Below are 55945 nucleotides of genomic sequence, written 5' to 3' on the forward strand. Positions count from 1 at the left end.
GCCACCAGCCGCTGTTCCGCACCTTCCCCGAGGGCGTGCCCTCGCACGCGCACGCCTCCTACTCCGCGACGATCCGCGGCTACCTGCTCTGCCAGGCGAGCCAGCTCTGCGCCGTCTGCGAGCGCAGCAGCCTGGAGGCCGGGATCGGCGCGCTGGCGCCGTGCGCCCACCTGCTCTGCGGCGACTGCTACGCGGAGGTGCCGGAGGACGGCGGCGACCGCCACTGCCCGCTCTGCCGCACCCCGTTGGAGGGCAAGCGCTACCTGTCGCTCGACACCCGGGCCGCCCGCCACGCCGCCCGCGTCCTCCAGCCCGGCAGCACGCTGCGGCCGCTGCGCCTGGCCGGCTCCGACGACACGGCCGAGCTCGCCGGCGCCGCGCTGGCCACCCTGCTCGCCCGCCACACCCCGCTGAGCCCGCAGGACCGCGAGGAGCTCGCGCTGCTGCTCGACCACGCCCCCGCCGACCCGGCCGCCTGGCTGCCCGCCGAGATCCCCGTCCGGGAGAGCCGCGCCACCGTGCTGGCCACCCTGCTGCGCCGCGACCCCGAGCGCACCCGCCCGCTCCTCGACGCCCACCTCACCACCGCCACCGACGTGCTGCGGCTGATCTGGGCCTGGTCCGGCGCCGAGCCCGACCTGCTGCCGGAGACCGCCCGCAAGCTGCGGCTGCGCAACCTGCCCCGCCCGCTGCGCCGCGAACTCCTCGCCGTCCTGGACGCGCTCCCGGTCGGCACCCTCGCCGAGGACCTGCGCCGGCACCGCGCCGCCTGGCTGCGGGCCGGCGAACTGCTCCACCCGTACGAGCACCGCGCCCGCTTCCCGTACGCGGCCGCCGCCTTCGCCGTCGTCCGGCAGAGCGACCTCGACCTGCACGGCCTCGGCCCGGAACTGCGCGAGGCCCCGGCCCCGCTGCGAGTGCGCGAGACGCCCGGCGGCCACACCCGGCTGGTCGTGGAGACCTTCGCCGCCCGGGTCGAACACGCCCTCGCGCAGGGCGACCTGCCGGCCGCCGTCCGGCTGCTGGCCCGCCGCCCGGGCGAGCTGGTGCGCCGCCTCCACCACCTGCTGCGGGTGCACGCCGGCTGGTTCCCGGGCGAGCCGCTGCCCGTCGAACTCGCCGAGGCACTGCCCGGGGCCCTGCGCGCCGTCGCCCCCGGTCCGCTGCTCGGCGCGTACGGGCGGCTGCGCGCCCCGCGCGAACGCGGCGAGCAGCGGCTGTACTTCCCGCGCGGCCGGGTCGCCTCCGCGCACGCCCGCCACGACTGGGGCACGCCCGTCCCGGCCGCCCTGAGCGCCCCGGTCTGCGCCCTGATCGAGGCCGAACTGCTGTGCCGGGCCGAGCGGTCGGCGCGCGCGGCCGGGCGCTACGAGGTGGCCGTGCTGGACGCCGGACTGGCCGACCTGGTCGTCCCGTTCGCCGAGCGCGCCAGCGCCAAGACCCTGGTCGCGGTGCCGCGCGGCAGCGTGCAGCGGCTCCCGGACGGGCAGCACCTGCGGCTGTTCGTGCACTGGATGCAGCAGGTGAACCAGCGGGTCGACCTCGACCTGTCGGTCGCCTTCTACGACGAGGAGTGGCGGTTCGCCGGCCTGTGCGACTACACCCGGCTGGTCACCGGGCCGCGAGCCGCCGTCCACTCCGGCGACTTCACCACCGCCCCGCCGCCGCACGGCGCCACCGAGTTCGTCGACCTCGACCTGACCGCCCTGGGCAAGGCCGGCGCCCGGTACGCCGTGGTGGTGGTGTTCAGTTACAACGACGTCCCCTTCGAGGACCTCACCGAGGCCTTCGCGGGCTTCATGACCCTGACGCCCTCCGAGGCGGCCCGCAACCGTGGCGGCAGCTTCCACCCCCGGAGCGTGCGCCAGCGGCTGGACCTCGCCGGGGACGCCAGGATCTGCCTGCCGATGATCGTCGACCTCCAGGCCCGCAACTACACCTGGACCGACCTCAACGTCGGTGCCGGTGCCGGGTTCCACAACGTCGCCCGCCATCAGGCCGAGATCGGCTCGCTCGCCGACGCGGTGCTGACCCACTTCGCCTCCGGCACCCGGGCCACCCTGTGGGACCTCGGCTGCGCCCTCGCCGCGGCCGGCAGCGACGAGGTGTGGGTGCGCGACCGGACCGGCCGCGGGCTCGGCCGCTACCGCCGGGGAGCGGACGAACCGCTGGAGTCCTTCGCCGAGCGGGTGCGCGGGCGGTACGAGAGCGACCACCGGACCGAGCAGCCGCCGGACGACACCGCCCGGCTGATCGCCGAACGCCTGGCCGGCACCCGGGCGTTCACCGCCCTGGTGCACGCCGACCCGTCCGCCCCGGCCGGGGCGAGCGGCACGCTGTACCGGCTCTACCCGGGGCCGCTGGACGCCGCACCGGACGCCCTGGAGCGGATCACCGCGGGGGAGTTGGTGGCCCGCTTCGCCTCGAACGGGTGAATGGGCGGACAAGCGTCCGTTCGTTCCACCCGACAGGGGAGTTACCGGCCCCCGGTCCGCGGGGCAGCATGGCGGCATGAGCACCGTCACCGCATCCCAGGCCGCCGACCCGGTCGGCCCGCTCGGTCCCGCCGCCCTCGCGGCGGCCGTCGCGCTGCCCCCGCGGGCCGAGCGCGCCGAGCGGGCCCAGTGGGCCGTCGACCGACTGCGCACCGCCGCCGTCGAGGCGGTCGCCGTCACCTGGGTGGACAACGCCGGCATCACCCGGGTCAAGGCCGTACCGCTCGACGGCCTGGTGCACGCGTCCCAGTGGGGCGTCGGCACCGCGCCCTGCTTCGACGTCTTCCTCGCCGACGACGCCATCACCACCAGCCCGCTGATCGGTGGCCCCACCGGGGACCTCCGGCTCTACCCCGACCTCGACCGGATCGTCCCGCTGGCCGCCCAGCCCGGCTGGGCCTGGGCCCCGGGGGACCGCCACACCCAGGCCGGCGGCCCGCACCCGGGCTGCCAACGGCTGTTCGCCCGCCGGATGGAGGCCGCGGCCGCCGCCCGCGGGCTGAGCCTCAAGGCCGGCATCGAGGTCGAGTGGGTGGTCGCCGTGGCGGGGCCCCCGAACGAGCCGCCGCAGTACCCCACGCACGGCCCCGCGTACGGCATGCACCGGCTCACCGACCTCTCCGACTACCTGCGGGACGTCCTGCGCGCCCTCGGCGAGCAGGGGCTGAGCGTGCTGCAGATCCACCCCGAGTACTCCCCGGGCCAGTTCGAGGTCTCGGTCGCCCCCGAGGGCCCGGTCGGTGCCGCCGACACCTCCGTCCTGGTCCGGCACACCGTCCGCGCCGTCTCCGCCCGGCACGGCCTGCGGGTGTCCTTCGCCCCCGTGGTCGAGCCGGACGGGGTCGGCAACGGCGGGCACCTCCACCTCAGCCTCTGGCGGGACGGCCGCAACCTCGGGCACGGCGGCTCCGGCCCGCACGGGCTGACGGCCGAGGCCGAGGGCTTCCTCGCCGGGGTGCTCCAGGCCCTGCCCGAACTCCTGGTGCTGGGCTGCTCCAGCCCGGCCGGGTACCTGCGGCTGGTGCCCCAGCACTGGGCCGGGGCGTACCAGTGCTGGGGCCTGGAGAACCGGGAGGCCGCGCTGCGCCTGGTCACCGGCTCCACCGGGGAGCGCGCCTCCGCCGCCAACGCCGAGGTCAAGTGCTTCGACGCGAGCGCCAACCCGTACCTCGCGGTCGGCGCGGTGCTCGCCGCCGGCTTCGCCGGGCTGGCCGAACGCCGCGCCCTGCCGCCGGAGTTCACCGGCGATCCGGCCGCCGCCGAGCCGGGCACGGTGCCCCGGCTGCCGCAGGGCCCGACCGAGGCGCTCGCCGCGTACGAGCGCTCGGCGGTGCTGCGCGAGGCGCTCGGCGAGCCGCTGCACCAGGCGGTGGCGGCGGTGCGGCGGGCCGAGGCCGAGCAGTACGCGGCCGTCGGTCCCGAGGAGCTGATCGCGGCGACGCGCTGGCGGTACTGAGCAGTGGCCCGGCCGGAGGCCACAGCACCGGGCATCGGGGCGCCGGACATCGGGGCGCCGGCTGTCGGGGCGCTGGTCGACCACCACTGCCACAGCGTGGTGGCGGCCGAGCTCGACGACGACGCCCTGGCCGGGCTGCTCACCGAGTCCGACCGCCCGCCCGCGCCCGGCTGTTCACCCTTCGACAGCGCGATCGGCCTGGCCGTACGGCGCTGGTGCCCGCCGGTGCTCGGCCTGCCCGCGCACGCCCCGGCGGCCGACTACCTGGCCCGGCGGCGCGAGCTGGGCGCCGCCGAGTCCACCCGCCGGCTGCTGGCGGCCGCCGGGCTGGACACCTGCCTGGTGGACACCGGGCTGACGGCCGCCGCGGGCCGCGCGCTGTTGCCGCTGACCGAACTCGCCGGGGCCACCGGCGCGGTGGTGCGCGAGGTGGTCCGGCTGGAGTCGGTGGCCGAGACGGTGTCGGCCGGCGCCGAGGACTGGCCCCGGGCCGTCGGCGAGGCGTTGGCGGCCGCCGCCGCCGATGCCGTCGCGGTCAAGTCGGTGCTCGCCTACCGGCACGGCCTGGCCGCCCCGGCCGAACGGCCCACCCGCTCGGCCGTGGTGGCCGCCGCCGGGGCCTGGCTGCGCGGCGGCCGCGGCCGACTGGCCGATCCGGTGCTGCTGCACCACCTGCTCCGGACGGCCGTGGACGTCTGCGCCGAGCTGCGCCTGCCGCTACAACTCCACACCGGCTTCGGCGATCCCGACCTCACCCTGCACCGCGCCGACCCGTCGCTGCTGACGGACTTCGTCCGCGCCGCCGAGCCGAGCGGCGTCCCGCTGGTGCTGCTGCACGGCTATCCGTACCACCGGCAGGCCGGCTGGCTGGCCCAGGCCTTTCCGACGGTCTACACGGATCTCGGACTGACGGCCTCGTACACCGGGCCGCGGGTGGCGGCGGTGCTCGGCGAGATGCTGGAACTGGTGCCGTTCGGAAAACTGCTGTTCTCCACCGACGCCTACGGACTTCCCGAACTGTTCGTGGTGGGTGCCGCACAGTTCCGGTACGGACTGGGCATGCTCCTCGCCGACTGGCAAGCGGCGGGCGCCTGTTCGGCCCCGGACGCACGGCGGCTGGCGCAACTGGTGGCCGTCGACAACGCCCGTCGATTGTACCGGCTCGGCTGAGCGGACGGGCATGTTTTCGCGCACATGCCAAGGTCGGTCGCGTCGTCGGCGAACCATCACTTTTTAACAATCTTCAACTCTGTTGCCCTTGCTGGCCGATGGATGGCTAACCTTCGCTGTTGGTCAAGATGTGACGATTAGATGACTACCTCTTGCGCTTATCAGCGAATATTCATTAACGTCCCGGTCATCCCAGCGCACCTGCCACACCGCAGCTGCCGGATGACGACTCGGGAGGGCCAACCCCAATGAGAGTTCCTCGGATCAGCCGGACCCGCTACGCGGCAGTGGGCCTCGTGCTCGCCACCGCCGGAGCCCTCGCGCTCCCGGCCGGCACCGCCGTCGCGGCGCCCACCGGCGACTCGACGACCGGTCCGCTGCTCAGCTACGTCGTCAACACCAAGGCCAACCACGGCCAGGTGCAGAAGGTGGAGAAGGCCGTCACCGCCCTCGGCGGCACCGTGGTCCAGTCCTACGAGCAGGTCGGCGTCATCGTCGCCCGCTCCAACGACACCAAGTTCGCGGAGAAGCTGCGCCTGGCCAAGGGCGTCGACTCCGTCGGCGCCAGCCGCACCAAGGGCATCCTCGCCGCCGACCAGGGCAAGGCCGAGGTCGCCGAGGCGCCGACCGGTGCCGCCGCCGCTGCCGACGGCCAGGAGCCGTACGAGCCCAACCAGTGGGACATGCGCCAGATCGGCGTCGACAAGGCGCACAAGATCTCGCTCGGCAGCCGCAACGTCACCGTCGGCGTGCTGGACTCCGGCATCGACGCCACCCACGAGGACCTGGCCGCCAACGTGGACGCCTCGCAGTCGGTCTCCTGCATCGACGGCAAGACGAACACCGACTGGAAGGCCTGGCAGCCGACCACCAGCGACCACGGCACCCACGTCGCCGGCACCATCGCCGCCGCCAAGAACGGCAAGGGCATCGTCGGCATCGCCCCGAACGTGAAGCTGGCCGCGGTCAAGGTCGTCGACGACGGTGGCTTCATCTACCCGGAGAACGCGGTCTGCGGCTTCGTCTGGGCCGGCGAGCACGGCTTCAAGGTGACGAACAACAGCTACTACGTCGACCCGTGGATGTTCAACTGCCCGAACGACAAGGACCAGGCCGCGATCTCGGACGCGATCCGCAAGGCCGTCGCCTTCTCGCAGCGCAAGGGCGTCCTGAACGTCGCCGCCGCCGGTAACGAGAACATCGACCTGGCCCACAAGACCGTCGACGTCTCCAGCCCGGACGACACCACCAAGACCACCCGTCCGATCACCAACGACTGCCTGTCGCTGCCGACCGAGCTGCCCGGCGTGGTCGCGGTCTCCGCGGTCGGTGTCAACGGCGACAAGTCGTACTACTCCAGCTACGGCAAGGGCGTCGTCACCGTCGCCGCGCCGGGCGGTGACGCCCGCTACCAGATCCCGGACACCCCGGACAAGAACGGTCGCATCCTGTCGACCATCCCGGGCGGCAAGTACGGGTACATGCAGGGCACCTCGATGGCCGCCCCGCACGTCACCGGCGTGGTCGCGCTGCTCGCCAGCACCTTCCCGTGGGCCAGCCCGGACGAGCTGACCGAGCTGCTCACCAACCAGGCCGAGTCCCACGCCTGCCCGACCGGCGTCTACAACCCGGGCAACACCGGCAACTACAAGGCCACCTGCGAGGGCGGCGTGGACGACAACGGCTTCTACGGCGCGGGCATCATCAACGCCGAGAAGGCGGTCCAGTGGTGGCGCTGACGCGCTGACCAGCCGGCGCTGACCATCCGGCGCTGAGCACCGAACACTGAGCACCGAACACTGAGCTGGGGAGCGGGGCCACGGGCCCCGCTCCCCAGCGGCGTTCGAGTACCCGTACTCAGGCCGCCGGCCCGCTGGTGGGACAGGATGGCTCGACAACCACCGGGGTCCTCGCAGGAGTTGAACGGCATGGCTGCCACCGTCACCGGGCCGCAGGCCCCTGTCCGTCCCGCCGCCGAGCGGCGGCGCCGGCTCGTGCCGGCGCTCGGCGTCGTCCAACTGCTGCTCGCCGCGCCGATGCTGGTGCCCATCGCGACCCTCACCCTCACGGCCGCGAGGTACCTCCTCGCCCTCGGGGTGGTCGGGGTGGTGTTCGCCCCCGTGGTCGCCGCGGGCCCGCTGCTCGGGCTGGAGATCGGGGGGCTGGTCGCGCGACTGCGGGGGTTCCGCCGGGACACCGGCTTCGCGGTGCGGACCTTCGGCCTGCTGCTCGGCACCGTGATCGAGTACCTCACGCTGCGCTGGAACTAAGGCCTGTCCGGCGGACCCTGGCCCTCGGCCTCGAAGTGGTGCTCCCAGACCGTCTCCACCGACGGCTTGCCGTGCAGGTCGGGCACCTCCTGCAGCCAGGCCGGTCGACCGGCCCGGGTGCGGGCCGCGTTCCGCCGCTCCGCCTCGCGCAGTTGCTCGGGGGTGGCGAAGCCCTCCGGCAGCCACTCCTCGGAGAGCACCGCCCGGGCGGCCAGGTGGGTGACGTAGGCGTGCCGGACGGCGTCCACCGAGTCGAAGCCGGGCTCGTCGGCCAGCCACTCGTCCGGGACCAGCGCCACCACCTGCTCCAGCAGTTCGACGGTGACCAGCGGCCCGAGGTCCTCGTCGGCCAGCCGGACGTCCGGGGCGCAGCCGCCGAGTGCGTGCGCGCTGAGGTCGTAGCGCTTGCCGACGGACGCCTCCGCGGTGGCCCAGCGGTGGTGGAAGATCAGCGCGGCGCCGTTGTCGATCAGCCAGAGCCGCCGGTGCCAGACCATCAGGTTGGGGTTGTGGACGGTGCGGTCGACGTTGCCGGTGAGCGCGTCCAGCCAGACCACCCGCCCCGCCTCGGCGGAGTCCACCGGGATCGTCCCGGGCCGGTAGTCGGCGGCCCCGGGCAGCAGGTCCATCCCGAGGTTGAGGCCGGCGCTGGCCTTGAGCATGTCCTGGATCTCGGCGTCCGGTTCGTCGGCGGCCACCACCGGGTCGAAGTCCACCAGTCGCAGCTCCGGCACCCGCAGCCCGAGCCGCCGGGCCAGCTCGCCGACGATCACCTCGGCCACCAGTGCCTTGCGGCCCTGGGCGGCACCGGTGAACTTGACCACGTACGTCCCCAGGTCGTCGGTCTCCACGACGCCCGGCACCGAGCCACCGGCCCGCAGCGGGTCCACGTAGCGCAGCGCAGTCACCAGATCGAGCACACCCGCCACCCTATCCCGCCGTGCCGCGTGATTGGCTTGCCGGTGAGACCGGTACGCAGAGCGGTACCCACCACAGAGGAGAGCAAGGCATGGGACAGGTGCAGGCCACCACCGAGCGGGACTACGACGCCGCGCCCGAGCGGGTGTACGAGGCGCTGGCCGACTACCAGGTGACCCGCCCGAAGCTGCTGCCCGCGCAGTACAGCGAGTACGAGGTCCGGGTCGGCGGCACCGGCGCGGGCACCCAGGTGCACTGGAAGCTGCAGGCCACCGAGAAGCGGGTGCGCGACTGCCTGTTCACCGTCTCGGCGCCGAAGCCGGACCAGCTGGTGGAGAAGGACGCCAACTCCAGCATGGTGATCACCTGGACCGTCGCGGCCGCCGGCGAGGGTCGTACCAAGGTCACCGTCACGGCCACCTGGCAGGGCGCGACCGGCATCGGTGGCTTCTTCGAGCGCACCTTCGCCCCCAAGGGCCTGAACCGGATCCACGACCAGGTGCTGGCGAACCTGGCCGCCGAGGTCCGCTGACCCCGAGGTCCGCCGACCCCGAGGTCCGCTGATCCCGGTGTCCCACCTGATCCGGGGGAATCGCCCGGAGTTTCGAGCGGCTCGTCCGCCCGTACGAGCCGGAAGCCGTACGGGTGGACGGCCCGCCACCTGCGGGTGACGGGAGCCGCCCGGTGCGGGCGAGCCATCCTAGGCTCGCCGCCGTGCATATGACGATCCTTCACATTTCGCAGCCGGTGGACGGCGGAGTCGCCCGCGTCCTCGTCGATCTGGCCCGGGGGCAGCGCGAGGCCGGGCACCGGGTGCTGGTCGCCTGCCCGCGGGGCGGGCGGTTGGCCGAAGAGGCCGCCGCGGTGGGCGCGCTGGTCCAGGACTGGCCCGCCGACCGCTCGCCCGGCCCGGCCACCGCCGCCGAGGCCTGGCGGCTGCGCCGGATCGTCCGGGCCGCTGGGCCCGACGTGGTCCACCTGCACAGCGCCAAGGCCGGTCTGGCCGGCCGGCTGGCCGTGCGCGGCGCGGTGCCGACCGTCTTCCAGCCGCACGCCTGGTCCTTCGCCGCCGTGGACGGCCCGATGGCCGCCGCGACCCTGCGCTGGGAGCGCTTCGCGAGCCGGTGGGCGCACCGGCTGCTGTGCGTCAGCGTCCAGGAGCGGGCCGACGGCGTGGCCGCCGGGGTGCACGCCGACTGGGCGGTGGTGCCCAACGGTGTGGACGTCCGCCACTACGCGCCCGCCGACCGCCGGGCTGCCCGGATCGCGCTCGGGCTGGACCTGGACGCCCCGCTCGCGGTCTGCGTCGGCCGGCTGTGTCGGCAGAAGGGCCAGGACGTGCTGCTGGCCGCCTGGCCGGAGCTGCTGCGCCGGGTGCCGCAGGCCCGGCTGGCGCTGGTCGGCGGCGGGCCGGAGGAGCAGCGGCTGGCCGAGGCGGTCCGGGAGTCGGCCGAGCCGTCCCGGGTCCGGCTGGTGGGGGACGTGCCGGATCCGCGTCCGTGGCTGGCGGCGGCGGACCTGGTGGTGCTGCCCTCGCGCTGGGAGGGGATGGCGTTGGCGCCGCTGGAGGCGATGGCGGCGGCTCGGCCGGTGCTGCTGACGGACGTTCCGGGCGCCCGGGAGTGCCTGCCGCAGGCGGTGCGCGCGCAGTCGGTGGTGCCGCCCGAGGACGCGGGCGCGCTCGCCACCCGGATGGCCGAAGCCCTGTCCGATCCGATCGAGTGCGAGCGACGCGGTGCCCGGCTGCGCGAGCACGTGGTCGCCCGGCATGACGTTCGTACGGTGGTCGAACAGGTGGACGTCCTGTACCGCCATCTGCTGGGGGCCGGACCGGCGGCCGGGCGGCGCAGGACCCGTGTCCCAGAGCGGATCTGATCGTTTCACATGCCGTGAATCCCCGCCGTACCGGCGTCGGCGCATTCGCACCCTCAACCGGAAATGGGCGAGGCGTCAAGTCAGAAATTCCTATTAATGGGCGGCTGGAATGAAACGGCAAGTCAACTTCCGCCGGACATGCCCAGGTTCGGTATTGTCGGATTTTGCCTGCTTCGTTTCGATTCCACCCCGGAAAATCGCGTCCGGGCCCGTCGTGGCCGCGTCCATGCTGACCAGCCGTTCCGCGATCGGCCCCCTCGCCGGAGAACCGAAAGCCGTCAGCGATAGCAGGTGCTGTCAGGACCGCGCCCACCGGGCCGGGACGGCCGCCCCATGCCCATCGGTGCCGGGGCACCGCCACCCCGGGCACACAGCAGGGGAGTTCGTGCGCTGATGACCATTGACCACGACCGTGTGCCACGATCCGGCGGGCCCCTGTCCGGCCCGCGGCTGCCCGGCACCGGGCTGCTCGACCGGCCGGCCAGGGCGACCTACCCCCGAGCGGTGCCGTCGCCCCGCCGACACCGCCGGGCCGCCCGGTCCCGGCTCGCCCTGCCGCTCGCGCTGGTCCAGGTCGACGCGATCGCCCTCTGCACCGCCACCGGCATCGCCAACCGGGCGATCGACCCGACCGTCCCGCTCGCCCCGCTGCTCGGCGCCGCCGCCGTCCTGCCCCTGCTCCTGCTGCTCAACCTGGCCGGCGGCCTCTACCGCACCCGACTCACCCTCTCCGTCCTGGACGAACTGCCGGCCCTGGCCGTCCGCGCCGTGGTCGCCACCGCCTTCGCCGTCACCCTGGCCGGCTGCCTGGACGGCCGCTGGCCCGACTGCGGCCCGGCCACCCCGGCCCGCCTCACCGTCCTGCTCGGTGCCCAGTTGCTGATCGCCGCCCTCGGCCGCGCCGTCCTCTACCACCTGGTCCGGCGGATCCGCTGCGGCCGCCCCAACCCCGTCCTGGTGCTCGGCGCCGGCCGGCTCGGCCGCAAGGTCGCCGCCGCCCTCCGCGAGCACGGCGAGTACGGCATGCGCCCGGTCGGCTTCCTGGACGCAGACCCGCCGCTGCTGGCCGACGACACCGACCTGCCCGTCCTCGGCGGCCGCGAGGTGCTGGAGCGCGAGGTCCGCCGGCACCGGATCCACCACGTGATCGCCACCGCCGGCGCCGCCGACGAGGGCGAGACCGCCGCCGCCCTGCGCGACGCCGTCCGGCTCGGCTGCCAGGTCTGGCTGGTGCCCGCGCTGCGCGAGCACGGCTCGCTGCCCACCGCCCCGATCGCCGGCGGCGACCACCTGTGGGGCTTCCCGTGCCTGCGCCTCGGCAGCCCGGCCATGCGCCGCCCCGGCTGGGCCGCCAAGCGCGCCCTGGACGTCGCCGTCGCCGGGACCGGCCTGCTGCTGCTCGCCCCCGTCCTGGCGCTGTGCGCCCTCGCCGTCCGCTTCGACACCGGCCCCGGTGTGCTCTTCCGCCAGCAGCGCACCGGCCTGGACGGCCGGGTCTTCACCGTCCTGAAGTTCCGCACCCTGCGCCCGAGCAACGAGCACGAGTCGGCGACCCGCTGGAACATCTCCCAGGACCACCGGATGGGCGCCGTCGGCCGACTGCTCCGCAAGAGCTCGCTGGACGAGCTCCCGCAGCTGTGGAACATCCTGCGCGGCGACATGAGCCTGGTCGGCCCGCGTCCCGAACGCCCGTACTTCGTCATGCGGTTCAGCCAGGCCTACCCCGAGTACGGCGACCGCCACCGGGTCCCGGTCGGCCTCACCGGCCTCGCCCAGGTCAACGGCCTGCGCGGGGACACCTCGATCGAGGAGCGGGCCCGCTTCGACAACCGCTACATCGAGAGCTGGAGCCTCTGGCAGGACGTCAAGATCCTGTGCCGCACCGCGGCCCTGATGCTCCACCCGGACGGGAGCTGACCCGGCGTGGCCCTGACCGTCGAGCCGCCCGCCCCGAGCCGAAGGGGCGTTCCGGTGCCGAAAGCGACGAGCGACGAGCGAGCGCATCGAGTGCCGAAGCGAGGAAGGTCGGCAGTGGGTTCGAGCGCCCCGGAGGCGAGCGGGCGAGCAGCAGCTCTACGGCGGGCCCTGCCCGCCCTCGCCGACCGGTCCAGTCTGCTCGCGGCGGCCACCGTCCTGCTGGTCTGCGTGCCCGCCGGGGAGAAGGACGTCACCGCGGCCGTCCACGTCACCGCCGCCGACGTCGCCTCGCTCGCCCTGGTCGCCCTCACCGCGCTCAACCTGCTGCGCGGCCGACTGCCCGCGATCAGCCGCGCCGCCTGCGCGCTGTTCGGCGGCATCGTGGTCGCCGCCGCCGTCGCCACCCTCGGCTCGATCGACCCGACCACCAGCCTCACCGGCTTCGTCCGGCTCACCCAGGTGTTCGTCCTGGTACCGGCCGCCGTGCTCTGCTCGCTGCGCGACCGCACCGACCAGCGGCTGGTCCTCGGCTCCTTCGTGCTCGCCGCGCTGATCCAGGGCGTGGTCGGGGCGAATCAGTACCTCACCCGCACCGGCGCCTCCTACACCGGCCAGCCGATCCGGGCCGTCGGCACCTTCGGCGCGCTGGACATCATGGGGATGTCCACCGTGGTCAGCTACGGACTGCTCGCCGCCCTCGCCCTCGCCCTCGGCGAACGGGGCCCCGACGGAAACGCGCGGCTGCGCCGGGCGATGTTCGCCGCCGCCGCCTTCCTCGCGTTCCCGCTCGCCGTCTCGTTCAGCCGCGGCAGCTGGATCGCCACCGGCGTCGCCGTGACCGTGCTGCTGCTGCGCGCGGACGCCCGGCTGCTGGTCCGCAGCGCCGTCCTGGGCCTGGCCGCGGCGGTCGTCCTGGTCGGCGGCCTCGGCCTCGGCGCCTCCGGCGTCACCGAGCGGCTCAGCTCGATCGGCTCCGTCTCCGCCGCACCCGACCAGTCCGTCTCCGACCGCTACGACCTGTGGGCCACCGCCGGGCGGATCTGGCAGGACCACCCCGTCCACGGCGCCGGGCCGAAGGCCTTCCCGCGGCTGCGCGACAGCCACGCCCCGCTGCGGCTGTCCTCCGGCAGCGACGCCGCCGACTCCACCATCGGCTTCCAGCGCGAACCGCTGCTCTCCCCGCACAACATGTACTTCCTGGTGCTCAGCGAGCAGGGCCTGATCGGCATCACCGCCTACGCCGCGCTCTTCCTCGGCCTCCTCCTCGGCTGCCTGCGGCACCGCCGCGGCACCTCGCTCGCCGCCCTCGCGCTGCTCACCTGGGTGCTGGTGGACTTCCTGTACGCCGACATCGGCGGCACCACCACGGTGCTGACCTCCGTCGTCCTCGGCCTCGCGGCCCGCGCCGCCGCCCGGGAGCCGGCGGTGACCCCGTGACCACCGACCAGCCCGTCGCCCTCGCCTCCGCCCTCCCGGCCCCGCGCAGCGCCCCCGCCCCGCACCGGACCCCGGCCCCCGGGCCGGGCCGGGCACCCCGGGGCGGCTTCCTCGCCAAGGCGTTCGGCGTCACCGCCGTGCTCAGCGCGGCCGGCTCCGGCCTCGGCCTGCTGCGCGACCTCCTGCTGGCCCGCTACTTCGGCGCCAGCCAGGGCACCGACGCCTTCCTGGTCGCCTGGACCGTGCCCGAGACGGCCGCACCGCTGCTGATCGAGGACGCCATGTCCTTCCTCATGGTGCCCGCCTTCGCCCTCGCCCTGGTGCTGCGCGAGGAGGACCCGGACGCCCCCGACCCGGTCCGCCAGCTGGTCCGCGCCACCCTGCCCGGGCTGCTGCTCGCCCTCAGCGGGCTCGCTCTGGCCGCCGCCCTCGGCGCCCCCCAGCTGGTCGAACTGCTCGCCCCCGGCCTGCCCGACCCGGGCCTGGCCGTCTCCTGCACCCGGATCACCGCGATCACCGTGCTGCCGTTCGGCGTGGTCGGCTACCTGGCCGCCGCCCTGCGCGCCCACCACAGCTTCACCGCCCCGGCGGGCATCTACGTCGCCTACAACCTGGGCATCCTGGCCCTGCTGTTCGGCTTCCACGGCGTCCTCGGCGTCCGCTCCGCCGCCCTCGGCGTGGCGCTCGGCAGCCTGCTGATGGCCGTCCTGCTGGTCGGCCCGTTCCTGCGGCACCTGCGGGCCGGCCAGGCCGGGGCCGGCCGCACCCGGCGCGGCCGCAACGCGCTGGTGCTGATGCCGCTGGCCCTGCTGCCGGTGGCGGCCTTCACGCTGACCCGGCAGTCCCAGGTCTTCGTCGAGCGCTACCTCGGCTCGGCGCTGCCGCCCGGCACCATCTCGCACCTCAACTACGCGGCCAAGGTCTCCCAACTCGCCATGACGGCGGGCATCCTGATCTGCACCGTCACCTTCCCGCTGGTCGCCCGGGCGCTCGCGGCGGGGGACCTCACCGCGGCCCGGGACCGGGTCGAGAAGGACCTCGGCCAGGCCGCGGCGGTCGTCCTGCTCGGTACGGCCTTCCTGATGGCCTGCGCTCCCTCGGCGGTCTCGCTGCTGTTCGAGCGCGGCGCCTTCGGCCCCGGCGACACCACCGCCACCGCGGCGGTCATCCGGGTGTACAGCCTCGGGCTGCCCGCCCAGGCGCTGATGGGCGTGATGATCCGCCCGTACTTCTCGCTGCGCCCGGTGGTCCGCCGGGCCGACGACCCGCGCAGCGAGGACGGCGGGCGCCGGCTGCTGGACTGGTACCCGGTCGCCGCGATGCTGCTCGGCCTCGGGGTGACCGTCACCGTCGGCCTGCTCGCCACGCCCCGGTTCGGCGCCCTCGGCCTGGCCGCCGGCAACGCGGCCGGGATCACCGCCGCCGCCGCGCTGCTGCTGCGCGGCCTGGTGCTGCGCGGCATCCCGCTGCGGCTGCGCCGGGTGCTCGGCGGCCACGCCCGGCTGGTCGCCGCCGCCGCCGGGGCCACCGCCCTGGGCGCGGCCGCCGCCGGCCTGGCGGCCGATCCGCTGCTCTCGACCCTCTCCGGGGGCCTCACCGTGGTGCTGGTCTTCGCCGCCCTCGGCACCGGGCTCCGGGCCGGCGAGGTGCGCGGCCCGGTCCTCGCCGCCGCCCGGGTCCTGGGACTCGGGCCCGTCCGGCGGGCCCCCAACCCGCCAACCGTCGCCGACGAAGGGAAGTTTCCCCATGGACGATGAACGGGGAACCGTCCGTTCGGCCCGGGCGGGCGCCAGCGACGCCCCGTCCGACCGGGCGCGACTGCCCAGGAGCCGCCGTACGGTCGGCGAAGCCGCCCCGCCCGGCTCCTCCTCGCCGTGGATCCTGATGTACCACTCGGTGGCGGTCGAGGAGGAGGACCCGTACCAACTCACCGTCAGCCCCGAGCGGTTCGCCGAGCAGATCGGCTGGCTGCACCGGCGCGGGCGGCGCGGCGTCTCGGTCCGCGAGCTGATGCGGGCCCGCGCCCAGGGGCGGGACGACAAGCTGGTCGGCCTGACCTTCGACGACGGCTACGCGGACTTCGCCCGGTACGCCGTCCCGATCCTCCAGGCCTACGGCTTCACCGCCACCGCCTACGTCGTCGCCGACCTGCTCGGCCAGGACAACGGCTGGGACACCGAGGGCCCGCGCAAGAAGCTGCTCACCGTCCAGGAGGTCACCGAACTGGCCTCCGCCGGTTGGGAGATCGGCTCGCACGGCCTCGGCCACCAGGCACTGCCGGGGCTGCCCGCCGACGTCCTCGCGGTGCAGACCCGGGAGAGCCGGCGCCTGCTGGAGGAGGTCGTCGGCGGCCCGGTCACCGGCTTCTGCTACCCGTACGGGGCCGTCGACCGGCCCGCCGCCGCGGCCGTGCGCGACGCGGGCTACGACTACGCCTGCGCCATCGCCCACTCCCCGCTCACCGGCCGGTTCGCCCTGCCCCGCTGCTACGTCGGCGACCGCGACGGCGCCTGGCGGCTGCGCGCCAAGAAGGGCCGCCACCGGCTGCGCGACGCCGTCACCTCCTTGAAGCACAGTCGTCGGGAGCGTCGGCCGTGAAGGTGCTGCACATCGTCACCGGGCTCGCCTCCGGCGGTGCCGAGCGTCAACTCCACCTGCTGCTGAGGCACTTGCCGCCGCACCAGCGTTGCGAGGTGCTCGCGCTGACCAATCCCGGCACGGTCGCCGACGCGCTGCGTGCCGACGGCGTGACCGTGCACCACCTCGGCATGCGCGGCAACCGGGACCTCGGCGCGCTGCCCCGGCTGGTCCGGCTGGTCCGGGCCGGCCGCTACGACCTGGTGCACACCCACCTCTACCGCGCCCAGCTGTACGGCCGGCTGGCCGCGCGGCTCGCCGGGGTGCGGGCGGTGGTCTCCACCGAGCACTCGCTGCACGCCGGGGTGATCGAGGGCCGCCCGGTCACCCGGGGCGTCAAGGGCCTCTACCTGGCCGCCGAGCGGCTCGGCAGCACCACCGTCGCGGTCTCCCGGCAGGTCGCCCAGACCCTGCGCTCCTGGGGCGTCCCGCCGGCCCGGATCGAGCTGATCCCGAACGGCATCGACACCGCCGGCTACCGCCGCCCGCCGGCCGAGCGGGCCGCCGCCCGCCGCCGGATCCGGGCCGAACTCGGTCTGCCGGAGGGCAGTTGGGTGGTCGGCGGGGTGGGCCGGCTGGTCCCCGGCAAGCGCTTCGAGGTGCTGCTGGCGGCGCTCGCCGAACTCGACCCCGGGACCAGGCTGGTGCTGGTCGGCGAGGGCCCGGAGCGGGTCGAGCTGGACCGCTGGGCGGCCGAACTCGGCGTCCGGGAACGGCTGGTGCTCACCGGTGAGCGCTCCGACGTCCCCGACCTGCTGGCCGCGATGGACGTGCTGGCCGCCCCCTCCACCGCGGAGACCTTCGGCCTGGGCGTGCTGGAGGGCCTGGCGGCCGGGCTGCCGGTGCGGCACAGCGCCTGCCCGGCGCTGGACGAACTGCCGCCCAGCGCCGCCCCGCAGGCCCGCCGGATCCCCTCCGAGCCCGCCGCGTACGCCGCCGCGCTGCGCGACCTGCGGCAGCTGAGCGGCCACATCGCGGACCCGCTTCCGCACCCGCCGGCCGTCGGCCACTACGACATCGTCCGGGTCGCCGCCGACCTGGGCGCCCTCTACGACCGGCTGGCCCGCGGCTGACCCGCCCGCCGCCGGAACCGCAGTACCAGACCCAAGGAGCCACACCCACATGACCACACCGCTCCGAAGCGCCCGCCACCTGGTCCGCCGCTGGTGGCCGGTGGCCCTCGCGGTGCCGCTGGGCGCCGCGGCCGGCGCCGGGTACGCCGTCGTCTCGCACCCCTCGTACGCCGCCAGCGCCTACGTCCTCGTGGTGCCGCAGAACCCGGGGGAGGCGTCGACCGCGACCAACTTCGCCCAGGCGTACGGCCGGCTCGCGGGCCAGCCGCAGGTGCTCGCGGTGGCAGCCGCCGAGACCGGCCACACCCGGTCCGAGCTGGAGACCCTGGTGTCCGGGACGACCTCCCCGGACGCCCCGATGATCGAGATCACCGGCACCGGGGGGCGCCCCCAGGAGGCGGCCGAGACCGCCGACGCGGTGGCCCGCTCGCTGGTCGCCTTCGCCAACACCAGCAGCAGGGACACCAACGTCCGGCTGGTCACGCTGGCGCCGGCCGCCGAGCCGGACAAGCCGACCACCCCCTCCGCCAAGCTGGACGTCGCGGTCGGTGCCGCGGCCGGGCTGCTGCTCGGTTCGCTGGTGCTGATGACCCGGCGGCGCGGCGGAGCACCCGCCCCCGAGGCCGCAGAGGCCGCTGAGGCCGCTGAGCCGGCTCCGGCCCCCGCGACGCCCCGTCCGCGCGCCGAGGAGCCGGCCGGCAAGGCCCACGCCGAGTCCGAGCCGAAGTCCTACCCCGAGGGCGAGCCCGGGAACTCGGCGAAGACCGGGGCGAAGACCGGAACGAAGACTGAGGCGAAGACCGGGGCGAAGACCGGGGCGAAGACCGCGCCCGAGGCGGAGCCCGCCGCCGCGGTCGAGCCGCCGGCCAAGGAGAAGGCCGCAGCCCGGAGCGGACGATGAGCACCGAGACCCGGGCCGCCGGCCTCCCGGCCCAGTCGGCCGCGCCCGTCTGGACCACCGAGCTGCGCCGCGAGGACGACGCGCTGGACACCGTCGCCGAGGAGTGGGACGACCTGGTCGCCCGCTGCCGGACCGCCACCTTCTTCCAGGCCGGCGTCTGGCAGCGGTCCTGGTGGCGCCACTACGGCCGCCCCGGCGCCCTGCTGCTGGTACTGGTCCGCCGGGACGGCCGGCTGGTCGGCGCGGGCGCCTTCATGCGCCGCGGCGGCCCGTTCGGCGGCCTCACCGGCCTCGGCGCGGGGCTGGTCGACTACGGCGACGTGCTGCTCGACGACGACTGTGCCGACCGGGCCGCCGCCGAGTTCGCCGCCGCCCTCCCGCTCACCCGCCCCTGGCACTGGCTGGAGCTGCGCGAGGTCCACCCCGAGGCGGCGGTGCAGCGGGTGTACGAGCACTGGCACGGCGCCCGTCGCCGCCACCAGGACTCGCTCTGCCAGTACCTGCCGGCCATCCCGATGGAGCGGCTGCTCAAGCGGGTGCCCGGCAAGACCGCCCAGCGCAGCCGGGTGAAGCTGCGCAAGATCGCCGAGGCCGGGGTACAGGTCCGGTCCACGCCGGTGGAGGAGGTGCCGGCCGCGCTGGAGGGCCTGCTGCGGCTGCACTTCCTGCAGTGGAAGGAGCGCGGCGTCACCGCCGAGCACCGCACCGAGCGCTTCGCCCGGCACCTGACCGAGTCCACCACCGGCCTGGTCGCCACCGGCCGGGCGGCCGTCCACCAGTTCCACCTGGACGGCGAGCTGGTCGCGGTCAACCTGCTGCTGCTCTGCCCCTCCTTCGGCGGGCTCTACATGTACGGCGCCCACCCGGTGCTGCGCGAGCGGCTGGACATCGCCGGGCTGCTGTTCAGCGCGGCCCTGGACGAGACGGTCGGCGCGGGAGTCCCGGTGCTCGGCCTGCTGCGCGGCCAGGAACCGTACAAGCAGCGCTGGCGGCCGGACGGGACGCCCAACCAGCGCCTGCTGCTGGGCCCGGTCGGCGCGGCCCCGGCGGTCGCCGCCCGGGCCGGCGCGGTGCGGGCCCGGCAGGCGCTGGCGCACCAGCTGCGCACCCGCTTCCCCCGGCTCAAGGAGGCCCTCCTGGCCCGCCGCCGGGCCTGACGCTCAGCGCCGGGACGGTGTCCTGGTCGCGGAGGGGCTGGGCGATGCTCCGGCCGACGGGCTCGCCGTCGCGGCCGGCGGGGTGGGCCCGACGCTCGGGCTCGGCGCGGCCGGCGGGGTCGGCGGGGTCGGTACGACCGGCACGGTCGGGGCGGGGGGCGCCGTCGGCACGACCTGCGGCGCCCCCGGCGACCCCGCCATCAGCTGCTTGAACACCGCCGTCGAGCGCGGATTGCTCCGGCACTGGAAGAAGCCGTGCGGGCAGTAGTCGGTGACGGTCTGGTAGGTGGTGTCGTGGGTGCGCATCCAGTCGACCATCCGGCGGACGAACTCGGGGTTGTCGCCGTTGCGGAACAGCCCCCACTCCGGGTACGAGACCGACTTGCCGTGCTTGGCCGCGAACTCCACCTGGTCCTGGAGGCCGTACGGCTCGCGCACGTAGTCGTCGAAGGTGCTCCCGGCCGGCTGGTCGTAGCTGTCCATGCCGACGATGTCCACCACGTCGTCGCCGGGGTAGCACTTGGTCCACGGGATGGCGTCCAGACCCCGGTTGGGGGCGAAGTCGAAGCGGAACCGCTGCCCGGGCACCGAGCGCATCACCCCGACGATCCGGCGCCAGTACGCCTTCCAGGCGGACGGGTCGGGCTTGCAGCGGTGGGTGTACGTGATGCCGTTCATCTCCCAGCCGAGGGTGATCACGGTGTCCGCCCCGCCGAGCGCCACCAGCCGGCGGGCGAGCCGCAGGAAGTGGCTGTCGAAGTCCCCGCGCGCGCCCTGGCCGAGCAGTCTGGCGACCTCGCCGTCCGGCACGTGCGCCTCGTTGGGCACCAGCATCGGCACGCCGAGCACCAGCAGCCGGGACGGGTCGGCCAGCCGCCACTGCGACCAGAGGCCGAGCACCACCGGCTCGCCCTCGATGTCCGCCCAGCCGTTGCCCGCCAGGTAGGTGTGGCCGACCTGCATGTTCGCGTTGCCCAGCCACTGGGCGTACTTGCCGATCTGCGGGATGTAGTCGTCCCAGGAGCCGACGAAGGCGCCGAACGGCGGCTCGTGCCGGGGCCGCTGGACCGGTGGGCGGGGCGCCGCGCCGCGCGGCTCGAAGGCGTCCGAGGAGAGGCTGTGCCGTTCGGTCCCGCTGAGCGGCGTCCCGGCCGGGAAGCCGGCCGTGGCCATCAGCAGCAGAGCGGCGGCGGCCAGCGTCAGGCGGCCCATGCGCATGGTCTGTCCTCCGGTCGGGCGGGAGCTGGGCGGGTGACGACGTCGACGGGGCGTCGCGCCACGCTCGCCGACAGTAGGCCCGGTGGAGGGGAGAAAAGCCGAATGTCACCCTAAAGTGGGCGATATTCGAACGCCGTCTGCCGCAACACCCGTCCGGCCCGGCCCCGTGTATCAGCTCTGTAACGGTCCGGCGGGGCTCTCGGGGCCCGCCGCGGAGGGTTCCGCCGATCGGCCGGGGGGCCGACGGCGCAGGTGGGCGGGCGGGCGTACCGGACGGGCGCGCACGGTCCGCCGTGCGGTCGACCGGGCGCCGCGGCGGCGATTCCGGGCTGACTCGCGCACCCGCCGAAAGGTACGCTCCGGCCGTGTCCTGGAAGCCGCCGCGTGTCCTCACCCCCCGCTCGATCCTGCCTGCCCTGGCGGTGATGCTGGTCCTTGCGGCCGGTGCTGCGGCGCACGCGAACAAGCCGGTGCCGTTCGGCGACCGGGTGGCGGGCCCGGGTGACGCGGAGGCGACGCCGGTCAACTCGCAGTCGGTCAGCTCGGCCGACCTGGACCTGCGGGTGGTCGGCCCCGGCCTGGAGGCCTACCACAAGCAGACCGGCGAGCGGGCCTGGACGTACCGCCGGGAGGGCGCCGAGGCGCTCTACCTGGCGATGGCCGGGGACAACGCGATCGTGGTCTGGGACGACGGCCTGGTCACCTCGGTGCGCCCGGGCGACCACGAGGTGCGCTGGCACCGCGCCGTGCCCGGCCTGGCGGACTACCTGCGGGCCGACGGCGAGCCGGGTGCCGACAAGCGCACCGACGCCCAGCGCAAGGACACCGCCAAGCAGCGGGCCGCCGCCGCGCTGCACACCGTCCAGCGGGACGGCTCGCCCTGGCTGGCCCTGGTGACGCCCAGCCTGACCATGGGCCTGCGCGACGCCGACGGCGACCTGCGCTACAACGACCGGCCCTCCACCGGCTGCCTCTACGACCCGCTGCGCACCGTGCACACCGACTACGCCGTGCTCATCCCGCGCACCTGCACCAACAGCAGCGGGGTGGCCGTCTCCGGCGGCATCACCGGCTACCGGCTGGACAGCAACGGCTGGTCGATGACCACCGGCCCGGCCGCGACGGTGAAGGTGCTGGACGCCGGCCGGGTGGAGATCACCGACGGCCCGATCGTGCCGCCCAAGGTCTTCGACACCAAGGCGGCCGCCCCCGAGACGGGCTGCGCCAACCCGGACGCCCCGTTCGCCGCGGTCCGCCCCCAGGGCGGCTGCGTCGACCCCTCGGCGAGCCCGACGGCGACCGCCCCGGCGGCCCCCGTCACCCCGGCGGACCCGGCGGCCACGCCGCAGCAGTAGCCGGGGGAGGCCCGGCGGGTACCCCGGGGCGGTACGCCCCGGGGCGTTTGGCGCGGCCCGGTAGACTGGCCGTCATGGCTATCTTCTCCGGGCAATAGCGGGCGGCGGCGCCCCGTTCCACCGCGCCGACCGCCGATGAAGCCCTCCTTCCCGCAGCCCGGGTCCGCACCCGGCCGCCCGCCCACGTCCCAGGAGCAGACCCAGCCATGATTTCCGCCAACGCCCTAGAGCTGCGCGCCGGTGCCCGGATCCTGATCGAGTCCGCGAACTTCAAGGTCGCCGCCGGTGACCGGATCGGTCTGGTCGGGCGCAACGGCGCCGGCAAGACCACGCTCACCAAGGTGCTGGCCGGTGAGGGTCTGCCCGCCGCCGGTACGGTCACCCGCTCGGGCGAGGTCGGCTACCTCCCGCAGGACCCGCGCACCGGCGACCTGGACGTCCTCGCCAAGGACCGCATCCTCTCCGCCCGCGGCCTCGACACCGTGCTGAGGAAGATGCGCGAGAACGAGGACAGGATGGCCAACGGCAAGGGCGCCACCCGGGACAACGCGATGAAGAAGTACGCGCGCCTGGAGACCGAGTTCCTCACCAAGGGCGGCTACGCCGCCGAGGCCGAGGCCGCCACCATCGCCGCCGCGCTGGGCCTGCCGGACCGCATCCTCGGCCAGCCGCTGCACACCCTCTCCGGTGGTCAGCGCCGCCGCGTCGAGCTGGCCCGGATCCTCTTCTCGGACTCCGACGTGCTGCTGCTCGACGAGCCCACCAACCACCTGGACGCCGACTCGATCGTCTGGCTGCGGGACTTCCTGAAGACGTACAAGGGCGGCTTCATCGTCATCTCGCACGACGTCGACCTGGTCGAGACGGTCGTCAACAAGGTCTTCTACCTGGACGCCAACCGCTCCTGCATCGACGTCTACAACATGGGCTGGAAGCAGTACCAGCAGCAGCGCGAGGACGACGAGAAGCGCCGCAAGCGCGAGCGGGCCAACGCCGAGAAGAAGGCCGCGACCCTGAACGCCCAGGCCGACAAGATGCGCGCCAAGGCGACCAAGACGGTGGCCGCGCAGAACATGGCCCGCCGCGCCGACAAGCTGCTCTCCGGCCTGGAGCAGGTCCGGATGAACGACAAGGTCGCCAAGCTGCGCTTCCCGGAGCCGGCCCCCTGCGGCAAGACCCCGCTGACCGCCAGCGGCCTGTCCAAGTCCTACGGCTCGCTGGAGATCTTCACCGACGTCGACCTGGCGATCGACCGGGGTTCCCGGGTCGTCGTGCTGGGCTTCAACGGCGCCGGCAAGACCACCCTGCTGCGGATGCTGGCCGGGGTGGAGGCGCCGGACACCGGCGAGGTGATCCCGGGCCACGGCCTGAAGATCGGCTACTACGCCCAGGAGCACGAGACGCTCGACCCGGACCGCAGCGTCCTGGAGAACATGCGCTCGGCCGCGCCGGACACCGACCTGGTGCAGATCCGCAAGATCCTCGGGTCCTTCCTGTTCTCCGGCGACGACGTGGACAAGCCGGCCGGGGTGCTCTCCGGTGGGGAGAAGACCCGTCTGGCCCTGGCCACCCTCGTGGTCTCCTCGGCCAACGTGCTGCTGCTGGACGAGCCCACCAACAACCTCGACCCGGCCAGCCGCGAGGAGATCCTGGGCGCGCTGCGCGAGTTCTCCGGTGCGGTCGTGCTGGTCACCCACGACGAGGGCGCCGTCCAGGCGCTCGACCCGGAGCGGATCATCCTGCTGCCGGACGGGGTCGAGGACCTGTGGAACCCGTCGTACGCCGACCTGGTCTCGCTGGCCTGACCGGAAGTAGACGCCGGATCCGCTTTTCGGCCCAGAATATCTAGTCCTTTCGGCGTGTCCGGGAATGAAGAAGACCCGGATTCCGTTTAAGCACTTCCCGTCGGCCCGCCACTCGAACGTGGTCGGGCCGACGCTGCTGATCAGCTCTTTCTCGGCAACCGGCGGCAGCTGCCCGGGGGCGTGCACTCTGCGTGAGCGCCCTGGTGCGCTCGGATCACCACCGCAGGACCACGCATTTGCGACATCGACCTTGTCGAATGGGTGGCCAGGACGCGGTGGATGGGTGATCATGGGAATCTGACCGAGCAACGCTACGAGGAGGCACGGGTGGCCGAGACTCTGAAAAAGGGCAGCCGGGTGACCGGTGCCGCGCGTGAGAAGCTCGCGGCCGATCTCAAGAAGAAGTACGACTCCGGGGCGAGCATTCGCGCTCTCGCGGAGGAGACCGGTCGTTCGTACGGCTTCGTGCACCGGATGCTGAGCGAGTCCGGAGTGATCCTCCGGGGCCGCGGCGGTGCCACGCGTGGCAAGAACAAGGCGACTGCCGGAGCCGGTTCCTGACGGTCCGTCAGCCCTGAGCTGGATGGCGCGGCGGCAGGACGCCGACCGAGGAGACGACAGCACACCACAGCTGGGCGTCCGCCCTCGGATCGAGTGGACCGGCCGCCGATCGTCATGTCCGGACGCCGGACCCCGGGCGCCGTTCCGATCTTTCCGGGCCGGGGCCCTGCCCGTCCGCGTCCAGGTTTGTTACTCTCCGGTAGCCAAGTCCCCCGCCACCGGAGGTTCCCGCATGACCGCCCCCGCCACCGACCCGCAGGCCCCGAGCTGGGAGCGGGACGGCGTCCGACTGGAGATCGACGGCGAGCTCGCCGTCGTCACCCTCTGTCAGCCCAAGCGGCGCAACGCCCAGTCGCCCGCGCTCTGGCGCGCCCTCGCCCAGGCCGGCCGCGAACTGCCCGGCAGCGTGCGGGTGGTGCTGCTGCGCGCCGAGGGCGTCTCGTTCTCCGCCGGGCTGGACCGGGCCATGTTCACCCCCGAGGGCATCCCCGGTGAGCCCACCTTCCTGCAGCTGGCCGGCTCCGCCGACCACGAACTGGACCAGGCCATCGCCGCGTACCAGGAGGCCTTCACCTGGTGGCGCCGCGCCGACCTGGTCACCATCGCCGCCGTCCAGGGCCACGCCGTGGGGGCCGGATTCCAGCTCGCGCTCGGCTGTGACCTGCGGGTGGTCGCGGACGACGTGCAGTTCGCCATGAAGGAGACCTCGCTCGGACTCGTCCCCGACCTGGCCGGTACCAAGCCGCTGATCGAACTCGTCGGCTACGCCCGGGCACTGGAGATCTGCGCGACCGGCCGCTGGGTCGGCGCCGAGGAGGCCGCCGCGATCGGGCTGGCCAACCTGTCGGTGCCCGGCACGGAGCTCGACGGCGCCGCCCGGGACCTCGCCGCCGCCCTGCTGGCCGCGCCGCGCGGGGCCGTGATCGAGACCAAGGCGCTGCTCCAGGGCGCGTCCGGACGGTCGTACGACGAGCAGCGTTCGGCCGAACGGGCGGCCCAGGCCCGACGGCTGCGGGAGCTCGCCGGGATCGGCGACTGACCGGTCCGGCACTGCGGTGGGGCCCGGCCCCGGGGGAACACCCCGGGGCCGGGCCCCGGCGTTTCCGGGGTGCGCTCGGCGGGCGGGGCTCGTGGCGGAATGCCAGAGTTGGGGAGGTTTGCGATATAGCTGGAGCCGCTACGAGGGAGATGCGCCCCATGCCTGACACTCCGACGCCCGCGACCCTGCACAAGAACCCCGGCAGTGGGCCCACACCCGGCCCGCCCGCCGGTGCCCGGCCCGCGCCCGGTGCATCCGGCGCGGGCGGGGACGGCGGGCGGGCGGCCGGTGAGCGCGGCCGTACGGCGCTGGCGGTCGGCGTGGTGGAGAAGATCGCCGGGATGGCCGCCAGGGAGGTCTCCGGCATCCACGCGCTGGGCTCCGGGCTGGCCCGCACCTTCGGTGCGATGCGGGACCGGGTGCCCGGCGGGAAGTCGAGCATCGGGCGCGGGATCAAGGCCGAGGTCGGCGAGAAGCAGACCGCGATCGACATCGCCCTGGTGGTCGAGTACGGCGTGGTGATCCCCGAACTCGCCCGCCAGGTGCGGGAGAACATCATCGACGCGGTCGAGCGGATGACCGGCCTGGAGGTCGTCGAGGTCAACATCGCGGTCAATGACGTCCACCTCCCGGACGAACCGGAGTTCGAGGAGGAAGAGGAGCCGACGGCGTCATCGGGGCAGCGGCCCAAGCTCAAGTAGCGCCCGGCCGCGGGGTTCGCCCGGGGCGTCGGCGATCGGTGGAGGACGAGGGAGTAGCGGATGAACCTGGCCATCGTCGGCCTGGTGGTGGGCATGGCCCTCGGCTTCGCCGGGTACTTCGGCGGGTTCGCGGCGTTCCTGCTGGTGGCGGCGCTCGGGCTGGTCGGCTTCGTGGCTGGGCGGCTGCTGGAGGGCGACATCGAACTCGGCGACCTCGGGGACCTGCTCCGCGGCCGCGACCGGCGGCGCTGATGGGGGGCGCCGTTCCCGCGCCCGTCTCCGGTGCGGCCTCCGGTGCGGTCTCCGGTGCGGTCTCCGGTGCCGCCTCCGGTGCGGTCTCCGGTGCGGCGCGTCGGGGGCGGCTCCGGGTCGCGGACCGGGTGTACGAGCGGATCGCGGGGCACGCCGTGCGGGCGGTGCTCGCCGAGGTGTGGGCCGGGCGGTCGGTGAAGGGGGCGCCGCCGCGGGTGTCGGTGGTGCGGCCGGGCAGCACGGTGACCGTCCGGGTTGCGTTGGAGCTGCCGTTTCCCGCTGACCTCGCGGGCCTCGCTCGGGGGGTGCGGGACCGGGTGGCGGCGGAGGTGGTCGGGCTGACCGGGACCAGGGTTTCCGAAGTGGTCGTGGTGGTCGAGAAGTTGGTGGCGGGGGGAGCGTGGTGAAGGGGGATGCGGGGTCGGGTTCGGGGTCGGACGTGGGGTCGGGTTCGGGGTCGGACGTGGGGTCGGGTTCGGGGTCGGACGTGGGGTCGGACGTGGGGTCGGACGTGGGGTCGGACGTGGGGTTGGGGGCAGTGCGGAAGGTGCCTCGGCTGAGGTCGGGGCGGGCGGCTGTGGCGGCGCTGGTCGCCACGGGGGTGCTGGTGGTGGCGGGGGCGCTGCTGTACGACGCGGTCGCGGTGCGGGCCGGGCAGCCGGCCCGGCGGTGGCGGGCGCAGATCGCCGACGAGCTGGCCACGCGGCACTTGGACGATCTGTGGGTGTTGGTCGGCGCCGGGGTCTCGGCGCTGGTCGGCGGGTGGCTGCTGTGGCTGGCGTTCACGCCCGGACTGCGGCGCTGGCTGGTGCTGCGGCCGTACGGCGGGACGGCGGCGGCGATCGACCGGGCCGGGGTCGGGCACCTGTTGGCGGACCGGGCCGCCGGGCTGGCGGGCATCGAGCACCTGCGGATCAAGGTCGGGCGGCGCCGACTGCGGGTGTCGGTGAGTGGGCCAGTGGACCCGGCCGGTGTGCAGCGGCAGCTGCGGGAGGAGCTGGCGCGGGTGGGGCTGGCGCAGCCGCCGCGGTTGGACGTGCGGTCCTGGCGGGGGCCGGCGGGTGAGGTGGCGAGCGGTGTTGTGGCGGGCGGTGCGGTGGTGGGTGGCGTGGTGGTGGGCGGTGCTGTGACGGATGGTGCTGTGACGGGTGGTGCGCAGGATCGGTCGGGGGAGGGGGAGGGATGACCAGGACGGTCGTCAATCGGGTGCTGCTGGCGGTGGTGGGGGCGGTGCTCGTGGGGGTCGGGGTGCTGGTGCTGGCGGGCGGGTTGGATCTGTACCGGCGGGTCGGGGTCGATCCGCCGAGCTGGTGGCCGTTGACCTCGCCGGACCAGCCGGTGGTCAGTGCGCGCTCCCGGGTGCGGTGGGTCGGCTCCTCGTGGTGGTGGCCGACGGTGATCGGGGGTCTCTCGGTGTTGGTGCTGGGCATGGCTTGGTGGCTGGTCGCGCAGCTGCGGCGGACCGGGCTGCCCGGGATCAAGGTGCCGACACCGGGGGCGGGCGGGCTCCGGCTGCGGGTGAGCGCACGGGCGCTGGAGGAGGCGATGGAGCACGGTACGGCCGTCCTGCCCGAGGTCGATCGGGCAGGGGTGCGATTGGTGCGGGCGCCCGGGCACCCGCGGCTGCGCGGTGCCGTACGGCTGACGCCGGGCGGGGATCCGGTCGGGCTGGTGGAGCACTTCGAGGACGGGCCGCGGGCGGACGCCGTACGGAGCCTGGGGCTGGCGGACCTGCCGGCCGACCTGCGGATCCGGGTGCTGCAGGAGGCTCCCGCCGGGCGGCGTCGCCGGTTCGGGCGGCATCGGGGGCGGCGGGAGCGTCGTCAGCTGGAATAGCTCTTCTCGGGGCTCAGAGGGAGCGGAGGGCGCCGCCGTCGACCGGGACCATCAGGCCGGTCAGGTAGGAGGCGGCGGGGGAGAGCACGAAGGCGGCGACCTTGCCGAACTCCTCGGGGGTGCCGTAGCGGCGCAGCGGGATGGTGGCGCTGTGGTGGGCGCGGGCGGCCTCCGGGTCGGGGGCGAGGGCGTCGAGCTCGCGGACCCGGTCGGTGTCGATCCGGGCCGGGAGCAGGCCGAGCACCCGGATGCCGCGCGGGCCGAGCTCGTCGGCGAGGGACTTGGCGGCCATCGCGAGGCCGGGGCGCAGGCCGTTGGAGATGCCGAGCCCGGGGATCGGCTGGCGGACGGAGCTGGAGAGCACGAAGCCGATCACCCCGCCGGAGGGGAGGGCGGCGGCCGCGGTGCGGGCGAGGCGGAGGGCACCGAGGAAGACGGACTCGAAGGCGTCGCGCCAGGCGGACTCCGGGGTGGTCTCGACCGGGCCGGCCTGCGGGCCGCCGACGCTGATCAGGATGCCGTCGAAGCGGCCGAAGCGGGTGGTGGCCTCGGCGATCAGGCGGTCGGCGGTGTCGGGGGCGGCGTTGTCGGCGACCAGGCCGTGGGCGGTGCCGGAGCCGTGGGCGGTGCCGAGCTTTTCGAGTTCGGAGACGGCGGCGTCGACGGCTTGTTGGGTGCGGCCGCTGATGAGGACGTGGGCGCCGTCGGCGACGAGTTCACGGGCGGTGGCGAGGCCGAGGCCTCGGGTGGCGCCGGTGACGATGTAGGTCTTGTTCTTGAGTCCGAGATCCATGGGGGACATCTTGCCGGGCCGCTGCGCGGGGGCTGGGGTGTGGTGGGGGCTTTCGGGAGGGTGGGTGACGCCGGGGGCGGTTCCGGGGGTGGGCGCTCCGGGGGCTGGATGATTTTCGGACCGCCGACCCTCATCGAGGGGGCTGAGACCGTTGGCGGTCCGAAAATCACCCGTCACGCCCCTCTCCGCACCCACCCCCTCCACCGCCCCCTCCCGCAGCGCGTCCCTCTCGCCTGGGGCGGGTGAGGGGGAGGGGGGTGGTGGGGGTGGGTGGGTTGGTGCGGGGTGGGTTTTGGGGTGGGGTGTGGGTGTGCGGGGCCGAGTTGGGGCTGGCGTTGACGTCGGGGGGAAGGTTTAGCGTCGGTGGTGGCTGTTCGGGAGGAGTGGGTGGGCGTGCGGATCGGGGAGTTGGCGGAGCGGGCGGGGACGACCACGCGGGCATTGCGGTACTACGAGCAGTTGGGGTTGTTGCCGGCCCGGCGGGCGGGTAACGGGTACCGGGCGTACGGCGAGGAGGACTTGCGGCTGCTGCGGGAGATCCGGACGTTGCAGGACTTCGGGTTCGGGCTGGAGGAGACCCGGCCGTTCGTGGAGTGTCTGCGGGCGGGGCACCCGGAGGGGGATTCCTGTCCGGCCTCGTTGGAGGTCTACCGGCGGAAGTTGGCCGAGTTGGACGAGTGCATCGCGCGCTTGCGGGACGTCCGGGTGCAGGTGGCCGGGCAGTTCGAGCGGGCGGTGCGGGCGCGGGACGAGCTCGCGGCTTCCGAGCAGCCGCCGGAGTGTGAACTGGCCAGGGAGCAGAAGGAGTAGACGATGGTGGAGATCGCGGGTGTGCCGGCGGTGACGGACGAGACGTTCGCCGCGGAGGTGCTTGAGGCCGAGGGGCCGGTGCTGGTCGACTTCACGGCGGACTGGTGCCCGCCGTGCCGGATGATGGCGCCGGTGCTGGCGGACGTCGCGCGGGAGGAGGCGCACCGGTTCCGGGTGGTGAGCGTCGATGTGGACCGCAACCCCCGGACCCAGGCGGCGTACGGGGTGCTGTCGATGCCGACGTTGATGCTGTTCCGGGGCGGGCAGCCGGTGCGGTCGGTGGTGGGGGCGCGGGCGAAGGCGCGGCTGCTGCGGGAGTTGGAGGAGGTGCTCTAGGCCGGGAGGGCGTCGAGGGCGGCCTCGGGTTCGGCGGCCTGTTTGCGGCGGTCCTTGGCCTCGCGGCGGATGAGCACCCAGACGCCGACCGGGATCATCGTGGTGAACAGCCACCACTGGATGGCGTAGGCCATGTGCGGGCCGATGTCGGAGTGGTTGGGCTCGGGGATCAGCTGCGGCTGGTCGGCCGGGGCCGGGGTGCCGGCGGTGAGTTCCAGGTAGCCGCTGAGGAGGGTGGTGCCGGTCTCCTTGGACTGCTGTTCGGTGTTGATCAGGTTGAACTGGCGGTCGGGGAGGCCGGCCCGGTCCTTGACCCAGCCGCCGCTGCTGCCGGTGGTCTCGTCGGCGCGCAGCCGGCCGGTGAGGGTGACCTCGCCGGTGGGGGCGGCCGGGACGGGCGGGTACTGGGTGGCGCCGTCGCCGGAGGGGACCCAGCCGCGGTTGATCAGGACGGTGCCCTTGCCGTCGGAGAGCTTCAGCGGGGTGATGACGAAGTAGCCGAGGGTGCCGTTGGCGTCGGTCCGCTTGCGGACCACGAACTCGTGTGCCGGGTCGTACTGTCCGGTGGCCGTCACGGCGCGCCAGGTGAGGGCGGACGGCACGGCGGTGCCGGGGGCCGCGGACAGGCTGTCGAAGGGCACCGGCGAGGCCGTGAGGGCCTTGCCGATCAGCTCGTTCCGGGCCACCCGCGCCTCGTGGCGGTGCAGCTGCCAGAAGCCCAGCTTGATCGTCGCGGGGATCAGCAGCAGCGCGATCAGCATGGTGATCAGCCACTGGCGGGTCAGCAGAAAACGGTACACATGGGAACGGTACGCCGACCTCACAACGGGCTCACGCACCGGGGTGCGGGGCGACCTCGCGCAACAGCTGGAGGAAGGCGTCCTCGGTGACGATCGGGGTTCCGACGTCGCGGGCCTTGCGGGCCTTGCCGCTCCAGCTGGTCGGCTCGTTGGTGACCAGGAGGCTGGTGAGTCGGCTGACGGAGGTGGCGATGTGCAGGCCGGCCTCGACGGCGCGGTCCTCCAGCACCTCGCGGTCGGTGGCGGTGTCGCCGGTGAAGGCCACCCGCATGCCCTGGACCAGCGGCTTGCCGTCCTCCCAGCGCCCCGGGTTGGGGTACGGGCAGGGCTGGCGCTTCTTGGCCTGGCGGTACTGGGCGCCGGTCCAGTTGCCGCGGCCGGGGGCGGCGGGCTCGTCCTCGCCGAGGTCGGTGACCGCGACGCAGGTCTGGAAGGGGAGTGGGATGCCGTGGGTGCGGGCCAGCCGGAGGCTGGGGCGGAAGGCCTCGGCGAGCACCCGGGCGTCGTCCAGGGCGTTGTGGGCCTGGCGCTGCTGGACGCCGAAGTGGGCGGCGAGCGAGGAGAGCTTGCCGTTGGGCAGCGGGAGGCGCAGGTCGCGGGAGAGCACCATGGTGCACAGCCGCTGCTCGACCGGGGCGCTGCGGCCGGCCCGGGAGAACTCGCGGGAGATCATGTTCCAGTCGAACAGCGCGTTGTGCGCGACCAGCACGCGGTTCGCCAGGCGGGCCGCGAACTCATCGGCGATCTCGGGGAAGGTCGGCGCGCCGGAGAGCAGTTCGGCGGTGAGGCCGTGGATCCAGACCGGGCCGGGGTCCCGCTCGGGGTTGACCAGGGTGTACCAGTGGTCGGTCACCTCGCCGTCGCCGTCCAGCTGGTAGACGCCCGCCGAGATGACGCGGTCGGAGCGGCCGAGACCGGTGGTCTCGACGTCGACCACCGCGAAGCCCTCGGCGGGGGCGGCGGAGCGCTGGGCGGGGACCGGGGCGGTCCGCGGCGCGCCGTACGTCTCGGGCTGGATCGGTTGCATGGTCCAACAGGATAAGGGGCGAGTCGGCCGGGGCCGGTCGAAATGTTCCGACCGGGCAGCCGGAATAGAGTGGTCCGCATGGGTGTCGTACACCTGGTCGAGATCGTTTCCGGCCGGTGGGCCGGCTTTGTGTGAGGAAGAACGCATGCGCGCCACGGTGATCCACGGACCGAACGACATCCGTATCGAAGAGGTGCCGGACCCGGTGATCAAGCACCCGACGGACGTCGTGCTCCGGGTGGTCAACGCCTGTATCTGCGGCAGTGACCTGTGGGCGTACCGGGGTGTCGCCCAGCGGGTGCCCGGGCAGCGGATCGGTCACGAGTTCCTGGGTGTGGTGGAGGAGGTCGGCGCCGAGGTCCGGGGCTTCGCGAAGGGCGATTTGGTGGTCGCGCCCTTCGTGTGGTCGGACGGGGTCTGTGAGTTCTGTCTCGAGGGTCTGCAGACGTCGTGTCCGCACGGCGGGTTCTGGGGGTCGGTGGGTTCGGACGGCGGTCAGGGCGAGGCGGTGCGGGTGCCCTTCGCGGACGGGACGCTGGTGAAGCTGCCGAAGGAGGCCGCGGGCGACGAGAAGCTGCTGCCGGGCCTGCTGGCGCTGTCCGACGTGATGGCCACCGGGCACCATGCGGCGGTCTCGGCGCGGGTGCGCCCGGGGGCGACGGTCGCGGTGGTCGGCGACGGCGCGGTGGGCCTGTGCGGCGTGCTGGCGGCACAGCGGCTGGGCGCGGGCCGGATCATCGCGCTGGGCCGGCACCCGGCCCGGACCGAGCTGGCCCGGCGCTTCGGCGCGACGGACGTGGTGGCCGAGCGCGGCGACGCCGCGGTCGAGGCTGTGAAGGAGCTGACCGGCGGCCTGGGCGCGCACGCGGTGCTGGAGGCGGTCGGCACCGAGGAGTCGATGCGGACGGCGATCTCGATCACCCGGGACGGCGGCGCGGTCGGCTATGTGGGTGTCCCGCACGGTGGCAGCGCGGGCGTCGACATCGGTCAGATGTTCGGCCGAAACGTTTCGCTCAACGGCGGTGTCGCCCCGGCCCGGGCGTACATCCCCGAGCTGCTGCCCGACGTGCTCTCGGGCGCGATCGAGCCGGGCCTGGTCTTCGACCGGACCGTCGACCTGGACGGCGTGCCGGACGGCTACCGGGCCATGGACGACCGTTCCGCGCTGAAGGTCCGGATCGCCTTCTGAGTCTGACGCTTCGTCAAGAGGGGCGGCACCGCTGGACGGTGTCGCCCCTTTCGGTTGTGGTGACCCTGGTCCGCAGGTGACGCGAGTGGTGGTTTTCGGCCAATTGGATAGTGCGAGGGGGTGAACGACTGGCTGATCGCGGTCAACCCCTTCCGGCGTGGGCACGACGCTCCTAGCATTGCGCGGCGCGCACGAGGAATGTGACGCCCCTCACGTTCGAATCGTCCCCCCGTGCGACCGCTACGCCGAAGGAGTGAGGAGACAGAGTGGATTCGCCGCCGATCACCACTACCGCTACGGAAGTCCAACTCATCGATGACAGCGAGGAGTTCCGTACCCTGCGGCGCTCGTTCCGGAGCTTCGCCTTCCCGGTCACCATCGGCTTCGTGCTCTGGTACCTGCTCTACGTACTGCTCTCCTGCTACGCCCCCGGACTGATGGGCACCAAGGTCGTCGGGAACATCAACGTGGCCCTGGTGCTCGGGCTGCTCCAGTTCGCCACCACCTTCGTCATCGCCGCCTGGTACGCCCGCTATGCGGACCGGCGGATCGACCCGCCCGCCGCCGCGATCCGCGAGGCCCACGGCGCCGTCGTCCACGCCCCCCGGGAGTCCGCCGAATGACACCGCTTGCCAGCTCCGCCACGGAGCACCGCGGTCTGATCATGTCCTTGTTCGGGCTCTTCGTGGTGGCCACCCTGGTCATCACCGTCTGGGCCGGGCGGCAGAACCGCAGCGCCGCCGACTTCTACGCCGGCGGCCGCGGCTTCACCGGCTTCCAGAACGGCCTGGCGATCTCCGGCGACTACATGTCGGCCGCGTCCTTCCTCGGCATCGCCGGGATCATCGCGCTCACCGGGTACGACGGCTTCCTGTACTCGATCGGCTTCCTGGTGGCCTGGCTGGTCGCGCTGCTGCTGATCGCCGAACCGCTGCGCAACTCCGGCCGGTTCACCATGGCGGACGTGCTCGCGTTCCGGATGCGCCAGCGCCCGGTGCGCACCGCGGCCGGGATCTCCACCATCGTGGTCTCGATCTTCTACCTGCTCGCCCAGATGGTCGGCGCCGGAGCCCTGGTGGCGCTGCTGCTGGGGGTCACCGGGGAGGGGGCCAAGCGCTGGACCATCCTCGCGGTCGGCGCACTGATGATCATCTACGTGGTGATAGGGGGCATGAAGGGCACCACCTGGGTGCAGATCGTCAAGGCCGTGCTGCTGATCGCCGGCGCCGCACTGATGACCGTCCTGGTGCTCGCCAAGTACCACTTCAACCCCTCGGAGCTGCTCGGCGCGGCCGCCTCCGCGAGCGGCAAGGGCGCGGCCTTCCTCGAACCGGGGCTGAAGTACGGGGCCACCGACACCTCCAAGCTCGACTTCATCAGCCTGGGGATCGCGCTGGTCCTCGGCACCGCCGGCCTGCCGCACATCCTGGTCCGCTTCTACACCGTCCCCACCGCCAAGACGGCCCGGAAGTCCGTGCTCTGGGCGATCGGCATCATCGGCGTCTTCTATCTGATGACCCTGGCGCTCGGCTTCGGCGCGGCCGCGCTGGTCGGCCGCAGCGGCATGGTGGCCGTCGAGGGCAAGACGCCCTCCGGCAACACGGCGGCGCCCCTGCTCGCCGAGCAGCTCGGCGGCGGGGCCGGCACCACCGGCGGGGCGATCATGCTCGCGGTGATCTCGGCGGTCGCCTTCGCCACCATCCTCGCCGTGGTCGCCGGCCTCACCCTGGCCTCCTCGGCCTCCTTCGCGCACGATCTGTATGCCAACGTGATCCGGCGCGGGAAGGTGAGCGAGAAGGAGGAGGTGCGGTCCGCGAAGTGGGCCGCCGTCGGGATCGGCGCCGTCTCCATCGTGCTCAGCCTCTACGCGGGCAAGCTCAGCACCGCGGCCCTGGTCGCGCTGGCCTTCGCGGTGGCCGCCTCCGCCAACCTGCCGACCCTGCTCTACTCGCTGTTCTGGAAGCGCTTCACCACCGCCGGCGCGGTCAGCTCGGTCTACGCGGGCCTGATCTCCTCGGTGGTGCTGGTGGTGTTCTCCCCGGTGCTGTCCGGGAGCGCGAAGTCGCTCTTCCCGGACGCCGACTTCCACTGGTTCCCGCTGGAGAACCCCGGCCTGGTGTCCATCCCGATCGGTTTCCTGGCCGGCTGGCTCGGCACCCTGCTGTCCAAGGAGCGTCCGGACCCGGCGAAGTACGCTGAACTGGAGGTCCGCTCGCTGACCGGGCTGGGCGCCCACTGATCGATCCGCATGACTATGCTGGCCCGGCCCCCGCCGCGACGGTGGCCGGGCCGGCTGCTTTTCGGGAAGGGACGCACGTGCTGCTCGACTCCTTCGGACGACGCGCCGTCGACCTGCGGGTCTCCCTCACCGACCGGTGCAACCTCCGCTGCACCTACTGCATGCCGGAGGAAGGGCTGCAGTGGCTGGCCAAGCCCGATCTGCTGACCGACGAGGAGATCGTCCGGCTGGTCACCCTGGCCGTGCGCGACCTGGGCGTGCGGGAGGTCCGCTTCACCGGCGGTGAGCCGCTGCTGCGCCCCGGGCTGGTCGCGGTCGTCGCCGCCTGCTCCGAGCTGGAGCCGCGCCCCGAACTGTCGCTGACCACCAACGGCATCGGGCTGGCCCGCACCGCGACGGCGCTGCGCGAGGCCGGACTGGACCGGGTCAACGTCTCGCTGGACACCCTCGACCCCGAGGTGTTCTTCACCCTCACCCGCCGCCGGCGCCACCAGGACGTGCTGGACGGGCTGGCCGCCGCCGAGGCGGCCGGGCTGGCGCCGGTGAAGCTGAACGCCGTGCTGATGCGCGGGGTCAACGACCACGAGGCGGCCGACCTGCTGGCCTGGTGCCTGGAGCGGAACTACGAGCTGCGCTTCATCGAGCAGATGCCGCTGGACGCCCAGCACGGCTGGGACCGCTCGTCGATGGTCACCGCGGGGGAGATCCTGGACCTGCTGCGGGCCCGCTTCGCACTCACCCCGGAGCCGTCCGCGAGCCGGGGCGCGGCGCCCGCCGAGCGCTGGGTGGTGGACGGCGGGGTCGGTCGGGTCGGCGTGATCGCCTCCGTCACCCGGCCGTTCTGCCGGGCCTGCGACCGCACCAGGCTGACCGCCGACGGGCAGGTGCGCAACTGCCTGTTCGCGACCGGGGAGACCGACCTGCGCACCGCGCTGCGCTCGGGGGCGGACGACGCGGAGCTGGCCGCGCTGTGGCGGGCGGCGATGTGGGGCAAGAAGGCCGGGGCCGGGATCGACGACCCGGAGTTCCACCAGCCCGAGCGGCCGATGTCGGCGATCGGCGGCTAGGAGGCCGACTCCTCCGGGGTCCAGTCGGCGAAGGCGACGACCTCCTTGAGGAAGCCGCGCACGCCCAGGAACTGGGACAGGTGCTCGCGGTGCTCCTCGCAGGCGAGCCAGGTCTTGCGGCGGTCCGGGGTGTGCAGCTTCGGGTTGTTCCACACCAGCACCCAGTGGGCGTCGGCCCGGCAGCCCTTGGCGGAGCAGATCGGGGTCTGCGGGGTCTCCATCGGGGGCCGTCCTCGGTGCTCGGCGGGTGCGTCGTCACCGCCAGTCTGTCACGCCGGCCCGGCCTGCCCGGATCCGGGCATGGCGACGCCGGGCAGCCACGGGGGGAGCCGCCCGGCGTCGGTCCGTCGCTCCGACGGGGGATGCGGAGCGCGTACGCAGTATGTCACGCCGAGAGCCTCGGATGGGGAGGTCTTGCATGATTAATCTGAGCTTCTTTTGAGCTTTCGTCGAGCCGATTCTGGCTCAACCCCCGTAAATCGGACGGTCAGTCCGTGCCCGGTGACGTTTCGGTCGCCGAGGTCTTTGCCTGTCCTGTACCAGTGGCCGCACCAGCCCCACCCGTACCACCGGGGCCGAGCATCAGGGGGGTGTCGGCCGGGAAGTCGAAGGTGCTGGGGAGTCCCGGCGCGCGCTCCCGGCCCGCGTTGGCGATCAGTACCGCGAAGTACGGCAGCAGCACGCCGCCCGCCAGAGCGGCGAGGGCGAGCCAGCGCTCGACGTTCCACAGCACCACCGCGAGCAGCACGCAGACGGTGCGGAGCAGCATCGAGATGACGTAGCGGCGCTGGCGCCCCCGGACGTCCTCGGAGAGGCTGCTGCGCGCCCCCGTGATCCGGTAGATCCGTCCGCCGTCGGCGCTCTTGCCCATGTGTCCAACCGCCCTCGTCCAGGCATCCGCGCGCCGTTCCGCGCGGCCTCCTCACGGTACGCCCGGGGGCAGGGGACGACGAGACCGGGTGGGCGGGGCCCACCCGGTCGGGCGTGATACGGGGCCAACAGGCCCCAAATGCTCTAGGAGCGTCGGGAGAGGTACTGCGGGGGGACGGCGTCGGTGAGCCAGACGCCGTTCTCGCTGAGCCGGAACTCGTGGCCGGCCGCGGCCATCGCGGCCGCGTTCACGGTGAGCACGACCGGGCGGCCGTGCCGGGCGCCGACCCGGGTGGCCGTCTCGGTCTCCGCCGACAGGTGCACGTCCTGGCGGGCCATCGGGCGCAGCCCCTCGCGGAAGATCGACGCCAGGTGGCGGTCGGCGGTGCCGTGGTAGAGCACCGGCGGCGGCACGGTGGCGGCCAGACCGAGGTCGACCGCCACCGTGTGGCCCTGGTTGGCGCGGATCGAGAGGCCGTCCGGCGAGTAGCCGAAGCGCCGCTTGTTGTTGGTGGCCACGACGTGGTCCAGGTCGGGCCGGGACAGCCGGTTGCCCTTGGCCGCCAGCGCGGTGAGCAGCACGTCGATCCGGACCCAGCCGGCGTCGTCCAGCGTGATGCCGACCCGGTCGGGGTCGTGCCGCAGGATGCGGGACAGCATCTTGCTCGTCTTGACCAGCCGCTTCTCGTCCATCATGTTCTTGGTATCCCCCCGTCGGCCGGCGGCTATGAGGCCTGGCTGACCGAACTCATGTTGAAGTCCGCGACACGCACGGGTGGCATCGCGGTGCGGGTGAAGTAGTCGCTCCACTCGCGGGGCAGGCAGCGTTCGGTGCGGCCCGCCTCGGTGATCCGGCCGAGCAGGTCGACCGGGGACTCGTTGAACCGGAAGTTGTTGACCGCGCCGACCACTTCGCCGTTCTCCACCAGGTAGACGCCGTCCCGGGTGAGACCGGTGAGCAGCAGCGTCGCCGGGTCCACCTCGCGGATGTACCAGAGGCAGGTGAGCAGCAGGCCGCGCTCGGTGCGGGCGATCATCTCGTCCAGGGTCGGCGCGGACTCCTGGTCCGGCGTCTCCAGCACCAGGTTGTCGACCGCCGGGCGCAGCGGCAGGCCGGTGAGGGCGGCCGCGTGGCGGCTGGTGATCAGCTCGGTCAGCACGCCCTCGTGGATCCAGTCGGTGGCGGCGATCGGCGCGCCGTTGTCGAAGACCGAGACGTCGCCGCCGGTGCGGTGCGCCAGCACGAACGGGGCGGCCTCCAAGCCGGGTTCGCCCGGGTCGGCGCGCAGGGTCAGCGGCAGCGGGGCGAGCTTCTCGCCGAGCCGGGTGCCGCCGCCGGGCCGGGAGAAGACCGTCCGGCCCTCGTGGGCGTCCCGGCCGCCGGAGGACCAGTGGAGGTAGATCATCAGGTCGGCGACGGCCGAGGGCGGCAGCAGCGTCTCGTAGCGCCCGGCCGGCAGGTCGACCTTGCGGGCGCCCCAGCCGAGCCGCTTGGTGAGCTCGGCGTGCAGGGCGGGGACGTCGATGTCGGTGAAGTCCCGGGTGGCGGCGCCGACCCAGGCCGAGCCGGTGAGGTCGGCGGTCTTGCCGTTGATCTCGACCATCCCGGTGGGCTGGTCGTGGCGCAGCCGCAGGCCGGTGGAGCTGCCCAGGTAGCTGGTGGTGACCTCGTGCCGGGCGAAGCCGTAGAGCAGCTCGCCCTGGGCGGCGGCGCGGGCGAAGGCCTCGCCGAGGGCCGGGCCGAAGGCCTCGAACACCTCGATGGAGGTTTCCGCGGGCGGCTCCGTGAAGTCCGGGGAGGCCGGCCGGCCGTCGAGCAGCGGCTGGGCGTCCTCGGCCGGGCCGGCCGCGCGGGCGGCATCCTCGGCGGCCCGGACCAGGCCCTCGACGTCCGCCGCGGTGACGGCCTCGCGGGAGACCACGCCGGAGGCGGTGCCCTCGGCGCCGGCCACGGTGGCGATCACGGTGAGGCGGCGTCCGCGGGTGACGCCGTTGGTGGTCAGGGCGTTGCCGGCCCAGCGCAGGTTGGCGGTGGACTCCTCGTCGGCGATCACCACGCAGCCGTCGGCGCGGGAGAGGCCGAGGGCCAGCTCGACGAGTTCGTGGGGCTGCATCGCGGTCATCAGTGACCCGCCTCCTGCTGGGTGTTGAGCACGTTGACGTTGCGGAACAGCGCCGACGGGCAGCCGTGGCTGACCGCCGCGATCTGGCCGGGCTGCGCCTTGCCGCAGTTGAAGGCGCCGCCGAGGACGTAGGTCTGCGGGCCGCCGACCGCCGCCATCGAGCCCCAGAAGTCGGTGGTGGTGGCCTGGTAGGCGAAGTCCTTGACCTGGCCGGCGAGTTCGCCGTCCTTGATGGCGTAGGCGCGCTGGCCGGTGAACTGGAAGTTGTAGCGCTGCATGTCGATCGACCAGGAGCGGTCGCCGACGATGTACAGGCCGTTCTCCACCCCGGCGAACAGGCCCTCGGTGTCCGGGCCGTCGGCGGCGGGCTGCAGCGAGACGTTGGCCATCCGCTGCACCGGGACGTGCGCGGGGGAGTCCGCGAAGGCGCAGCCGTTGGAGCGCTCGAAGCCCTTCAACTTGGCCATGCCGCGGTCGAGTTGGTAGCCGACCAGGACGCCGTCCCGGATCAGGTCCCAGGACTGGGTGGCGACGCCCTCGTCGTCGTAGCCGATGGTGGACAGGCCGTGCTCGGCGGTGCGGTCGCCGGTGACGTGCATCAGGTCGGAGCCGTAGCGCAGGCTGCCGAGCTGGTCGAAGGTGGCGAAGGAGGTGCCGGCGTAGGCGGCCTCGTAGCCGAGCGCGCGGTCCAGCTCGGTGGCGTGGCCGATCGACTCGTGGATGGTCAGCCAGAGGTTGGACGGGTCGATGACCAGGTCGTAGCGGCCCGGGCGGACGCTCGGGGCCTTCATCTTCTCGGCCAGCAGGACGGGCAGTTCGGCGATCTCGGCGTCCCAGTCCCACTCGCCGCCGGCCGGGCTCCGTCCCTCGGGGGACGACCCCCGGAGCCCCGTGAGGAACTCATAGCCGCGGCCGACCGGCGGGGCCAGGGTGCGCATCGAGTCGAAGGCGCCGGTGCGCTCGTCGACCGAGGTGGCCTCCAGGTCGGAGTAGAGCCGGATCCGCTGCTGGGTCGTCACGGTGCCCGCGGTGTCGGCGTAGAACTTGTTCTCCTGCACCGTCAGCAGGGCCGCCTGGACGTGCGAGACGCCCGGGGCGGCCAGCAACCGGGCGCTGCGCTCGGCGAGCAGCGCGGTCTTGTCGGCGTCCGGCACCTCGAAGGGGTTGACCTCGTACGCGGAGACCCAGGTGACGTCCCGGTGGACGGGCTCGTCGGCCAGCTCGACCCGCTCGGCGGAGCCGGCCGCCCGGCTGATCCCGCCGGAGAGCCGGGCCACCGCGACGGCCTGGGCGGCGACCTTCGCCGCGGCCTCGGGAGTGAGGTCCACCCCGGCGGCGAAGCCCCAGGCGCCGTCCAGCAGCACCCGGACGGCGAAGCCCAGCTGCACGCTGTCGGAGGTGCCGGCCGGACGGGCGTCGCGCAGCCGCCAGGAGGCGCTGCGGACCCGCTCCAGGCGGAAGTCGGCGTGGCTCGCGCCGAGTTCGCGGGCCCGGGCGAGGGCGGCGTCGGCGAGGGTACGCAGCGGGAGGGCGAGGAACAGCGGGTCGACGGCGCGCCCGTGCGGGGCGCCGGCGCTGTCGGCCGGAGGGATCGGAGGCAATCGGGCTCCCAGGTCGCGGAGGGTGGCGGTGCGGAGCCACAGGGGCGTCCGCACCGCATCATTTCCCGTCCACCGGGTTTCCGGCCAGCGCATTTCGCCTGCTGCGTCGCGGTTTTCGGCCAGGTCGGTCAGGGCCTGTCGGGGCTTGTCGGAGCCTGTCAGGGCTAGTCAGGGCTAGTCGGGGCTTTTCGGGGCTTGTCGGGGCTTGTCGAGATCCGTCAGGAGACGGACTCCCACCAGCCGTCCAGCTCCGGCGGGTTGTCCACGTCGATCCGCTCGCCGGGGCGCGGCACGGCCAGCGGGACGGCCTGGGCCTTGGCCTCCTTGAGCAGCCGTTCGATCGGCTCGGCCCACGGGTGCAGGCCCAGGTTGAAGGTGCACCAGTGGACCGGCACCAGCAGTCCGGCGGTGAGGTCCCGGTGGGCGAGGACGGCGTCCTCGGGGGTCATGTGGATGTCCGGCCAGGCGGCGTCGTAGGCGCCGATCTGCACCAGCGCGGCGTCGAAGGGGCCGTGCTGCGCGCCGATCCTGGCGTAGCCCTCGAAGTAGCCGGAGTCGCCGGTGTAGAAGACCTTGCGGGTCGGGCCCGCGATCACCCAGGAGCCCCACAGGGTGGTGTTGCGGGTCAGGCCGCGGCCGGAGAAGTGGTGCGCGGAGGTGAGGGTGAGGACGAGCTCGCCCAGGGTGCAGGTCTCGTCCCAGTCCAGCTCGATGATCCGGTGCTCGGGGACGCCCCAGCGGCGCAGGTGGCCGCCGATGCCGAGCGGCACCGCGAAGGGCGCGGACTGGCTGCGCACCAGGCGCTTGACGGTCGCCATGTCGAGGTGGTCGTAGTGGTCGTGCGAGATCAGCACCGCGTCGACCGGCGGAAGCTCCTCCAGCTCGACCGGGACCGGGTGCAGCCGCTTGGGGCCGAGGTGGGCGGCGGGGGAGCAGCGGTCGCTCCAGATCGGGTCGAGCAGCACGCGCGAGCCCTCGATCTCCACCAGCGCGGAGGCGTGGCCGTACCAGGTGATCTCCACGCCCTCGGCGGCCGTGCCCGGGGAGGCGGCGGGGCGGACGGTGGGCACCGGGTGGGCCGGGACACGGCCCTCGCGCTGGAAGAGCATCCGGCGGACGGTGTCCCGGTCGAAGTCGGGGGTGGCGCCGGGCCGGGCGAGGGTGGAGGGGGCGTTGTGGAAGACGCCGTCGCGGTACTGCGGGGAGTCGCGCACCCGCTCCTCGCGCTCGCCGTCCGGGCGGCGTCCGAACGCCGCGGGCAGGTCGCGCAGCGCCCAGGCGGTCGCGCCCAGACCCGCCGCCAGGGCGGTGAGGGCGAGCAGTCGTCCGCGTCCGGGGGTGCTCCCGGGCCGTGCCTTGGTCATGCGCCCTGCCTTCGTATCCTCGCCGGGACTCTTCGGGGGAAGGGTACGTCCGGCCCCGGGGTCGGCCCGCACCACGGGGGCAACGGGCACGCCCGCCCACGTTGTTCCCGTACAGCGGCCCCTTTCGCGGCGGGGCTCCGGCCTGCGGCGGACGGCCGGGAGGCACCGGATGCTGCGGGTGCGGATTGTCGGATTGCGACAGTTCCTCTGGTGCTGCGCTGTGGGAGCTCGATTCGCCGCCGCCGCCGACCGCCCGATAGCGTCACACTGCGTACGCATTCCGACGTACGTGCCACACACGGAGAGAGGTGGATCGTTGAGCCGCTCGGTTCTCGTCACCGGAGGAAACCGGGGCATCGGCCTCGCGATCGCCCAGGCCTTCGCCGAAGCAGGCGACAAGGTGGCCATCACCAGCCGTTCGGGTGAGGTGCCCGAGGCCCTCGCCAAGTACAACGTCCTCGCGGTGCGCTGCGACATCACGGACGCCGGGCAGGTGGACGCCGCCTTCACCGAGATCGAGCAGAAGCACGGCGCGGTCGAGGTGCTGGTCGCCAACGCGGGCATCACCAAGGACACGCTGCTGCTGCGGATGTCCGAGGAGGACTTCACCTCCGTCGTGGACACCAACCTGACCGGCACCTTCCGGGTGGTCAAGCGCGCGTCGAAGCTGATGATGCGGGCCAAGAAGGGCCGCGTGGTGCTGATCTCCTCCGTGGTGGGCCTCTCCGGCTCGCCGGGCCAGGCCAACTACGCCGCCTCCAAGGCCGGCCTGGTGGGCTTCGCCCGCTCCCTGGCGCGCGAGCTCGGTCCGCGCAACATCACCGTCAACGTGGTCGCCCCCGGCTTCGTCGACACCGACATGACCGCCGTGCTCAGCGACGAGCGCCGCGCGGAGATCGTCTCGGACGTGCCGCTGGGCCGTTACGCGGCGCCCGCCGAGGTCGCGTCCACCGTGCGGTTCCTCGGTTCGGACGAGGCCGCGTACATCACCGGAGCCGTCATTCCCGTCGACGGCGGATTGGGTTTGGGTCACTGATCATGAGTGGAATCCTCGAGGGCAAGCGGATCCTGATCACCGGTGTGCTGATGGAGTCCTCCATCGCCTTCCACACCGCCCGGCTGGCCCAGGAGCAGGGCGCCGAGATCATCCTCACCGCCTTCCCCCGCCCGAGCCTGACCGAGCGCATCGCCAAGAAGCTGCCGAAGCCGGTCAAGGTCCTGTCGCTGGACGTCTCCAGCCCGGAGGACCTGGCCGGCATCGCCGAGCAGGTCCGCGAGACCCTGCCGACCCTGGACGGCATCGTCCACTCGATCGGGTTCGCGCCGCAGGACGCCCTGGGCGGCAACTTCCTGGACACCCCGTGGGAGTCCGTCGCCACCGCGATGCACGTCTCGGCGTACTCGCTGAAGTCGCTCACCATGGCGCTGCTGCCGCTGATGCAGGACGGCGGCTCGGTCGTCGGCCTGACCTTCGACGCCCAGTTCGCGTGGCCGCAGTACGACTGGATGGGCCCGGCCAAGGCCGCCCTGGAGTCGACCAACCGCTACCTGGCCCGCTACCTGGGCGAGCGGGACATCCGCTGCAACCTGATCTCGGCGGGCCCGATCGGCTCGATGGCCGCCAAGTCCATCCCGGGCTTCGGCGACCTGGCCGACACCTGGAACCAGCGCTCCCCGCTGAAGTGGGACCTGAGCGACCCGGAGCCGGCCGGCCGCGGCGTCGTCGCCCTGCTGTCGGACTGGTTCCCGAAGACCACCGGCGAGATCATCCACGTCGACGGCGGTCTGCACGCCATCGGCGCCTGACCGGCTGTTCCTCCGCCGCTGCCCGGCACCCCCACCACGGGGGTGCCGGGCAGCGGCGTTTCCGGCCCCGGAGAGCGTCAGGAGTCGGCGGTCGCGCAGGCGCCGATGGCGTGGCCGGCCTCGATCGAGGCGCGCTGGACGTCCCCGTCCCGGATGGCGTCCCGGATGGTGTGGTGGCCGATGTAGCGCTCGGCGATCAGCTCGGGGCCGACGTCGTTGCGCAGGTGCTCGCGGGTGACCTCGCCGAGGTCGGAGTAGACGGCGAGCAGCACGTCGTTGTGGGCGGCGGCCACCACGGCGTGGTGGAAGGCGGCGTCGGCCTGGACAAAGTCCTCGGCGTCGCCGGAGCGCCAGGCGGCCTCCCGCCGTTCGAGCGCGGCGTCGAGCAGGCCGAGGTCGCGCTCGGTGCGGCGGACGGCGGCCAGGCCGGCCGCGGAGGTCTCCAGTGCCGCCCGCAGCTCGGCGACCTGCGCCTGGTCGGCGTCGGCGAAGCGGCGGTGCATCACCCCGGCCAGCTCGCTGGTGGCCAGCACGTACGTGCCGGAGCCCTGGCGGATGTCGAGCAGCCCGTTGTGGGCGAGTGCCCGGACGGCCTCGCGGACGGTGTTGCGGGCCACCCCGAGCTGTTCGACCAGGGCGGCCTCGGTCGGGATGCGCGAGCCGACGGGCCACTCCCCGGAGGTGATCTGGGCGCGCAGCTGCGCGATCACCTGGTCGGACAGCGGGGTGCGCCTCGGCGAGGACAGCGCCACGGGGACTCCTAGCGACTACGGGGTGGGGTGGGCCCTGCGGGGGATGTGGCCGGTGGATGAACGGTCGGCACATCATGCCAATTCCAAGGTGCATCAATTCATCCCATCATTCTATGATGGCGCCTATGCCTCCCGCAGCAGACACCACCACCACCCCACGAAGCGAGGCCCGGCCGCAGGCCGAGCGGCCGCCCGCCCCCGCCAAGTACCTCGGCGTGCTGTTCGCCGTCGCGATCGCCGCCGCCGCCTTCAACCTGCGCCCCGTGGTCACCAGCCTCGGGCCGCTGCTCAAGCAGGTCCGCGAGGACCTCGGGATGAACCCGACGCTCGCCGGGCTGCTCACCGCCGTCCCGTCGCTGTGCTTCGGGCTGTTCGGCTTCGCCGCGCCCGCCGCGGCCCGCCGGATCGGTCCGATCGCGGTCGTCACGGCGGGCATGGGCGCCATCACGGCGGGCGTTCTGGCCCGCTCCTTCGCCGGGGGCACTGCCGTGTTCCTGCTGCTCACCGCCCTCGCCCTGGCCGGGGTGGCGGTCTCCAACGTGCTGCTGCCGGTGGTGATCAAGCGGTACTTCCCGGACAAGGTCGGGCCGATGATCGGCCTCTACTCGATGGCACTGTCCGCCGGCACCGCGCTGGCGGCGGCCGTCACCGTGCCGCTGACCAAGTCGCTCGGCGGCGACTGGCGCTACGGCCTGGGTGTCTGGGCCGTCCTGGGGGCGGTCGCCCTGGTGCTCTGGCTGCTGGTGCTGATCGCCAAGCGGGAGCGCGGCGAGCGGGCCGGCGGCGCGGCCGCCCCCGTCCGGCTGCCGATCACCCGGAGCCGGACCGCCTGGGCACTGGCCGGGTACTTCGGCCTCCAGGCCACCGGCGCGTACGTGGTCATGGGCTGGATGTCGCAGATCTTCCAGGACGCCGGCATCGGCGAGGGCACCACCGGGGTGCTGCTCGCGGTCACCATGGTGATCGGCGTGCCGGTCTCCTTCGTGCTGCCCAACCTGGCCGCCCGGCGCGGTGACCAGCGGCTGTTCGTGGTCGTGCTGGCCTGCTGCGGCATCGCCGGGTACGCCGGGTTGGCGCTCGCCCCGGCCGGGGGCGCCTGGCTCTGGGCCGTCCTGCTGGGCCTGTCCAACTGCGCCTTCCCGCTGGTGCTGACCATGATCGGGCTGCGCGCCCGGACGGCCGGCGGGGTCGCGCAGCTCTCCGCCTTCGCCCAGGGCATCGGCTACCTGGTGTCCATCCCGGGCCCGATCCTGGTCGGATGGCTCTACGGGGCCACCGGTCAGTGGTACGGGCCGCTGGGCTTCCTGGCGCTGCTGCTGGTGCCGCAGATGCTGCTCGGCCTGCGCGCCGCCCGGGCCCGGCACATCGAGGACGAGGCCGTCCTCCCGGCCGGGAAGGCCGAGCAGGTCAAGGCCTGACCGGGAAGGTCAAGGCCTGACCAAGGCGGTGGGGCCCGTCGGGGACGGGCGTGTTCGGGGTGGGAGAATCCCGACATGCCCGTTCTCGACCCGAACCCCACCGACGGCCGCAAGCAGCTCGGCCGCATCGCGCTCCTCTTCGCCGGCATCGTGGTGCTGGTGGCGATCATCGCCACCGTCGCCACCGCGATGGGCTGAGCCCGCCGCACCGCCCGCCCGGACGCCCGCCGGCAGGGCCGCCAGCGCCGCCGTCCGGGCAGCCCCGCCGGAGGCCGTACCAGCGCCGTACCACCGGTGACGCCCCGGTGAACGGGGCGTGATGGCACCCGCCACCCCGGGGGGTGGCGGCAAACGGGAGCGTCGCGCCCCCGGGCCGCTTTTCTGCCAAGCTTGCTGGGTATGAGCGCCGACACGCCCCGCAGGATCATCGTTCTCCGTCACGCCAAGGCCGACTGGCCGAACGGAGTGGACGACCACGAGCGGCCGCTGGCCGACCGGGGCCGCCACCAGGCCCCGGACGCCGGCCGCTGGCTGGTCGATTCCGGCATCAACCCCGACTTCGTGCTCTGCTCCACCGCCCTGCGCACCCGGGAGACCTGGAAGCTGGCGGCGCACGAGCTGCCCAAGCGGGCCCGCAAGACGGTGTACGAGGACCGGATCTACGAGGCCAGCCCGGGCGAGATCATCGCCGTCCTCCAGGAGACCCCGGAGGAGTACGCGGACGTGGTGCTGGTCGGCCACAACCCCGGCGTGCTGGGCCTGACCCAGGTGCTGGCGGGGGACGCGGGCGACCCGGACGCGCTGAACCGGCTGCGGCTGGGCGGCTTCCCGACGGCGGCGATCGCCGTGCTCAGCTTCAGCGGCTCCTGGAAGGGCGTCGAGCCGGGGGCGGCCGAGCTGGTCTCGTACTACACGCCGCAGGACTGACCTCCGGGGCGACCGTCCCGGAACGTACGTGAGGGGCGCGCGGGTTGATCCGCGCGCCCCTCGTCTGCGTCGACGGCCCTGCTCGATCGACGGCCCTGCTCGATCGACGGCCTACCTGACCGGCGGCCCTACTCGACCTCGAGGCCGTCGGCCGCCTCGACCTCCTCGCGGGTGATCCCGAGCAGGTACAGCACGGTGTCGAGGAAGGGCACGTTCACCGCGGTGTCCGCGGCCTCGCGCACCACCGGCTTGGCGTTGAAGGCCACCCCGAGCCCGGCCGCGTTCAGCATGTCCAGGTCGTTGGCGCCGTCGCCGATCGCCACCGTCTGCGACAGCGGCACCTTCGCCTGCTCGGCGAACCGGGCCAGCCAGCGGGCCTTGCCCGCGCGGTCCACGATCTCGCCGACCACCCGGCCGGTGAACTTCCCGTCCGCCACCTCCAGGGTGTTGGCCGCCGCGAAGTCCAGCCCCAGCTGCTCCACCAGGTGGTCGGTGACCTGGGTGAACCCGCCCGACACCACGGCGACCTGGAAGCCCAGCCGCTGGAGCGTCCGGATCAGGGTGCGCGCCCCCGGCGTGAACCGGACCTCCGCGCGCACCTTCTCCGTCACCGAGGCGTCCAGCCCGGCCAGCAGCGCGACCCGGGCCCGCAGCGACTCGGCGAAGTCCAGCTCGCCGCGCATCGCCGCCGCCGTCACCTCGGCGACCTTCTCCTCGCAGCCCGCGTGGGCGGCGAACAGCTCGATCACCTCGTCCTGGATCAGGGTCGAGTCCACGTCCATCACCACCAGGCGCTTGGCCCGGCGCTCCAGCCCGGCGGCCACCACCGCGACGTCCACCCGCTGGGCGGCCGCCTCCTGGGCCAGTTCGGCCCGCAGCTCCTCGGTGGCCACGCCGGAGACGGCCAGTTCGACCGCCGTCACCGGGTACTTGGCGAGGCGGAAGACGCGGTCGATGTTGCCGCCGGCCGCGGTGATCCGCGAGGTCAGCGCGGACACGGCGGCGGCGGTCAGCGGGTGGCCGAGCACCGTCACGTGCGAACGGCCCTCGCGGCGCGGCCGGTTGTCGCCGATGCCGGAAAGGATCTCGGCCTGCAGCTTCTGTTCGTCCGCCCAGCGGTGCACGGTGGCCCGCAGGCCGCCCTCGGCGTCCCGGGCGTGCGGCGGGGTGACCAGGGCGCACAGCGTGATGCGCCCACGGGTGACGACCTGCTCGATGTCGATGACGTCGACGCCGAAGCCGGCCAGGGTGGCGAAGAGGCCGGCGGTGATGCCGGGGCGGTCCTTGCCGAACACCTTGACGAGCAGGGTGCGCTCGTCCGCGGTCCGGGGCTGGGCGGCGGGGAGGGGCTCAGCGGCCAGGGGCGATGCGTTCATGGTGGCTCCCACGCTACCCGTCGGCCGCCCCGCCGAGGGCACCCGTCCCACGTCGCGGGACACGCGGTCGCTTCGCATCCGGCCGACCGCCGCGGGTAGCAGCCTGGTCACAGTCACCCGGGGTGACTTTCACGCGCGGACGACGGGCTGGAATGATTCCCCCCGTCAGTCAGAGGAACAGCGCACCCCCGGCCGGGGGCCAAATCGGGGGAACCGAGAGAGCGGGGCAGGCCAGCAGTGCCGCAACTCGTCATTGAGATCAACGGACAGCAGCGGACTCTAGAGCCCGGGCGGTCCTACACCATCGGACGCAACCCGCAGTCGGACTTCACGTTCGACGACGCCAGGGTGTCCTGGCAGCACGGGACCATCAGCTTCAACGGCAACGGTTGGCAGCTGGACGACCACGGCAGCACCAACGGCACCTACGTGGCCGGCGCCCGCACCATGCAGGCCCAGCTGTTCCCCGGTGCCGTGGTGAACCTTGGCAACCCGGAGAACGGCCCCCGACTCGCCTTCTCCGCGCCCGCCCACGTCGCCGCCCCGCAGCCCACCCCGGTGCACGAGGCCGTCACCAGCCGCAGCCCCGCCCCGACGCCCCAGCAGCCCGGCCCCCAGCAGCCCGGCCCGCAGCAGGCCTGGCCGGGGCAGGACCCGTACCAGCAGCAGGCGCAGCAGGCCTGGCCGGGCCAGCAGCCTCCGCAGCACGGCGGTTTCCCGCAGCAGCAGGCCCCGCAGCAGTACCAGCCGCAGGGCCAGCAGCCCCCGCAGCACGGCGGCTTCCCGCCGCAGCAGGGCTTCCCCGCCCCGCCGCAGCACGACGGCGGCCCCCAGCCGACGATGATCCGCAACCTGACGGCCGGCATGCGCACCGTCAGGATCGGCCGTGCGCTGGACAACGACATCGTGGTCTCCGACCTCCAGGTCTCCCGCCACCACGCCGAGCTGCGCCAACTGCCGGACGGCCGCTACGAGATCGTCGACCTCGGCAGCCACAACGGCATCTTCCTCAACGGCCAGCGGGTGCAGCGCCAGCTGATGGGCCCGCAGGACCGGCTGACCGTCGGCCACTCCGGCTTCGTGCTGGTCGGCGACCAGCTGCAGGAGTTCGTCGACGACGGCGCGGTCTCCTTCTCCGCCCGCCACCTGACCGTCGAGGTCGAGCACAAGGGCGCCAAGAAGATCCTGCTCAACGACGTCAGCTTCGGCGTCCCGGAGAAGTCCCTGGTGGCCGTCATCGGCCCGTCCGGCTCCGGCAAGTCGACCCTGCTGCGCGCCCTCACCGGCTACCGCCCGGCCGACCGCGGCGAGGTGCTGTACGACGGCCGCAACCTCTACAAGCAGTTCGCCGAACTCCGCTCCCGGATCGGCCTGGTGCCGCAGTCGGAGATCCTGCACCGCGAGCTCACCGTGCGGAAGGGCCTCAAGTACGCGGCCCGGCTGCGCTTCCCCGGCGACACCGAGGCCCGCGAGCGCGACGCCCGGATCGACGAGGTGCTGTACGAGCTGCGCCTGGACAAGCGCGCCGACAACAAGATCACCGCACTCTCCGGCGGTCAGCAGAAGCGCGTCTCGGTCGCCCTGGAGCTGCTCACCAAGCCCTCGCTGATCTTCCTGGACGAGCCCACCTCGGGCCTCGACCCGGGCATGGACCGCGAGGTCATGCAGATGCTGCGCGGCCTCGCCGACGACGGCCGCACGATCCTGGTCGTCACCCACTCGGTGGCCGAACTCGCCCTCTGCGACCGGCTGCTGGTGATGGCGCCGGGCGGCTCGGTGGCCTACTTCGGCCCGCCGGACGAGGCGCTGCACTTCTTCGGGTACGAGACCTGGGCGGACGTCTTCCAGGCCTTCGAGAACTACCCGGAGCACGACTGGGCCGGCCGCTACCGCGGTTCGGTGCACTACCAGCAGTACTCCGCCCCGACCGTCGAGGCGGGCGAGGTGCAGCACGTCCAGGTCGCCCAGGAGGCCATCAAGCCGCCCAAGCCGCAGAGCTGGGGCTCGCAGCTGTGGACCCTGATGCGCCGCTACATGTCGGTGCTCGCCTCGGACCGAGGCTTCCTGGCGCTGTCGGTGCTGCTGCCCGCGGTCATCGGCGCGGTCAGCGTGCTGATCCCCAACGAACCGGGGCTCGCGCCGAATCCGAAGACCCAGCTCCACCTCAACAACGGGGCCGCGACGATCCTGCTGATCCTGGCGATCGGCGCGTGCTTCTCCGGAGCGGCCAACTCCGTCCGAGAGTTGATCAAGGAACGGGCGATCTACGAACGGGAACGGGCCACCGGCCTGTCCCGGTCGGCGTACATGATGTCCAAGATCATCGTGCTGGGCATCTTCTCGGTGATCCAGGGCGCGATCATCTCCGCCGTCGGCTTCCTGCCGCGCAAGCTCCCCGAGCACGGCCTGATCGTCAAGAACATCCCGATGATCGAGATGATTATCGGCATGATCCTGCTGAGCTTCGCCGCGATGATGTTCGGCCTGATGATCTCCGCGCTGGTGAAGACCGCCGAGAAGACCATGCCGCTGCTGGTCATGTTCGCCATCGTCCAGGTCGTCTTCACCGGCTGCCTCTTCCAGATCTTCGGCAAGCCCGGCCTGGAGCAGGTCGCCTGGCTGATGCCGGCCCGCTGGGGCACCGGCATGGTGTCCACCACGCTCGACCTGTCGCACCTGATGGGCCCCTGGAACAAGGACTTCCAGAACCCCAACTACGACCCGCTGTGGACCCACAGCGTCGCCCAGTGGTCGATCGACGCGGCTGTGCTGGTCGTCATCTCGGTCGTGATCGGCGTGATCGTGACCCGGCTGCAGCGCCGGCACGAGCCGGAGGTCATGCAGAAGGGCTGACGGGCTCCGCCCGAGGGCGCTCTCCCCGTACGGGGGGAGCGCCCTTCCGCGTTCCCGGCGGGCCCACCGGGAACGCGGTGTCGGGCCCACCGGCCTAGGTCCCCGGACCTGCGTCCCGACCGGCCGGGGACCGACGCGGACGCCCCCGCGGCGGCGGTAGTTTGGCGGTATGCCCAGCCCGACCGGTGACCCCCGGACCCCCGCCGGCCCGCCCGCAGCCTGCGACCCGCTGGCCGGCATCGAAGCCGTCAGCCAGGCCCTGCTCGCGATGAGCCGCCACCTCGAGGTCCGCGAGGTGCTGCGCCGCATCACCGCCTCCGCCCGCGACCTGCTCGGGGCCGAGTACGCGGCCCTCGGCGTGCCCGACGACCACGGCGGCTTCGCCCAGTTCGTGGTCGACGGCATCACCGACGAGCAGTGGCGGGCGATCGGCCCGCTGCCCCGCCAGCACGGCGTGCTCGCCGAGCTGCTGCACGAGACCGGCCCCACCCGCCTCACCGACGTCCGCAAGGCCCCCGCCTTCGAGGGCTGGCCCGCCGCCCACCCCGAGATGGACGCCTTCCTCGGCATGCCGGTCCTCGACACCGAGGCCGCCGAGGACGAACCGCAGGTGATGGGCGTCATCTTCCTCGCCAACAAGCGCGGCGGCGGCCTGTTCACCGACCACGACGAGGAACTGCTGCGGATCCTCGCCGCGCACGCCGCCCTCGCCCTCTCCAACGCCCGCCTCTACGAACGCAGTCGGGAACTCACCCTGGCCGGCGAGCGCGCCCGGATCGCCCACGACCTGCACGACGCCGTCGCGCAGAAGCTCTTCTCGCTGCGGCTGACCGCCAAGGCCGCCGCCAAGCTCGTCGACCGCGACCCGGCCCGGGCCCGCGCCGAACTCGAGGAGGTCGCCCGGCTCGCCGCCGAGGCCGCCGACGAACTGCGCGCCGTGGTGGTCGAACTGCGCCCCGCCGCGCTGGAGGAGGACGGGCTGAGCGCCACCCTCGCCTCCCAGGTGCAGGTCCTCGACCGCGCCCACACCGCCGACCTCGCCTTCGCCGCCGACGGCGTCCGGGCCCTGCCGCCCGCCCAGGAGGCCGCGCTGCTGCGGGTCGCCCAGGAGGCGCTGCACAACGCGCTGCGCCACTCCGGCGCGGGACGGGTCACCGTCACCCTGGCCGGCACCCCGGCCCGCGGCGCCGTGCTGCGGGTGCGCGACGACGGCCGGGGCTTCGACCCCGAGTCCGTCCGCCGGGCCGGCCGCCACCTCGGCCTGGCCTCGATGCGCGACCGCGCGGCCGCCGTCGGCGGCACGCTCACCCTGGAGTCCGCCCCCGGCAAGGGGACGCTCGTCGAGATGGAGGTCCCCGGTGCCTGAGAACACGCCGTCGATCCGCGTCCTGCTGGTCGACGACCACCAGGTGGTCCGCCGCGGACTGCGCACCTTCCTGGAGGTCCAGGACGACATCGAGGTGGTCGGGGAGGCCGCCGACGGGGCCGAGGGCGTCGAGCGCGCCCGCGAACTCGACCCGGACGTCGTCCTGATGGACCTCAAGATGCCCGGCGTCGACGGCATCGAGGCGCTGCGCACCCTCAAGGACGGGGGCAGCCGGGCCCGGATCCTGATCGTCACCAGCTTCACCGAGCACCGCACCATGGTCCCCGCGCTGCGGGCCGGCGCCGCCGGGTACGTCTACAAGGACGTGGACCCGGAGGCGCTGGCCGGGGCGATCCGCTCGGTGCACGCCGGCCACGTGCTGCTCCAGCCCGAACTGGCCGAGGCGCTGCTCGCCGACGACGGCCCGCGCGCCCCGCAGGGCCGCGGCGGCACCCTCACCGAGCGCGAGCGCGAGGTGCTCGGCCACATCGCCGACGGCCGCTCCAACCGGGAGATCGCCCGCAGCCTGCACCTGTCGGAGAAGACGGTGAAGACCCACGTCTCCAACATCCTGATGAAGCTGGACCTCGCCGACCGCACCCAGGCCGCGCTGTGGGCCGTCCGCAACGGCGAGGCCCGCGCATAGGGCCTGTCCGGCGGATCTTGCCGGGCACACGACGCCGCGCGCTGATCCGCCAAGATCCGCCGGCGAGGCCCTACCGCTCCTCGCGCTCGTCCACCAGGGCGTTGTAGGCGGCCACCTGGGCCCGCCGGGCGGTGCGCCGCAGGGGGGCCAGCACCGACTGCCGGGCGGCCATCTCGGAGGCGCTCACGGCCGCGCCGTGGCCGCCCGAGGCGATCGCGAGCAGGGCGGACACCTGCCGGGCCGACTCCAGCACCCGGACGGCGCGCGGCGGGTAGCCGGGGGCCAGCAGCTCGGCGTGACCGCGCCGGCGGTACGCCTCCAGGGCGCGCAGCGCCTCCGGGCCGGCGCCGGCCACGTCCAGCCGGGTCAGCAGGAGGGTCGCCTCGCGCAGCCCGTCCGCCAGCTCGCGCTCGGCCTCGTGCAGCGAGGGCACGTCGGCCGGCGGGGCGTCCTGGACCTCGGCGCAGCGCCACAGCACGGTGGCCGAGCGGTCGCCCTCCGGGCCGAACAGCGTGATCTCCGGCACCAGCCCGAGCGGCACCCCCACCGCGAGCACGGCTTCGCCCGCGTCCAGGGCCCGCTGGTTGAAGGCTGCCGGCCCGGTCAGTCCGAGCGGGTGCCCGGCCGAGGGCAGCGCCAGCCGCAGGCCCTTCGCACCCAGTACCCGCAGCCGCCCCAGCGCCCAGGTCAGCCCGTGCTGCTCGCCCGGCGCGTCCCCGGGCAGTCCGGTCACCCGGTGGCCCTCGTCGGCGCCGAGCACGGCCGCGGCGGCGTTGTCCGGCGGCACCAGGCCGGTCAGCAGGGCGTTGCCCCAGGCGGTCAGCCGCCCCGAACGGGGCTCTTCGTACGGATTGTCGGCAGGAGTCGCGAGCATCCGGCCAGCCTACGGAATCGGCGGTCATCCGCGTGGCGTAGGTTTGCCCATGCGCGTGCGGCGCACCCACCCCGTGCCCACCGGCTGCCGGAGTGGCCCGCCGCCCGCACCGACGGCCGACATTGATGTATTTGGGGAAGGCGTAGGCATGAGCGACGTGCTGGAGCTGGTGGACGTATCCGTGGTCCGGGAGGGGCGCGCGCTGGTCGACCAGGTCTCGTGGTCCATCTCCGAGGGTGAGCGCTGGGTCATCCTGGGCCCGAACGGCGCGGGCAAGACCACCCTGCTGCAGATCGCCTCCTCGTACCTCTTCCCGACCTCGGGCAAGGTCTCGGTGCTGGGCGAGAAGCTGGGCGAGATCGACGTCTTCGAACTCCGCTCCCGGATCGGCCTGGCCGGGGCCTCGATGTTCGACAAGCTGCCGGCCGAGCAGACCGTGCTGCAGACCGTGCTCACCGCCGCCTACGGCATGACGGTCAGCTGGCAGGAGTCCTACGAGCAGTCCGACGAGGGCCGCGCCCTCGCGCTGCTCGACCGGATGGGCATGTCCAACCTCACCGGCCGCAAGTTCGGCACCCTCTCCGAGGGCGAGCGCAAGCGCACCCTGATCGCCCGCGCCCTGATGACCGACCCCGAGCTGCTGCTGCTCGACGAGCCGGCGGCCGGCCTGGACCTCGGCGGCCGGGAGGACCTGGTCCGCCGGCTCGGCGCGCTGGCCCAGGACGAGTTCGCGCCGGCCATGGCGATGGTCACCCACCACGTCGAGGAGATCGCCCCCGGCTTCACCCACGTGCTGATGATCCGTCAGGGCAAGGTGCTCACGGCCGGCCCGATCGACACCGAGCTGACCGCCCGCAACCTCTCCAAGTGCTTCGGCCTGCCGCTCACCCTGGAGCGCCACGGCGACCGCTGGTCGGCGCAGGGACTGCCGCTGGGCTGACCCCGGCTCCGTCCGTCGTTCGCGGAGGCTGTCGGAACCGGTCGCACGTGCGACCGGTTTCCGCCCCTCGACCTGCGGGAACTGTCCGCCTCGAAGGCCCTACGCTCCCTAGGATGGTCGTGTGGACAGCTGGACCTGGTGGCTCCTGGCCGCCGCAGCGCTCGGCATACCGCTGGTGCTCACCGCGATGCCGGAGTTCGCCATGTTCGCGATCGGCGCGCTCGTCGCCTCCGGCGCGGCCGGGCTGGGCGCGGGGGTGGTCCTCCAGGCCGTGACCTTCCTGGTGGTCTCGGTCGCGCTGGTGGCCTTCGTCCGTCCGATCGCCTACCGGCAGCTCCAGAAGGGCCCGCAGGTCAAGATGGGCATCGAGGCGCTCCAGGGCGCCACCGCGGTCGTCGCGGAAACCGTCGACGGGGAGGGCGGTCGGATCAAGCTCAACGGTGAGATCTGGTCGGCCCGCGCGCTCCACCCGGACCAGGTCTACCAGCCCGGGCAGCAGGTCGACGTCGTCGAAATCCAGGGCGCGACCGCCCTGGTCGTCTAGGGGAGAGTCCGTGGAACCCGTCCTTATCGTTTTGGTCGTCCTGGTCGTGGTGGCCTTCATCGCGCTGATCAAGACGATCCAGGTCATCCCGCAGGCCAGCGCCGCGATCGTGGAGCGCTTCGGCCGCTACACCCGGACGCTCAACGCAGGG

Annotated in this window: 54 protein-coding genes (2 of these 54 running past the window's edge); 40 read left to right on the plus strand and 14 right to left on the minus strand. The window is 73.6% G+C overall.

Features of this window, described 5'->3' with window-relative positions:
* The 5 genes from ABTY61_RS22170 to ABTY61_RS22190 form a co-directional block, all read left to right on the plus strand.
* A protein-coding gene (locus ABTY61_RS22170; RefSeq protein WP_350506750.1) for an MXAN_6230/SCO0854 family RING domain-containing protein crosses the window boundary here: on the plus strand, positions 1-2435 show its 3' portion. Its footprint begins 277 nt before the window's first position; only the last 2435 of its 2712 coding nucleotides appear in the window; its start codon lies off the left edge, out of view; it ends in the stop codon at positions 2433-2435.
* 76 nt (positions 2436-2511) lie between these two features.
* A complete protein-coding gene (locus ABTY61_RS22175; RefSeq protein ID WP_350506751.1) occupies positions 2512-3951 on the plus strand; it encodes a type I glutamate--ammonia ligase in 1440 nt (479 codons plus the stop codon).
* Between the two features lie 3 nt (positions 3952-3954).
* Entirely contained in the window at positions 3955-5121 is a 1167-nt protein-coding gene (locus ABTY61_RS22180; protein ID WP_350506752.1) for an amidohydrolase family protein, read from the plus strand.
* A 248-nt stretch (positions 5122-5369) separates the two neighbouring features.
* Complete coding sequence (locus tag ABTY61_RS22185; protein ID WP_350506753.1) at positions 5370-6860, plus strand: S8 family peptidase; 1491 nt, start codon at positions 5370-5372, stop codon at positions 6858-6860.
* A 189-nt stretch (positions 6861-7049) separates the two neighbouring features.
* On the plus strand, positions 7050-7391 hold the full coding sequence (locus ABTY61_RS22190; protein ID WP_350506754.1) for a hypothetical protein: 342 nt from the start codon (positions 7050-7052) through the stop codon (positions 7389-7391).
* Here the strand turns inward: ABTY61_RS22190 and ABTY61_RS22195 are convergent.
* Positions 7388-8311: a HipA family kinase gene (locus tag ABTY61_RS22195; RefSeq protein ID WP_350506755.1), complete on the minus strand. Its 924-nt coding sequence runs from the start codon at positions 8309-8311 to the stop codon at positions 7388-7390. The genes ABTY61_RS22190 and ABTY61_RS22195 overlap by 4 nt on opposite strands.
* A gap of 89 nt (positions 8312-8400) precedes the next feature.
* Here ABTY61_RS22195 and ABTY61_RS22200 point away from each other — a divergent pair, with 89 nt between their 5' ends.
* The 9 genes from ABTY61_RS22200 to ABTY61_RS22240 all read left to right on the plus strand — a co-directional run bounded on the left by ABTY61_RS22200 (position 8401) and on the right by ABTY61_RS22240 (position 19306).
* Positions 8401-8841 carry an SRPBCC family protein gene (locus ABTY61_RS22200; protein WP_350506756.1) on the plus strand — a complete coding sequence of 147 codons (441 nt, stop codon included), beginning with the start codon at positions 8401-8403 and terminating at the stop codon, positions 8839-8841.
* A 188-nt stretch (positions 8842-9029) separates the two neighbouring features.
* Positions 9030-10184, plus strand: a complete 1155-nt coding sequence (locus ABTY61_RS22205; RefSeq protein ID WP_350506757.1) for a glycosyltransferase — start codon at positions 9030-9032, stop codon at positions 10182-10184.
* 393 nt (positions 10185-10577) lie between these two features.
* Positions 10578-12101, plus strand: coding sequence for a sugar transferase (locus ABTY61_RS22210; protein WP_350506758.1), 1524 nt, complete (start codon positions 10578-10580; stop codon positions 12099-12101).
* 114 nt (positions 12102-12215) lie between these two features.
* The gene (locus tag ABTY61_RS22215; RefSeq protein ID WP_350506759.1) at positions 12216-13538 is read left to right on the plus strand and encodes an O-antigen ligase family protein; all 1323 of its coding nucleotides are present in this window, start codon (positions 12216-12218) and stop codon (positions 13536-13538) included.
* A complete protein-coding gene (locus tag ABTY61_RS22220; RefSeq protein ID WP_350506760.1) occupies positions 13535-15295 on the plus strand; it encodes a lipid II flippase MurJ in 1761 nt (586 codons plus the stop codon). Before ABTY61_RS22215 ends, ABTY61_RS22220 begins: the two co-directional genes overlap by 4 nt.
* The gene (locus ABTY61_RS22225) at positions 15285-16136 is read left to right on the plus strand and encodes a polysaccharide deacetylase family protein (RefSeq protein ID WP_350506761.1); all 852 of its coding nucleotides are present in this window, start codon (positions 15285-15287) and stop codon (positions 16134-16136) included. The genes ABTY61_RS22220 and ABTY61_RS22225 overlap by 11 nt, the downstream gene beginning before the upstream one ends.
* Positions 16133-17248 carry a glycosyltransferase gene (locus tag ABTY61_RS22230; protein WP_350506762.1) on the plus strand — a complete coding sequence of 372 codons (1116 nt, stop codon included), beginning with the start codon at positions 16133-16135 and terminating at the stop codon, positions 17246-17248. The genes ABTY61_RS22225 and ABTY61_RS22230 overlap by 4 nt, the downstream gene beginning before the upstream one ends.
* A gap of 49 nt (positions 17249-17297) precedes the next feature.
* On the plus strand, positions 17298-18149 hold the full coding sequence (locus tag ABTY61_RS22235) for a Wzz/FepE/Etk N-terminal domain-containing protein (RefSeq protein WP_350506763.1): 852 nt from the start codon (positions 17298-17300) through the stop codon (positions 18147-18149).
* Positions 18146-19306, plus strand: a complete 1161-nt coding sequence (locus ABTY61_RS22240) for a GNAT family N-acetyltransferase (protein ID WP_350506764.1) — start codon at positions 18146-18148, stop codon at positions 19304-19306. Before ABTY61_RS22235 ends, ABTY61_RS22240 begins: the two co-directional genes overlap by 4 nt.
* 3 nt (positions 19307-19309) lie before the next feature.
* Here ABTY61_RS22240 and ABTY61_RS22245 read toward each other — a convergent pair whose 3' ends face one another.
* Entirely contained in the window at positions 19310-20524 is a 1215-nt protein-coding gene (locus ABTY61_RS22245) for a glycoside hydrolase family 26 protein (RefSeq protein ID WP_350506765.1), read from the minus strand.
* 365 nt (positions 20525-20889) lie between these two features.
* Between ABTY61_RS22245 and ABTY61_RS22250 the strand changes: the two genes are divergently transcribed.
* From ABTY61_RS22250 to ABTY61_RS22290, 9 genes are all read left to right on the plus strand, one after another.
* Positions 20890-21879 carry a PQQ-binding-like beta-propeller repeat protein gene (locus ABTY61_RS22250; protein WP_350506766.1) on the plus strand — a complete coding sequence of 330 codons (990 nt, stop codon included), beginning with the start codon at positions 20890-20892 and terminating at the stop codon, positions 21877-21879.
* A 206-nt stretch (positions 21880-22085) separates the two neighbouring features.
* Positions 22086-23684: an ABC-F family ATP-binding cassette domain-containing protein gene (locus ABTY61_RS22255; protein WP_350506767.1), complete on the plus strand. Its 1599-nt coding sequence runs from the start codon at positions 22086-22088 to the stop codon at positions 23682-23684.
* A 327-nt stretch (positions 23685-24011) separates the two neighbouring features.
* Positions 24012-24245, plus strand: a complete 234-nt coding sequence (locus ABTY61_RS22260) for a helix-turn-helix domain-containing protein (RefSeq protein ID WP_030059940.1) — start codon at positions 24012-24014, stop codon at positions 24243-24245.
* Between the two features lie 232 nt (positions 24246-24477).
* Positions 24478-25284, plus strand: coding sequence for an enoyl-CoA hydratase/isomerase family protein (locus ABTY61_RS22265; protein ID WP_350506768.1), 807 nt, complete (start codon positions 24478-24480; stop codon positions 25282-25284).
* A 158-nt stretch (positions 25285-25442) separates the two neighbouring features.
* Positions 25443-25985 carry an Asp23/Gls24 family envelope stress response protein gene (locus tag ABTY61_RS22270; protein WP_502895395.1) on the plus strand — a complete coding sequence of 181 codons (543 nt, stop codon included), beginning with the start codon at positions 25443-25445 and terminating at the stop codon, positions 25983-25985.
* A 60-nt stretch (positions 25986-26045) separates the two neighbouring features.
* Positions 26046-26237 (plus strand): hypothetical protein, encoded by a 192-nt coding sequence (locus tag ABTY61_RS22275; protein WP_063349611.1) that lies wholly within the window; start codon positions 26046-26048, stop codon positions 26235-26237.
* Positions 26237-26644: a hypothetical protein gene (locus tag ABTY61_RS22280; protein WP_350506770.1), complete on the plus strand. Its 408-nt coding sequence runs from the start codon at positions 26237-26239 to the stop codon at positions 26642-26644. Before ABTY61_RS22275 ends, ABTY61_RS22280 begins: the two co-directional genes overlap by 1 nt.
* Positions 26645-26784: 140 nt before the next feature.
* Positions 26785-27423 carry a DUF6286 domain-containing protein gene (locus tag ABTY61_RS22285; protein WP_350506771.1) on the plus strand — a complete coding sequence of 213 codons (639 nt, stop codon included), beginning with the start codon at positions 26785-26787 and terminating at the stop codon, positions 27421-27423.
* The gene (locus ABTY61_RS22290; protein WP_350506772.1) at positions 27420-28073 is read left to right on the plus strand and encodes an Asp23/Gls24 family envelope stress response protein; all 654 of its coding nucleotides are present in this window, start codon (positions 27420-27422) and stop codon (positions 28071-28073) included. The genes ABTY61_RS22285 and ABTY61_RS22290 overlap by 4 nt, the downstream gene beginning before the upstream one ends.
* A gap of 13 nt (positions 28074-28086) precedes the next feature.
* Here ABTY61_RS22290 and ABTY61_RS22295 read toward each other — a convergent pair whose 3' ends face one another.
* Positions 28087-28866 carry an SDR family oxidoreductase gene (locus ABTY61_RS22295; protein WP_350506773.1) on the minus strand — a complete coding sequence of 260 codons (780 nt, stop codon included), beginning with the start codon at positions 28864-28866 and terminating at the stop codon, positions 28087-28089.
* A gap of 393 nt (positions 28867-29259) precedes the next feature.
* On the opposite strand from ABTY61_RS22295, the gene ABTY61_RS22300 reads away from it, so the two are divergent.
* Both ABTY61_RS22300 and trxA read left to right on the plus strand, forming a co-directional pair.
* Positions 29260-29676, plus strand: a complete 417-nt coding sequence (locus ABTY61_RS22300; protein WP_350506809.1) for a MerR family transcriptional regulator — start codon at positions 29260-29262, stop codon at positions 29674-29676.
* A 3-nt stretch (positions 29677-29679) separates the two neighbouring features.
* Complete coding sequence (trxA, locus tag ABTY61_RS22305) at positions 29680-30012, plus strand: thioredoxin (RefSeq protein ID WP_350506774.1); 333 nt, start codon at positions 29680-29682, stop codon at positions 30010-30012.
* Here the strand turns inward: trxA and ABTY61_RS22310 are convergent.
* Complete coding sequence (locus ABTY61_RS22310) at positions 30009-30812, minus strand: SURF1 family cytochrome oxidase biogenesis protein (protein WP_350506775.1); 804 nt, start codon at positions 30810-30812, stop codon at positions 30009-30011. The genes trxA and ABTY61_RS22310 overlap by 4 nt on opposite strands.
* Positions 30813-30843: 31 nt before the next feature.
* Entirely contained in the window at positions 30844-31839 is a 996-nt protein-coding gene (locus ABTY61_RS22315; RefSeq protein WP_350506776.1) for a DEDDh family exonuclease, read from the minus strand.
* Between the two features lie 145 nt (positions 31840-31984).
* Between ABTY61_RS22315 and ABTY61_RS22320 the strand changes: the two genes are divergently transcribed.
* The 4 genes from ABTY61_RS22320 to moaA all read left to right on the plus strand — a co-directional run bounded on the left by ABTY61_RS22320 (position 31985) and on the right by moaA (position 36334).
* On the plus strand, positions 31985-33028 hold the full coding sequence (locus ABTY61_RS22320) for a zinc-dependent alcohol dehydrogenase family protein (protein WP_350506777.1): 1044 nt from the start codon (positions 31985-31987) through the stop codon (positions 33026-33028).
* Between the two features lie 266 nt (positions 33029-33294).
* Entirely contained in the window at positions 33295-33651 is a 357-nt protein-coding gene (locus ABTY61_RS22325) for a DUF485 domain-containing protein (RefSeq protein ID WP_350506778.1), read from the plus strand.
* The gene (locus ABTY61_RS22330) at positions 33648-35267 is read left to right on the plus strand and encodes a monocarboxylic acid transporter (protein ID WP_350506779.1); all 1620 of its coding nucleotides are present in this window, start codon (positions 33648-33650) and stop codon (positions 35265-35267) included. The genes ABTY61_RS22325 and ABTY61_RS22330 overlap by 4 nt, the downstream gene beginning before the upstream one ends.
* A gap of 77 nt (positions 35268-35344) precedes the next feature.
* Positions 35345-36334, plus strand: a complete 990-nt coding sequence (gene moaA / locus ABTY61_RS22335; RefSeq protein WP_350506780.1) for a GTP 3',8-cyclase MoaA — start codon at positions 35345-35347, stop codon at positions 36332-36334.
* Here moaA and ABTY61_RS22340 read toward each other — a convergent pair.
* The 6 genes from ABTY61_RS22340 to ABTY61_RS22365 form a co-directional block, all read right to left on the minus strand.
* Positions 36331-36555, minus strand: a complete 225-nt coding sequence (locus ABTY61_RS22340) for a hypothetical protein (protein ID WP_350506781.1) — start codon at positions 36553-36555, stop codon at positions 36331-36333. The two genes, moaA and ABTY61_RS22340, sit on opposite strands and share 4 nt — an antisense overlap.
* A 266-nt stretch (positions 36556-36821) precedes the next feature.
* The gene (locus ABTY61_RS22345) at positions 36822-37205 is read right to left on the minus strand and encodes a DUF3099 domain-containing protein (RefSeq protein ID WP_350506782.1); all 384 of its coding nucleotides are present in this window, start codon (positions 37203-37205) and stop codon (positions 36822-36824) included.
* 143 nt (positions 37206-37348) lie between these two features.
* Positions 37349-37897 carry an RNA 2'-phosphotransferase gene (locus ABTY61_RS22350; RefSeq protein ID WP_350506810.1) on the minus strand — a complete coding sequence of 183 codons (549 nt, stop codon included), beginning with the start codon at positions 37895-37897 and terminating at the stop codon, positions 37349-37351.
* 32 nt (positions 37898-37929) lie between these two features.
* Positions 37930-39327 carry a metallopeptidase TldD-related protein gene (locus ABTY61_RS22355; RefSeq protein WP_350506783.1) on the minus strand — a complete coding sequence of 466 codons (1398 nt, stop codon included), beginning with the start codon at positions 39325-39327 and terminating at the stop codon, positions 37930-37932.
* Positions 39327-40919, minus strand: a complete 1593-nt coding sequence (locus ABTY61_RS22360; RefSeq protein WP_502895399.1) for a TldD/PmbA family protein — start codon at positions 40917-40919, stop codon at positions 39327-39329. Before ABTY61_RS22360 ends, ABTY61_RS22355 begins: the two co-directional genes overlap by 1 nt.
* A gap of 227 nt (positions 40920-41146) precedes the next feature.
* Complete coding sequence (locus ABTY61_RS22365) at positions 41147-42292, minus strand: MBL fold metallo-hydrolase (protein WP_350506784.1); 1146 nt, start codon at positions 42290-42292, stop codon at positions 41147-41149.
* 316 nt (positions 42293-42608) lie between these two features.
* Between ABTY61_RS22365 and fabG the strand changes: the two genes are divergently transcribed.
* Together fabG and fabI are read left to right on the plus strand one after the other, a co-directional pair.
* Entirely contained in the window at positions 42609-43328 is a 720-nt protein-coding gene (fabG, locus tag ABTY61_RS22370; protein WP_350506785.1) for a 3-oxoacyl-[acyl-carrier-protein] reductase, read from the plus strand.
* Positions 43329-43330: 2 nt separating this feature from the next.
* The gene (gene fabI, locus ABTY61_RS22375; protein ID WP_350506786.1) at positions 43331-44098 is read left to right on the plus strand and encodes an enoyl-ACP reductase FabI; all 768 of its coding nucleotides are present in this window, start codon (positions 43331-43333) and stop codon (positions 44096-44098) included.
* A gap of 77 nt (positions 44099-44175) precedes the next feature.
* Here fabI and ABTY61_RS22380 read toward each other — a convergent pair whose 3' ends face one another.
* Entirely contained in the window at positions 44176-44850 is a 675-nt protein-coding gene (locus ABTY61_RS22380) for a FadR/GntR family transcriptional regulator (RefSeq protein WP_350506787.1), read from the minus strand.
* A 125-nt stretch (positions 44851-44975) separates the two neighbouring features.
* Here ABTY61_RS22380 and ABTY61_RS22385 point away from each other — a divergent pair, with 125 nt between their 5' ends.
* From ABTY61_RS22385 to ABTY61_RS22395, 3 genes are all read left to right on the plus strand, one after another.
* Positions 44976-46268: a CynX/NimT family MFS transporter gene (locus ABTY61_RS22385; protein WP_350506788.1), complete on the plus strand. Its 1293-nt coding sequence runs from the start codon at positions 44976-44978 to the stop codon at positions 46266-46268.
* 75 nt (positions 46269-46343) lie between these two features.
* Positions 46344-46466, plus strand: coding sequence for an SGM_5486 family transporter-associated protein (locus ABTY61_RS22390; protein ID WP_350506789.1), 123 nt, complete (start codon positions 46344-46346; stop codon positions 46464-46466).
* Positions 46467-46667: 201 nt separating this feature from the next.
* Entirely contained in the window at positions 46668-47195 is a 528-nt protein-coding gene (locus ABTY61_RS22395; protein ID WP_350506790.1) for a SixA phosphatase family protein, read from the plus strand.
* Positions 47196-47323: 128 nt separating this feature from the next.
* On the opposite strand, the gene serB is transcribed toward ABTY61_RS22395, so the two are convergent.
* Positions 47324-48571, minus strand: a complete 1248-nt coding sequence (serB, locus tag ABTY61_RS22400) for a phosphoserine phosphatase SerB (RefSeq protein ID WP_350506791.1) — start codon at positions 48569-48571, stop codon at positions 47324-47326.
* A gap of 237 nt (positions 48572-48808) precedes the next feature.
* On the opposite strand from serB, the gene ABTY61_RS22405 reads away from it, so the two are divergent.
* The 3 genes from ABTY61_RS22405 to ABTY61_RS22415 all read left to right on the plus strand — a co-directional run bounded on the left by ABTY61_RS22405 (position 48809) and on the right by ABTY61_RS22415 (position 53436).
* Complete coding sequence (locus ABTY61_RS22405; protein WP_350506792.1) at positions 48809-51424, plus strand: FHA domain-containing protein; 2616 nt, start codon at positions 48809-48811, stop codon at positions 51422-51424.
* 169 nt (positions 51425-51593) lie between these two features.
* The gene (locus ABTY61_RS22410) at positions 51594-52790 is read left to right on the plus strand and encodes a GAF domain-containing sensor histidine kinase (RefSeq protein ID WP_502895396.1); all 1197 of its coding nucleotides are present in this window, start codon (positions 51594-51596) and stop codon (positions 52788-52790) included.
* A complete protein-coding gene (locus tag ABTY61_RS22415; RefSeq protein WP_350506793.1) occupies positions 52783-53436 on the plus strand; it encodes a response regulator in 654 nt (217 codons plus the stop codon). Before ABTY61_RS22410 ends, ABTY61_RS22415 begins: the two co-directional genes overlap by 8 nt.
* 70 nt (positions 53437-53506) lie before the next feature.
* On the opposite strand, the gene ABTY61_RS22420 is transcribed toward ABTY61_RS22415, so the two are convergent.
* Positions 53507-54310, minus strand: coding sequence for an Rv1486c family protein (locus ABTY61_RS22420; RefSeq protein WP_350506794.1), 804 nt, complete (start codon positions 54308-54310; stop codon positions 53507-53509).
* A 148-nt stretch (positions 54311-54458) separates the two neighbouring features.
* Here ABTY61_RS22420 and ABTY61_RS22425 point away from each other — a divergent pair, with 148 nt between their 5' ends.
* The 3 genes from ABTY61_RS22425 to ABTY61_RS22435 form a co-directional block, all read left to right on the plus strand.
* Positions 54459-55250 carry an ABC transporter ATP-binding protein gene (locus ABTY61_RS22425; RefSeq protein ID WP_350506795.1) on the plus strand — a complete coding sequence of 264 codons (792 nt, stop codon included), beginning with the start codon at positions 54459-54461 and terminating at the stop codon, positions 55248-55250.
* 121 nt (positions 55251-55371) lie between these two features.
* The gene (locus ABTY61_RS22430; RefSeq protein WP_350506796.1) at positions 55372-55794 is read left to right on the plus strand and encodes an NfeD family protein; all 423 of its coding nucleotides are present in this window, start codon (positions 55372-55374) and stop codon (positions 55792-55794) included.
* A 10-nt stretch (positions 55795-55804) separates the two neighbouring features.
* A protein-coding gene (locus ABTY61_RS22435; RefSeq protein WP_350506797.1) for an SPFH domain-containing protein crosses the window boundary here: on the plus strand, positions 55805-55945 show its start. Its footprint extends 912 nt past the window's final position; the window shows 141 of its 1053 coding nt (coding positions 1-141); its start codon is at positions 55805-55807; its stop codon lies off the right edge, out of view.

Source organism: Kitasatospora sp. NPDC096128, from assembly GCF_040303105.1.
In the GTDB taxonomy this organism is placed as follows: domain Bacteria; phylum Actinomycetota; class Actinomycetes; order Streptomycetales; family Streptomycetaceae; genus Kitasatospora.

Excerpts from the sequence above, each read along its gene's own strand:
- ABTY61_RS22185 (WP_350506753.1), top strand. The coding sequence starts at position 5,370 with ATGAGAGTTCCTCGGATCAGCCGGACCCGCTACGCGGCAGTGGGCCTC.
- ABTY61_RS22345 (WP_350506782.1), bottom strand. The coding sequence starts at position 37,205 with ATGGGCAAGAGCGCCGACGGCGGACGGATCTACCGGATCACGGGGGCG.
- ABTY61_RS22175 (WP_350506751.1), top strand. The coding sequence starts at position 2,512 with ATGAGCACCGTCACCGCATCCCAGGCCGCCGACCCGGTCGGCCCGCTC.
- ABTY61_RS22390 (WP_350506789.1), top strand. The coding sequence starts at position 46,344 with ATGCCCGTTCTCGACCCGAACCCCACCGACGGCCGCAAGCAGCTCGGC.
- ABTY61_RS22295 (WP_350506773.1), bottom strand. The coding sequence starts at position 28,866 with ATGGATCTCGGACTCAAGAACAAGACCTACATCGTCACCGGCGCCACC.
- ABTY61_RS22320 (WP_350506777.1), top strand. The coding sequence starts at position 31,985 with ATGCGCGCCACGGTGATCCACGGACCGAACGACATCCGTATCGAAGAG.
- ABTY61_RS22235 (WP_350506763.1), top strand. The coding sequence starts at position 17,298 with ATGACCACACCGCTCCGAAGCGCCCGCCACCTGGTCCGCCGCTGGTGG.
- ABTY61_RS22240 (WP_350506764.1), top strand. The coding sequence starts at position 18,146 with ATGAGCACCGAGACCCGGGCCGCCGGCCTCCCGGCCCAGTCGGCCGCG.
- ABTY61_RS22190 (WP_350506754.1), top strand. The coding sequence starts at position 7,050 with ATGGCTGCCACCGTCACCGGGCCGCAGGCCCCTGTCCGTCCCGCCGCC.
- ABTY61_RS22340 (WP_350506781.1), bottom strand. The coding sequence starts at position 36,555 with ATGGAGACCCCGCAGACCCCGATCTGCTCCGCCAAGGGCTGCCGGGCC.
- ABTY61_RS22225 (WP_350506761.1), top strand. The coding sequence starts at position 15,285 with ATGGACGATGAACGGGGAACCGTCCGTTCGGCCCGGGCGGGCGCCAGC.
- ABTY61_RS22200 (WP_350506756.1), top strand. The coding sequence starts at position 8,401 with ATGGGACAGGTGCAGGCCACCACCGAGCGGGACTACGACGCCGCGCCC.
- ABTY61_RS22425 (WP_350506795.1), top strand. The coding sequence starts at position 54,459 with ATGAGCGACGTGCTGGAGCTGGTGGACGTATCCGTGGTCCGGGAGGGG.
- ABTY61_RS22355 (WP_350506783.1), bottom strand. The coding sequence starts at position 39,327 with ATGACCGCGATGCAGCCCCACGAACTCGTCGAGCTGGCCCTCGGCCTC.
- trxA (WP_350506774.1), top strand. The coding sequence starts at position 29,680 with ATGGTGGAGATCGCGGGTGTGCCGGCGGTGACGGACGAGACGTTCGCC.
- ABTY61_RS22280 (WP_350506770.1), top strand. The coding sequence starts at position 26,237 with ATGGGGGGCGCCGTTCCCGCGCCCGTCTCCGGTGCGGCCTCCGGTGCG.
- ABTY61_RS22420 (WP_350506794.1), bottom strand. The coding sequence starts at position 54,310 with ATGCTCGCGACTCCTGCCGACAATCCGTACGAAGAGCCCCGTTCGGGG.
- fabI (WP_350506786.1), top strand. The coding sequence starts at position 43,331 with ATGAGTGGAATCCTCGAGGGCAAGCGGATCCTGATCACCGGTGTGCTG.
- ABTY61_RS22290 (WP_350506772.1), top strand. The coding sequence starts at position 27,420 with ATGACCAGGACGGTCGTCAATCGGGTGCTGCTGGCGGTGGTGGGGGCG.
- ABTY61_RS22410 (WP_502895396.1), top strand. The coding sequence starts at position 51,594 with ATGCCCAGCCCGACCGGTGACCCCCGGACCCCCGCCGGCCCGCCCGCA.
- ABTY61_RS22205 (WP_350506757.1), top strand. The coding sequence starts at position 9,030 with ATGACGATCCTTCACATTTCGCAGCCGGTGGACGGCGGAGTCGCCCGC.
- ABTY61_RS22330 (WP_350506779.1), top strand. The coding sequence starts at position 33,648 with ATGACACCGCTTGCCAGCTCCGCCACGGAGCACCGCGGTCTGATCATG.
- serB (WP_350506791.1), bottom strand. The coding sequence starts at position 48,571 with ATGAACGCATCGCCCCTGGCCGCTGAGCCCCTCCCCGCCGCCCAGCCC.
- ABTY61_RS22315 (WP_350506776.1), bottom strand. The coding sequence starts at position 31,839 with ATGCAACCGATCCAGCCCGAGACGTACGGCGCGCCGCGGACCGCCCCG.
- ABTY61_RS22255 (WP_350506767.1), top strand. The coding sequence starts at position 22,086 with ATGATTTCCGCCAACGCCCTAGAGCTGCGCGCCGGTGCCCGGATCCTG.
- ABTY61_RS22350 (WP_350506810.1), bottom strand. The coding sequence starts at position 37,897 with ATGGACGAGAAGCGGCTGGTCAAGACGAGCAAGATGCTGTCCCGCATC.
- ABTY61_RS22395 (WP_350506790.1), top strand. The coding sequence starts at position 46,668 with ATGAGCGCCGACACGCCCCGCAGGATCATCGTTCTCCGTCACGCCAAG.
- ABTY61_RS22385 (WP_350506788.1), top strand. The coding sequence starts at position 44,976 with ATGCCTCCCGCAGCAGACACCACCACCACCCCACGAAGCGAGGCCCGG.
- ABTY61_RS22365 (WP_350506784.1), bottom strand. The coding sequence starts at position 42,292 with ATGACCAAGGCACGGCCCGGGAGCACCCCCGGACGCGGACGACTGCTC.
- ABTY61_RS22245 (WP_350506765.1), bottom strand. The coding sequence starts at position 20,524 with ATGCGCATGGGCCGCCTGACGCTGGCCGCCGCCGCTCTGCTGCTGATG.
- ABTY61_RS22265 (WP_350506768.1), top strand. The coding sequence starts at position 24,478 with ATGACCGCCCCCGCCACCGACCCGCAGGCCCCGAGCTGGGAGCGGGAC.
- ABTY61_RS22270 (WP_502895395.1), top strand. The coding sequence starts at position 25,443 with ATGCCTGACACTCCGACGCCCGCGACCCTGCACAAGAACCCCGGCAGT.
- ABTY61_RS22210 (WP_350506758.1), top strand. The coding sequence starts at position 10,578 with ATGACCATTGACCACGACCGTGTGCCACGATCCGGCGGGCCCCTGTCC.
- ABTY61_RS22275 (WP_063349611.1), top strand. The coding sequence starts at position 26,046 with ATGAACCTGGCCATCGTCGGCCTGGTGGTGGGCATGGCCCTCGGCTTC.